The organism is Flavobacterium cheonanense (assembly GCF_039539185.1).
Taxonomy (GTDB): domain Bacteria; phylum Bacteroidota; class Bacteroidia; order Flavobacteriales; family Flavobacteriaceae; genus Flavobacterium; species Flavobacterium cheonanense.
Map to the genome: position 1 here is coordinate 115,344 of NZ_BAABCT010000006.1, position 57,671 is coordinate 173,014.

The 57,671-nt window shown below is 33.7% G+C and carries 28 protein-coding genes (2 of these 28 cut by a window edge); 5 read left to right on the forward strand and 23 right to left on the reverse strand.

The annotated features are described in order from the left end of the window. From ABD766_RS11555 to recR, 13 genes are all read right to left on the reverse strand, one after another. Nucleotides 1–7,473, reverse strand: the 5' portion of a protein-coding gene (locus ABD766_RS11555) for a T9SS sorting signal type C domain-containing protein (protein WP_344816844.1). It extends 264 nt beyond the left edge of the window; the window shows 7,473 of its 7,737 coding nt (coding positions 1–7,473); the start codon lies at nucleotides 7,471–7,473; its stop codon lies off the left edge, out of view. A gap of 207 nt (nucleotides 7,474–7,680) precedes the next feature. After that, on the reverse strand, nucleotides 7,681–8,409 hold the full coding sequence (locus ABD766_RS11560; protein ID WP_344816845.1) for a hypothetical protein: 729 nt from the start codon (nucleotides 8,407–8,409) through the stop codon (nucleotides 7,681–7,683). A 483-nt stretch (nucleotides 8,410–8,892) separates the two neighbouring features. Beyond that, nucleotides 8,893–17,340, reverse strand: a complete 8,448-nt coding sequence (locus tag ABD766_RS11565; RefSeq protein ID WP_344816846.1) for a GEVED domain-containing protein — start codon at nucleotides 17,338–17,340, stop codon at nucleotides 8,893–8,895. Nucleotides 17,341–17,531: 191 nt separating this feature from the next. Beyond that, nucleotides 17,532–22,958 carry a GEVED domain-containing protein gene (locus tag ABD766_RS11570; RefSeq protein WP_344816847.1) on the reverse strand — a complete coding sequence of 1,809 codons (5,427 nt, stop codon included), beginning with the start codon at nucleotides 22,956–22,958 and terminating at the stop codon, nucleotides 17,532–17,534. Between the two features lie 362 nt (nucleotides 22,959–23,320). Further along, nucleotides 23,321–23,692, reverse strand: coding sequence for a hypothetical protein (locus tag ABD766_RS11575; RefSeq protein ID WP_344816848.1), 372 nt, complete (start codon nucleotides 23,690–23,692; stop codon nucleotides 23,321–23,323). Between the two features lie 221 nt (nucleotides 23,693–23,913). Further along, a complete protein-coding gene (locus ABD766_RS11580) occupies nucleotides 23,914–29,751 on the reverse strand; it encodes an Ig-like domain-containing protein (protein WP_344816850.1) in 5,838 nt (1,945 codons plus the stop codon). Between the two features lie 349 nt (nucleotides 29,752–30,100). Further along, nucleotides 30,101–31,147, reverse strand: a complete 1,047-nt coding sequence (rfbB, locus tag ABD766_RS11585; RefSeq protein ID WP_344816851.1) for a dTDP-glucose 4,6-dehydratase — start codon at nucleotides 31,145–31,147, stop codon at nucleotides 30,101–30,103. Between the two features lies 1 nt (nucleotide 31,148). Then, the gene (locus tag ABD766_RS11590) at nucleotides 31,149–32,426 is read right to left on the reverse strand and encodes a nucleotide sugar dehydrogenase (RefSeq protein WP_344816852.1); all 1,278 of its coding nucleotides are present in this window, start codon (nucleotides 32,424–32,426) and stop codon (nucleotides 31,149–31,151) included. Nucleotides 32,427–32,452: 26 nt separating this feature from the next. Continuing rightward, entirely contained in the window at nucleotides 32,453–33,844 is a 1,392-nt protein-coding gene (locus tag ABD766_RS11595; RefSeq protein WP_344816853.1) for a UDP-glucose 6-dehydrogenase, read from the reverse strand. A 6-nt stretch (nucleotides 33,845–33,850) separates the two neighbouring features. Further along, on the reverse strand, nucleotides 33,851–34,831 hold the full coding sequence (locus tag ABD766_RS11600; RefSeq protein WP_344816854.1) for an SDR family oxidoreductase: 981 nt from the start codon (nucleotides 34,829–34,831) through the stop codon (nucleotides 33,851–33,853). After that, nucleotides 34,831–37,293: an exopolysaccharide transport family protein gene (locus tag ABD766_RS11605; RefSeq protein ID WP_344816855.1), complete on the reverse strand. Its 2,463-nt coding sequence runs from the start codon at nucleotides 37,291–37,293 to the stop codon at nucleotides 34,831–34,833. Before ABD766_RS11605 ends, ABD766_RS11600 begins: the two co-directional genes overlap by 1 nt. Before the next feature lie 11 nt (nucleotides 37,294–37,304). After that, entirely contained in the window at nucleotides 37,305–38,087 is a 783-nt protein-coding gene (locus ABD766_RS11610; RefSeq protein WP_344816856.1) for a polysaccharide biosynthesis/export family protein, read from the reverse strand. Nucleotides 38,088–38,159: 72 nt separating this feature from the next. Further along, on the reverse strand, nucleotides 38,160–38,780 hold the full coding sequence (gene recR, locus ABD766_RS11615; protein WP_344816857.1) for a recombination mediator RecR: 621 nt from the start codon (nucleotides 38,778–38,780) through the stop codon (nucleotides 38,160–38,162). Between the two features lie 144 nt (nucleotides 38,781–38,924). On the opposite strand from recR, the gene ABD766_RS11620 reads away from it, so the two are divergent. Both ABD766_RS11620 and ABD766_RS11625 read left to right on the forward strand, forming a co-directional pair. Then, nucleotides 38,925–40,463: a sodium:solute symporter gene (locus tag ABD766_RS11620; protein ID WP_344816858.1), complete on the forward strand. Its 1,539-nt coding sequence runs from the start codon at nucleotides 38,925–38,927 to the stop codon at nucleotides 40,461–40,463. 15 nt (nucleotides 40,464–40,478) lie between these two features. Continuing rightward, complete coding sequence (locus ABD766_RS11625) at nucleotides 40,479–40,871, forward strand: hypothetical protein (RefSeq protein ID WP_344816859.1); 393 nt, start codon at nucleotides 40,479–40,481, stop codon at nucleotides 40,869–40,871. Between the two features lie 223 nt (nucleotides 40,872–41,094). On the opposite strand, the gene ABD766_RS11630 is transcribed toward ABD766_RS11625, so the two are convergent. Continuing rightward, a complete protein-coding gene (locus tag ABD766_RS11630) occupies nucleotides 41,095–41,460 on the reverse strand; it encodes a CoA-binding protein (RefSeq protein WP_298119834.1) in 366 nt (121 codons plus the stop codon). 100 nt (nucleotides 41,461–41,560) lie between these two features. On the opposite strand from ABD766_RS11630, the gene ABD766_RS11635 reads away from it, so the two are divergent. Beyond that, nucleotides 41,561–42,184: a MarC family NAAT transporter gene (locus tag ABD766_RS11635; protein WP_396146701.1), complete on the forward strand. Its 624-nt coding sequence runs from the start codon at nucleotides 41,561–41,563 to the stop codon at nucleotides 42,182–42,184. 32 nt (nucleotides 42,185–42,216) lie between these two features. Next, nucleotides 42,217–42,843: a chromophore lyase CpcT/CpeT gene (locus ABD766_RS11640; RefSeq protein WP_298305897.1), complete on the forward strand. Its 627-nt coding sequence runs from the start codon at nucleotides 42,217–42,219 to the stop codon at nucleotides 42,841–42,843. Nucleotides 42,844–42,944: 101 nt separating this feature from the next. On the opposite strand, the gene ctlX is transcribed toward ABD766_RS11640, so the two are convergent. The 7 genes from ctlX to eno all read right to left on the reverse strand — a co-directional run bounded on the left by ctlX (nucleotide 42,945) and on the right by eno (nucleotide 54,667). After that, complete coding sequence (gene ctlX, locus ABD766_RS11645) at nucleotides 42,945–43,883, reverse strand: citrulline utilization hydrolase CtlX (RefSeq protein ID WP_344816861.1); 939 nt, start codon at nucleotides 43,881–43,883, stop codon at nucleotides 42,945–42,947. Between the two features lie 84 nt (nucleotides 43,884–43,967). Then, a complete protein-coding gene (locus tag ABD766_RS11650; protein ID WP_344816862.1) occupies nucleotides 43,968–44,882 on the reverse strand; it encodes a dimethylarginine dimethylaminohydrolase family protein in 915 nt (304 codons plus the stop codon). Between the two features lie 78 nt (nucleotides 44,883–44,960). Continuing rightward, on the reverse strand, nucleotides 44,961–46,922 hold the full coding sequence (locus ABD766_RS11655) for a 3-coathanger stack domain-containing protein (protein ID WP_344816863.1): 1,962 nt from the start codon (nucleotides 46,920–46,922) through the stop codon (nucleotides 44,961–44,963). Between the two features lie 6 nt (nucleotides 46,923–46,928). Next, nucleotides 46,929–49,535, reverse strand: a complete 2,607-nt coding sequence (locus ABD766_RS11660) for a beta strand repeat-containing protein (protein ID WP_344816864.1) — start codon at nucleotides 49,533–49,535, stop codon at nucleotides 46,929–46,931. 232 nt (nucleotides 49,536–49,767) lie between these two features. Further along, complete coding sequence (locus ABD766_RS11665; protein ID WP_344816865.1) at nucleotides 49,768–51,051, reverse strand: citrate synthase; 1,284 nt, start codon at nucleotides 51,049–51,051, stop codon at nucleotides 49,768–49,770. A gap of 177 nt (nucleotides 51,052–51,228) precedes the next feature. After that, complete coding sequence (locus tag ABD766_RS11670) at nucleotides 51,229–53,238, reverse strand: DUF7619 domain-containing protein (protein WP_344816866.1); 2,010 nt, start codon at nucleotides 53,236–53,238, stop codon at nucleotides 51,229–51,231. A gap of 136 nt (nucleotides 53,239–53,374) precedes the next feature. Beyond that, nucleotides 53,375–54,667: a phosphopyruvate hydratase gene (gene eno / locus ABD766_RS11675; RefSeq protein ID WP_344816867.1), complete on the reverse strand. Its 1,293-nt coding sequence runs from the start codon at nucleotides 54,665–54,667 to the stop codon at nucleotides 53,375–53,377. A 324-nt stretch (nucleotides 54,668–54,991) separates the two neighbouring features. Here eno and ABD766_RS11680 point away from each other — a divergent pair, with 324 nt between their 5' ends. Further along, nucleotides 54,992–56,059: a hypothetical protein gene (locus tag ABD766_RS11680; protein ID WP_344816868.1), complete on the forward strand. Its 1,068-nt coding sequence runs from the start codon at nucleotides 54,992–54,994 to the stop codon at nucleotides 56,057–56,059. Between the two features lie 83 nt (nucleotides 56,060–56,142). On the opposite strand, the gene carA is transcribed toward ABD766_RS11680, so the two are convergent. Next, the gene (gene carA, locus ABD766_RS11685; RefSeq protein ID WP_344816869.1) at nucleotides 56,143–57,261 is read right to left on the reverse strand and encodes a glutamine-hydrolyzing carbamoyl-phosphate synthase small subunit; all 1,119 of its coding nucleotides are present in this window, start codon (nucleotides 57,259–57,261) and stop codon (nucleotides 56,143–56,145) included. A 302-nt stretch (nucleotides 57,262–57,563) separates the two neighbouring features. Beyond that, on the reverse strand, nucleotides 57,564–57,671 hold the final stretch of the coding sequence (rplQ, locus tag ABD766_RS11690) for a 50S ribosomal protein L17 (protein WP_344816870.1). 399 nt of this gene lie beyond the right edge of the window; only the last 108 of its 507 coding nucleotides appear in the window; its start codon lies beyond the right edge, outside the window; its stop codon occupies nucleotides 57,564–57,566.

The following is a 57,671-nucleotide window of genomic DNA, read 5'->3' on the forward strand; positions in this document are numbered from 1 at the left end:
GTAAACCAATTCAAAACGATTAGCAAAAGTTCCAGCAGCCGATGTGAAAGTATATGGAGTACTCAAGTTATGGTAAGAACCATCTTGATTGTCTTTAATATAAATAGCTTGAGCACCGCCTGCGAACAATCCATCAACGTGATCAATTGTAAAAGTATAGTTACCTGCAGTAGTTACTTTATAGTTTAACGGAACCACATCGGTTGCTTGGAAGGTTGGACGACCTTGAATAACATATGCTGTACTTCCGATAAGCATATTCAATGCAACTGCTCCATCATTAAAATACTTACTATCATAAGCATCAGCTCCTAAAGTAGCATTTGCAAAGTAACTAACTACAGCTTGAGAAAATTCAGCACCTGTTCCAGTTAAGTTTAACCAAATAGCATCTGCTTGCGTTGTTGGCGTAGCTACAGTAGTAGTTCTGAAGAACTGATTAGCATTATTTGCTACACGTTGACCGTTGTTAAATTCTAATGACGTTGCACCATCTTTTGCTTCAACCAAGAAACCTTGACCAGTTTGGATCACACCATTTGGTGAATTAGTAAAAGCTTCTCCATTATCTCCGTATAAACTAGAAGTAGTGTTCCAAGTACAATAGGATGCACTTGCAGCATTATTAGTTTTTCTCCAGAAGTATAATGTTGGTTCAATTGCGTTAGTATTATCAGTTGCAAATTGAGCAATATTAATAGGTGATGGATAAGGATTACCCACTGCATTAAATTGTTGCGTTGCACTTACATTAGCCAAAGTAATAGTTTTGGTTCCATTGTTTGGAACTCCTGTAAAGCTACCATTCCAAACAACTGGTGCTGTTGGGTGATTGTAAGGCAAACGAATTAAGTATCCTTTTCCTGTTGTAAATGGAACATTGTTTTGATCAATTCCGTTTACACCTGCTGCGTTAGTTCCTGTAACATTAAATCCGATTGAACTATTGTTATATAAGTTTGATGTTGTATCATAAACATAATAACGATTAGCAAATGTAAAAGGTGAAAATGCATACAATCCTTGTCCTGTAACTGGTGAAGACCATAAGGTATAATCCAAACGAATTAATGGATTAGACTGACGTCTAACTATGATGTTTCCTGTATTAACCGCAGAAGCGTTAGATTGGAATAAATTAGCATTATTATTTAATATAAATGAACTTCCAGAAGCAACCGTAATAGCTCCATTTAAAGTTACATTAAATCCAGAAGTAACACTTACAACGGCATTGTTAGAAACTGAAATACTACATGCATCAAAGTTAGCTCCAATAGTATAATTTCCTGTAAAGCTTACTGCCTTTGTACTTGTTGGTGTACCATTACTCCATGAAGTTCCATTCCAAGTTGTAGATTCAATAACTACAGTAGAAGAACCAGATAAAATAGCTGGACAAGTTCCATCTGTTACAGAAACTAAATTCAAGGTTTGTGTAGCTGTAGCTCCATTAACTGTAACCGTAGCCGAACCACCTGTTAAAGTAGCAGTAGTATTAGAACCACCATTCAAATTATAAGTAACCACAGCGCCAGAAGTACCTGTTAAAGTAAAAGTAATATCACTTCCTGAACAAACTGCCGGACCATTATTTCCTGAAATACTTGCTGTTGGTAATGGGTTGACTGCTACCGAAGAAGAACCTGTTAAAGTAGCTGGACAGATGCCATCTGTTACAGAAACTAAATTTAATGTTTGGTTAGCCGTAGCTCCTGTTACAGTAACGGTAGCCGTTCCGCCTGTTAAAGTAACTGTAGTATTTGCTCCTCCATTTAAGTTATAAGTAACCACAGCTCCTGAAGTACCTATTAAGGTAAAATCAGCAACAGCTCCTGAACAAATCGGACCATTATTTGATGAAATACTTGCCGTAGCCAATGGGTTAACTGTTACGGTAGAAGAACCTGTTAAGGTAGCTGGACAGATACCATCTGTTACAGAAACTAAATTTAATGTTTGGTTAGCCGTAGCTCCTGTTACAGTAACGATAGCCGTTCCGCCTGTTAAAGTAACTGTAGTGTTTGTTCCTCCATTTAAGTTATAAGTAACCACAACTCCTGAAGTACCTGTTAAGGTAAAAGTTGCATCAACTCCCGAACAAATCGGACCATTATTTGATGAAATACTTGCCGTAGCCAATGGGTTAACTGTTAAAACACCACTATTATTTGTTGTTCCATTCCAGAAACCTCCACCACCTACATTATAACCTCCATACTGCCAATCGCAGGTACCTTGCTTATAACGGAAGGTATAATAGAAAGTTCCATTAGTTGGTGCTGTAAAAGTATATTGGTACTCGTCATTATTAGTACCACCTCCTGATGAATTAAAACTAGCTGCAAACCAATTCGTCCAAGTAGCTGGGTTAGTATTAGCAGCATCATATCCAAATTCTACTGTAATTCCTGCACCTTGAGCTCCTGCTCCTGGAGTAACTCCTGGCTCAAAAACTTGTCCATAAGCCGTAAAACTAGCTCCTTCGCAAACCGTTTGTGAACCTGGAAATTGTAAATTTGCGTAATCAATAGCGCTAGAAATCGTTAAAATACCTGTTTGAGTAACAGCCGTAGCACATCCATTACCTGTTGTAGTAACAGTATAATTAAACACACCGCCTGCTGAAGGTATTCCGCTGATAGTAAATACACCAGCATTGTAGGTACCAGACATTCCTGCTGGCAATCCTATAATACCAGCTCCTGTAGCGCCTCCACCTACAGCATAAGTGATTGATGTTGGGAGCGCTGTATTTTGACAGAACGATTGTGTATTAGTACCCAATCCACTAGTTAAACTAATAGTATGTGCAGCATTCGTGTTAACAGTTAAAACACCATTTACATTGGTAGTTCCGTTCCAGAAACCTCCTCCTGAACCACTGTAACCGCCATATTGCCAATCACAAGCACCTGATTTATATCTAAAAGTATAATAGTAAACACCATCTAAAGAAGGCGTAAAATTATAAACATATTCGTCGTTATTACCCACATCAGAACCATAACCAGAGGTAAACCAGTTCGTCCAAGTAGCCGGATTGGTATTAGCAGCATCGTATCCAAACTCAACTGTAATTCCTGAACCTGCACCTGCACCCGGTGTTACACCTGCTTGAAAAACTTGTCCATAAACCGTATAAGTTCCACCTTGACAAATAGTTCCTGAAGGTGGGAATTGAAGATTAGCATATCCTACTGGGTTCGACACTTGCATAGTGATACCTGCTGAAGTTGCCGGTGAACCAGTAACACAAGTAGCATTAGAAGTCATAACAACAGTTACCACATTTCCATTTGCTAAAGTTGAACTTGTAAAAGTTGAAGCAGTTTGACCAGAAACATCTGTTCCGTTTATTTTCCATTGGTAACTTGGAGTTGCTCCACCATTAGTTGGAGTTGCTGTAAATGTTACACTAGTTCCTGAGCAAATTGCTCCAGAAGGAACAGCCGCAAAGCTTACACTTGCTGCAACACTTGGAGTTACAGTAATTGTAACTACTGATGAAGTAGCTGCTGCACAAGTACCACTCGTAACTAAAGCTCTATAATAGGTAGTAGTTGTTAAATTTCCTATTGTTGCTCCTGCTAAAGTTGCTAAAGTTTCTCCAGAAATAGCTGTAAAAGTTGAATTATCTGTTGATGATTGCCATTGTATTGTACCTGTATTTCCTGTTAACGAAATATCAGTTGGTTGTGTGTTCTCACATATTGTTTGATTTGCCGAAACTGTTCCTGCAACTGATGCTGGATCTAAAGTTACTGTAACACTGCCTGTCATAGCCAAAGTATAGTTACATGTTCCATTGATATTGGTAGCCTCTACTGTGTAAGTACCAGCAACTAATTGATTCCCAAAAGAAATTGCAGCACCAGTACCTGCAACTGGCGAACCAGTATTAGAACCTCCAATTTTTAACTGATAACTAACACCAACTTGCGAATTAGCTAAACCAACCGCAACACCTGAAGTGGCACATCCATTACCTCCACCAGTAACGGTATATGCAATGGGTTCGATACAAGTAACATAACCTCTAACAATTACATCATCTATACGGAAATTACCAGCACCACTAGATGTTCTTGAACCATTTAACCATCCTTGTATAAGAACTGGTATTGAAGTTAAATTATTAACTCCTGTAACCGTTTGATTTACCGGCAATAAAACTCCATCTGGAGCATTTGCAGTAAAAGATGAAATTCCTGAAGCAATATCAAATGAAATTGCCGATGGACCAGCACTTGTTGCTAATGCATTAAATTCTAAACTAGTTACTTCAATTTTATATCCTGTATTAGCATTAATAGTAAAATTAAAATTCTTAGCTCCTGCTTGTGTCGTAGAAGTATAACCACCAGTTCCAGCCACAAATGGTTCATTAGGGAAATTTGTACCAGTATTTTGACCTACTGAAAGTGTCCCAGCAGAGATTGCAAAATCTGTTACACTTACATTTGCATCATTAAAAGTAGCTTGTGTTGCAGTAGGCAATGTAAAAGGTGTAAAATCAAATTGTGCAATTATTGATGGAACTAAAGTAATAACAATATTCCCACTTGTATCTGGAGTTAAAACACCAGAAGTTGTTGTTAAGGTATAAGTACCAACAGCATCAAATTGTGCTGCGTTAAAAGTAGCTACACCGGCTACGGCTGCTACAGTTACAGTTCCAACTAAATTTCCTGGTCCTGTTGCTTTAGCGATAGTTACGTTAGCAGTATATCCTGTATCTACTGAGTTATCTGGTCTTCTTGCTTCAACTGTGAATGAAGTTAAGTTAGTACTAACATTTCCTGTTGCTGGAACTCCAACAAAAGCTAAATGATCGGCACCAGCTACTACATTAAATGCAGCACTTGTTCCAGCTGTTAAAGCATCACCTGAAGTTTGTGTAGCTGTTACTGTTGCTCCTATTCCTGTTGTTGCTAAAACTACTCCAGAAACTACAATAGTATTAGTACCTGCTAAAATTGTTCCTGTAACTGTTCCAGAAATTGCACCTGCATTTCCATTCGTTGTTAATGTAAATGAAGTATCAGCAGTAACATTAGCAGATACATTCAATGCATTTTGTGATTGTACAGTAACGTTAAATCCTGAAGCAGCTTGAGGTGTTGCAGGAGCTATAGAGGTAATTACAAATTGAGTTGCTGGTAAAGGGATAAAAGCTGCGTCTTTACCAATTGCAAAATAATTTGTACCTGAACTCAAATCAGAAGGTGTAGAATTTGCTGAAGATGTAGCAACAAATGGATTGGCTCCAGATAATGTTGCTCCAACTTGTGACCAAACACTACCATTATAATATCCTATATATGGAGTAGTTGCTGCTGCAAAATTTGCTGCAAGCTCACCAGTATTATATTGTGCTTGAATAGCTAAATTACTTCCACCTGCAACAGCTTCTGTAACTTGCCATCTTCTATTTACAATTCTTGTATTATCATTCGGAGTAGCAAAAGTACCATCAACTGCAATAATTCCATAAACATCAGAAGTACCTGAATTATTTAACGTGATTGGGTTGTATGCTACATTACCAACTGCAAAAAGTGTGTTTGATGCTCCAACAGTTCTTCTAAGTTGTCCTGCACCATTAGTTACAACATAGTTTGTAGCACCTGCACCTGTTATAGTTCCAGCACTTCCAATTGTTAAGTCATTAGCACCAAGAGTTATTCTACCTGATGTTAATCCTAATGTTTGATTTACTACTACTGAATTATTTAAAGTTAAACCAGTTGTGTTATTTAAAGTTAAGAAATCGAAAGTGGTTGCTCCAGTTAATGTTTGAGCTGTTGTTCCGTTGAAAGTTACTAATCTAGAATTTGGAGTAAATGTCCCACTGTTTGACCAGTTTCCTGCTAAATTAAAATCACCTCCACTTGTTCCTGAAAGTACTAATGAAGCACCAGAAGCAATAGAAACATTTCCTGTTACTGACATTGCAGCATTTGTTTGATCCATATTAAAGGAACCACCAAGAAGGTTTAAATTTCCTGCAACTGTTGTTGTACCATAACTTCCACCGCCACTTCCTAAAAATATAGTTCCGTTACCAACTACTAAATTTCCGTTGATTACCCAGTTACCAGCAGTATTTCCAGTTCTTGAAATAAATCTGCCTGAGGTATTCATTGTAAAATCGTAAGCTGTAATAGGTCCAAAGTTTGTAACATCAGAAGCGCTATTAAAAACATAACTATTTCTGCTAAAAGGCAATGTTGAACTACCCGATGTAGTACTACTTACTGTATAATATCTAGAATATCTTGCTCCTGTTCCTATGTTACCACCAGCATTTTCTGTTGGAGTTTGCCCAAAAACAAAACCACCTGCACTTGTAACATAACTAAAAAAGTTAAAAGCCGCTGGTTTACCACCTACAGCAGACCAAGGAATAGAAAATTCTCTTGTATTACCACCAGTTTCAGCATAACTTCCAAAACCAGATGTTGGTCCTGTCCAGCCATTACTTCCGTCTGCTGTTCTATATTCTCTGTAATTATTTTTTACATATAACACTAAATCAGCTCTGTATTGTAATTCTGCGAAGCTTGTATTATCATAATTAAAACCAACATTCGTACCATTTGCATTTGTACCATCATTTACTGGAATTTGAGGATCTTTATCTAAATACAAAACAAAAGCCTCAGCAGTATTTGAACTTGCAACGGCAACATATAAATTGTTATCATCCCAAGTTAAATAAGTATTTCCTTGTTGGTTTGAACCATTAGTATGAACTCCATATTCACCGGCAGCAATTGTACCGTTGATTGTTGGAGCGCCTGTACCAGTAATTGAAACTTCATCAATTCCAAGCCTATCTCTTGAACCAGTAGTACCAGCTGAGGCCCAATAAATCCATCTAACTTGAACAACTGCTTGATTATTTGCACCAGCAGGTAATGTTTGCGTATAACTTACACCATTAACACGGCCTACAGTAGAAGTAGAATAAACAGAAGATGAAGGACTATCAACATTTGTCCACGCACCTGTATCCCCAACTCTATACTGTAAAGCTATAGAATTTGTATAAGATGCTTGATCCAATTTAGTCCAAGCTATCCAAGAAACACTAATATTTGATAATCCTGTAGTTGAAAACTCAGAAATTATTGCTCCTGCTGACTGACTACTAGACGCTAATAATGAAATACCATCAACTCCTGAAGCACCTTCAATAATGTATCCTCCTGAATTATTTGTTGTTGTAACAGGCAAATCAGCATTTCCATCGGTTGTAATTCTAGAAGTAGGTATAGCTCCAGCCGTTGTTCCAAATCTATGAACAGCCATAGAGCCTGGCAAAGTGGCTGCACCAGTAAAACTAAATGGTAATGTTGCAGTCGTTGGATTAGTTTGTCCAAAAGAGACTATGCTCAATAACAACAAACAAGAAAAAATCGAATTAATTACAAAACGATTTAAAGCAATTCGAGTAAAATTATTCATAAAAATCAATGTTTTTAAGTAGTTTTTTAGGGTTGCATTCATTTGGGAATGAACACTTTTTTTTTAGCCTGTAAAATTACATTAAATTTTTAATTTACAAAGCTTTAACCTTGTAGATTTTCTACTACTCAGCCAAACTACAGCTAATTAAGTAAATTATAAGAAAAGTAGTAGGTTTTGCAATTTTTATAGCTGTTTTAACCTCTTTTAAACCAATTTAAAATCTAATAATCCAAAACTCACCTCAACATCACGCATCCAAGCATAACTTTTTCCTTCTTTAGAGCATTTTCCAAAAAAAAGAAAAGCCGCCATAAACACTTGTTCTTGAGGTACTGCTACTTCCAAGTTAATAGTTTGGTGCAATGCATCGCAATACTTTATACCACTCCTAATTACTTGATAGTCATAAGTATTCAAATCTATTTGCAACAAAAGTAATTCTACTCCCAAACACATTCTAGATTTGAGTTTATAGTGGTGAGGTGTAACACTAACCGTCCCAGTTTCAAAATTAAAAGGAGTATTGATAATAGTCCCAGCGCTCAAGGAACGCTTTGGGTTCAATTGAAATTTTCTAAAAAGAGAAGCGCCTGCAACGGTAGCAATACCTTTCTCAAAAGTCTTAGTGCCTTTCTCCGACAAAACATCACAATTCTTCACTCCCATAACCACCGACTGAATATGGTTATAAATCATATTCTCAGGAACCCATTGCAACCACCAAGCAAAGGCACGCTTTATTCCAGAAGATAATTTAGCACATTTCCCAAACTCAGTCTGACGCTTCCTAACCGATTCATAACGTTCTTCTGTCTTAAGCCGCTTACCATTAAAACCTCCTTTGCGTTGTATAATCAAACTTCCATTGCGATGATAAGCAACCAAATCACCAATAGAACCTTCAAACTGAATTAATCCAACATTTTTTGCCATAAAATCAAAATAAAACCCCTATATTAGCGCCTGATTTCTATATCATTAAGCATTTTTCAAAACTACTGAAAAAGCAATTAAAATCCTAACATTTTATCAAAAACCATAACGCTACTATTACGTAGCCATGACGCTACCATGACGCTATCATTACGTATTATGTTTTTAATTACCTCCTATTTAATCCATAATTAAACCCTTACTTAAGACATCGAACAAACTACGAACGAAATACGAACAAAACTGCCAGCAACCAACAATTGGCAAACCAACACTATGTTATTCCGACAACGGAGTAATCGCACAAACTAATTACATAAAACAACAACACCAACTTTATCATATCGACAACTGAGAAATCACAAAAACAGTAAGACCTTATTCTATACTATCAACAATAGAGAAATAACATTAAAAATAAAACCAAAAAAACCTCCTCAGTTTCCTGAGGAGGTTTTAAACTATTTAGTTCTAATTTAGAAACTATCTTTTAATAACACGTAGAGTTTTAGTGTTAGACTCTTGAGATACAATTACATTGTAAACTCCAGATGGATATTGGTTTCCTAATTCAAAGTTTTGAATATCAGAAGCGTTTATCATTTTATCTTCAACTAATTTTCCTATCATGTCGTAAACTCTAACTTGAATGTTAGCTTCGCTATTAGTTTTCACATCCAACTTGAAGTTTTCTGCAAATGGGTTTGGATAAGCTAAAGCTTCAAATACATTTACTACTTCTAATTGAACATCTGATGCAATAGCTCTTGCTTGCAGTGGAGTCTTGATGGTACATGCTTTACTGTATGGACCAAAACTAGTCTCATTTGGTAACCTAACCGCTACTTGTACAGAATAAATGGCTCCGTTTGGAATTAATCCTGGGAAGTTGTTTAATGTAAATCTGTTGAATTGGTTGTCATAGAATGTATCATAATCAACTCCGTTGTAAACTCTAAATCGGTACATGGTTGCTCCATTAACTCCGTCTGCAATAATTAACTCAGAGTTGCTTGTAACTTGATAGTTATTACATTGAACTGTTCTTACTTGTGTAGTAGGATAAGCTGGGGTATTAATATCACATGGTGTACCATAAGGTAAGAAGGTACCATCAGTATTTCTTAATGAAACTTCTACTCTGTAAGTACTAGCAAACAAGATACCAGACAATTGAGTCATGTTAAATCTATTGATACCTTGAGTAGTTTCTTGAGAAGCTCCTGTTGGAACACCTGCAATTACTCTTGTAACTCTAAATCTATATGCAGTAACATTAGAAACAGCTCCTGCATTTATCCATTGGTTCATAGCTGTTAGTGTACTTCCACATTGTGCGCCAATTGTTGAAACTGGATTTGGTGTGTTTAAGTAACATGCTGGGCCATAAAAAGATTGCCATACACCATTCATCATTACAGCAACTTCAAACATGTATCTTGAATTGTAAGTCGTTCCTGGAACGTTAGATAAAGAAATATTATTTACTGGTCTGTCAATGATAACAGGTGCAGCAATTGGTGCATTAGTATTCATATCCACTTTAGTGATTCTGAATCTATATCCTTGAGCTAAATTAGACCATGTAGCAGTAACTGTAGAGAACCAACCAGCTAAAGTAGTTCCACAAGTTGCTGGAGCAATAGTTGAACAATTTGTATTAACTAGTAAAACTACACTTGTACCACTTGTTGGAACTAATGGACAACTTGGCGTCACGTCAACTCTTGTTACACTTGTAACAACAACTGATTGACCGGTTGTAGCCAAGAATACTTCGAATGTACCAACACCAGAAGCATTAGCAACAACGTTGACTGGTGTTTGTGAAACACCTCCTAAAGTATAGGCAATTGTTGAAGTACTGTTAGCTACTAATCCAGATACTGTTAAAGTAGCATTTGTATTTAAACAAGCTGTAGTTGTCGAAATCGAACCATATGTTACTGAATTAACAGTAACCATTACCACATTACTTGTTGCTGAAGAACAAACTCCACTAGTAACAACAGCTTGATAATACGTTGTAGAAGTTAAACTTCCTGTATTAAGTGTAGCTGATGTTGCACCTGATATGTTAGACCAAGTCGTTCCATTAGCAGATTGTTGCCATTGGATTGAACCAACATTACCAGATAAATTAATTGTAGTAGCGCTTCCTGAACATAATACTGAAGCAGCTGCACTAGCAGTACCTGCAACAGATGTTGGATTAACCGTAACAGAGCTTGTAGCTGCAGTCACAAAACATCCAGTTGCTGTATTTGTAACAGTAACATTGTAAACACCTGAAGCCGCTGGAGTCGCATTAGCAATACTTGGATTTTGTAAAGCAGAAGTAAATCCGTTTGGTCCTGTCCAAGCATATGACAGAGCGTTTGGTGTGTAAGTAATACTTTGGTTATTAACTAAACTTGCCGTATTGAATGAATATTGCTGAGCTGCAGTTGCACTATAGTTAAGTCCAACAGTAGCTGAACCACCATTATCATTAGCCGTAGCTCCTGCAAAAACAACGTCAGGATATACTAAATGTATTTGACCTGATAATAAATCCAATTGAATTTGGAATGTAATAGTCCCTGTTCCTGTAGCAGCAAAACTGTCTTCATTAGTCCATTGAACAATATATTTATTACCAACAGTTTGTGTTGTAATAGAAGCTCCTGTTCCTGGAGTTAAATCATCCCAATATGCACAAATAGCAGCAGCACCAGCATCTCCTAAGCCCGTAGTGGCTCCAGTAGCAGCTTGAGGTAGTGCGGCATTTACCCAATATACATTACCCGATGTAGCACCAAGTACCATTACACCATTGTTACCAATAGCTGCAGTAGTATAAGGTACATTATTATATGTAAATGTTGAAGGTAAAGTAACATAATGCTCAGAATCATCTGAAATAGCTCCAACAGAATCTCCTGAAGTACTAATATCTATAAAAGCAACACCACTATTAGGGTTAACCGCATAACCTGTCAATAATTGAGAAGAAGCTGTTAAATTTAAAGTAGCACCTTGACAAATAGGTGATGAAGCAGTCAATGTAGGCACGTTAGGTAAAGCATTAACAGTTACCGTATAAGTAACAGGAGTTCCTGTACATCCGTTTGCTTTTGGAGTTATTGTTATAGTAGCCGAACCAACAATACCTGTAAAAGAAGGAATTTCTGTTACATTTGTTTGATTAGCTAAACCAATACTTGAACCTCCTGTAATATCAAATACAACACCACTTGGAGTTCCTGACAAAGGAATAGCACTGATAGTTGAACCAAAACAATATGATTGATTAGCAGGTGCAATAACTGTAGGTGTTGGATTAACCAATAAACTTACTGGATTACTAGTTGCAGAATTACCACAACTTGGTGTAATCAATACAGTATAATCTCCAGATTGTGCAACTGCAGCATTAGTTATAACATAACTTGCAGAAGTAGCTCCAGAAACATCAACACCATTTAATTTCCATTGGTAAGTTAAACCTGGACCTGTAGCAACAACAGTTAAAGTAGTTGTACCTCCTTGACAAATTGGTGCAGGAGCAACTGGTTGTGTAGTAATTACTGCATCTGAAGTAACATTAACTCCAACAGAAGATGAAGCACTACAACCTGATGCACTTGACACTACCACATTATAAGTTGTAGAAACCGAAGGGTTTACTATAGGATTTTGAGCCGTAGAAGTAAATCCTGAAGGAGTTGAAGTCCAAGCGTATGTAAATGCTGGTTGATTTCCTGGAACGAAACGATACATAGTTCCACTTGAAGGCTGACCTGCATTTGAATCATTTATAACTGTAGAACTTGCTGTACCTGAAGAAACTGTAACGCTATTATAGTAGTTAGCAGCTGTACCTGTACCTCTCAAACCAATAGAAGCAGACATCGAACCAACTCCCATTGTACCATATCGCATTTCTACAACTCCTGTAGTTTCATATAGCCACAACTGGAAAGTTGAGTTAGCTGCACCACCTGTAGATCTAGGCACAGTGGCAAACCATTGAATTTTACAAACTCTATTTGGAGCTGTACCAGTTGTAACATATCTTATGTTACCACCACCTGCAGCTGAACCTAAAGCTAAATCATCCCAATAAGGAGCAATTTTATTAACGTTGGTTGTACTTGAAAATGAGTTAGTAAACTGAGAAGTTGCTGTACCTGCACCAAGACGTATAAATCCATCTGGAGATGCAGAAAATTGAGTAAAGTTAGTACCATTAAAATTGAAAGTAAATCCAATATTAGAAGCAGCATAAGGTGTATCATCATTTGCTGCACTTCCAATAACTGTAGCTCCTGTCATAGGATCTAAAGAATTTCCTGTACTAGCAGCAAAAGTATAAAGACCTGGCGCTGATGTTACGAATACTTGACTACCTGCTGCAGAAAGTTGAACAGGACCATCTGGGCATACTGATGTTACAGATGCTGAAGCAGCTGCACCAACTGCAGGTGAAACCGTAACTGTAACTGTAGTTGTACCTTGGCATCCTAAAGAGTCTGTACCAGTAACTGTATAAACTGTAGTAGTAGCTGGAGAAGCTAAAACCGTTGCTCCACTTGTTGTGTCTAATCCTGTTGCTGGTGACCACGTGTAAGAAACAGCTCCAGAAGCAGTTAAACTAACAGGTGAACCCGGTGAACAATAAGTAGCGCTACTTGGAGTAACACTAATAGTTGGTTGAACAACAGTAAGTGAAGCCACATCAGAATCAATAGCTAAACATGGTGCAGCTGCAGATACAACTGCCTTATAATAAGTAACACCCACTGGAGTTGTTCCTGTTACGTTAACACTATAACTAGTTCCAACACCAACATTAGTCCATGGACCAGTTGGATTTGCAGAAGTTTGCCATTGAATACCAGTAACACTTCCTGAAGTTCCAACTGTGAAAGTAGTTGTACCCGTAACTCTACAAACCGTTGCATTAACTGGCTGAGAAGATATTCCAGCTGCTGTAGCAACATTTAAAGTAGCTACTGTTGAAGATACTGTAATTGCACCTGTTACATCTACATAATAAGTCCAACCATTGTTAGCTGTTGTATTACCTGTAATTGTTAAAGTATTTGAAGTAGCACCACTATAATTTCCTCCATTAGAAATAGCCACTGGACCAAAACCTTGATCTTCGTACCATTGGAAACTATTAGCAATTCCTGAAGTTGTAACACTAAATACTGCTGTTCCTGAATCACATAAATTTACATTTGAAGGATTAGAAGTAATAGCTGTATTTCCTACTGTTAATAAAACACTATTTGAAGTTACTGGATCACATGGAGAACCTCCAGATACAACACATTGATATTGATAAGTATTCATTGTGTCTGGAACTGCTGTTAATACTAGATTATTACTAGTAGCTCCACTATATACACCACCATTAGATACTGGTAAAAATGTAGTACCTCCATTAGTAGATTCTTCCCATTGATATGATAAACCTGAACCTGTAGCTGCAACTGAAAAAGAAGCATTTGTTCCTGTTAAAATTACTTGTGGTGATGGTTGTGTTGTAATAACTACTGGTTCTTTAACATTAACAACATAAGTTGAAGCTGTAGAACAACCATTATCAGTTACTGTATATGAAATTGTTGCTGTTCCTTCTGCAACACCAGTTACTAAACCTGCTGTATCAACGGTAGCAACTAATGAGTTTGAACTTGACCAAACACCAAGTGCAGTAGCATTTGTTAATGCTAATGTATTAGGCATACACAAATCATTTGATGAACCTAAAATTGGGGCAACAGTTGGAAAAGCATTTACTACTAAACTAGTAGCACTACTTGCTGAACCATTAGAACTTGGAGCACTATAAACAGTTACGACTCCAGCAGTATTACCTGCAGGTAAAGTAGCTGTTATTTGTGTATCACTATTTACTGTAAAGTTACCTGCTCCAGCACTAATTCCATTGAATTGTACATCGGTTGCACCTGTAAAGTTAGAACCTGTAATTGTCATTACTGTTCCACCTGCTTGACCACAAACAGCCGTTGGTGTAAATGAGCTAACAACTACTGGAGGAGGAACTAAAGACCACGCAAGGGTAAAAGTACCTGTACCTGAACTCCAACCATCTTGAACCCAATAAACAGTTTGAGTAGATCCTGTAGTATTTTGCCATGTAGTTTGAACTAGTTCAGTATCATTACAAGCTATTAAAGTTTGAGCTGAACATGAACCGTAAAACACAGTATTAGCAGAATCATAACTAGATGCAGTATTTCCTATTGTTAATGTATATCCATTAGGAACAACAATAGAATAAAATGCATCTGGAGCAGTTGTTGTTGATGTTGAACCACATGATGGTAAAAAATCATTAGTTAAACCTGCAGTTCCACCTGTAATAGGAGACGTTAAGACAGATAAATTTGTTGCACCTGAACAAATATCATTAGCTGGCAAACCTTGAGTAGTAAAACTCCACTCAGCACAAGGGCCAACTGCAGCTCCACCACTATTTTTAGGAACTATTCTCCAATAGTTTGTTTGATTGTAACCTAACCCTGTAATACCAACTGTTGGATTACCACTAACAGGTGCAGGAAGATTCCCTAATAAAGAAAGTGAACCACTTGTAGTTCCTAAATAAACATCATAAGAAGTTGCAGCACCTTCTGTTGGAGAAGTTGCAGGAGCTAACCAAGTTAATTGAGCAGCACCACCTGTTATAGCCACATTTGTTGCCCCATTTGCAGGAGAAACAAGATTAGTACAAGCAGGAGCATTATCTAAAGTAGCAAACGCAAAAGGACCTACCCAAGCACTATATAGTGAACCTGGTGTACAAGCCGCTCTTACATAATATTCGTAATTAGTAGCTAAAGTAAGACCTGAAGCAACATAAGTTGAAGATGTTACTGCAACTCCTGGACCAGTTGGTAGGCCAGTTCCTGCCGGTTGAACAGCCACTTCCCAGTTTGTTTCAGCACAACCTAAAGTCCATGTCAAATTAGCTGTTGTTTGTGTAAGAGTATTTACTGCTAAATTAGTAGGATTTGGACATGGATCTGCTGTGGTTATGGTTATATCATAATCTTCTGTTTCACCAAAACCAGAACTTGCACAAGGATCAATAGAAGTTGGAGTAACATTCCAAACACTTCTAACTCTCATTCTATGTAACCCAAGAGGAGGATTACAAGCTAAAGTTATATTAAAAGAAGCAGGAGGAAATGGCCCTGTATTTGATTGACCTGGAGCAATTGTCGTAGCTCCAATAACCTCAGAAGCTTCAAACGTACCATTATCGTTGTAATCAACCCAAGCTCTAATTGCTTGATTACCCCATGTACCTACTGTAACATTTACACTGTAAGAAGAACCTGCTTGAAGTGAACCTGTGTAATTAGGCTGACCAGTAAAATAAGTATATGCAGGATTTGTTTGGGCAGTTCCTGAATTATTTGATAAAGTAGTACCAGTAATAGAAATATTTGAAATTAAATCTCCAGATGTCTTACCACTAGTATATACTGGAGTACAATATGATATTGTTGTTCCTGTTGTAAATGAATTAACTACACAACCAGTTGCAGAGCCTAAAGCATTCTTTGGAACAATTTGCCAATAATAGGTAGTATTAGCCAATAAAGGCGCTGTTGGAACATAAGAAACTCCAGTTTGATTTACAACAAATGGTGGAGTTGCACTAGTTCCAAAATACACATCATAGCTTGATGCTGCTGGCGATGAAGGAGCAGTCCAACTAAGCGTTGGATTCCTTGCTACCGCAGTAGCTAAATTAGCTGGAGATGGTGCAGTAGAACAATTTGGAGAAGCTCCAGATGTAAACGACCATGTTGTACAACCTGTTGGTGAACCTATAGCATTAACAGGTACCACTCTCCAAAAATATACTGTCGATGCGCTAATACCAGATGATACAGTGTAAGTATTTACATTACCAATATCTACACCATTTAAAATATTTGTTGCGCCTGCATCTGTACCAAAATAAATAAAGTAACTAGTTGCAGATCCAGTAGCAAACGGCCAAGACAAAGTTGCAGAAACAACATTTGTTGCAGCATTTGCAGGTGCAGTGGGTGAAGCAACACAATTTGGTGCTGCAGTAACAGCTGGCGGAGTAAATGTATACGTTCTACCAGCAGTAATAGCTCCACTATTTAATGGATTATAAGTTGTTGTACTTACAGTATTTGTTGAAGTTGTAACACTTTGCATTTGATTAGCACCAGATACCGCTGAAGCAATACCTACTGAATAATTTCCTGTGTTAGCAACCATTCCAGAACCATAAAGAAATTGAACTGTATTAGTTGTTTCAGACAGCCAGCATTGAAACTTAGCAGCAGCTGTACCACCAGTAGCTCTAGGAACAGTAACAAACCATTCTACTTTCAAAACTCTATTAGGAGCAGTACCTGTCAATAAGAAATGTACTTTTCCGCCAACACCAGTAGCCAAATCATCAAAATAAGGCGCAATAATTGGTAAGTTTGCCGTTGAATTAAACCAAGCTGTAGTACTTGTTGCTGTTCCATTTGAAAAAGCAGTTGTAACACCAGTGGATCCTAAACGCAATAAACCATTCGCATTCGCAGAAAATTGATTGTAGGTTACGCCATTGAAAATAAAGTTAAATCCAATATTTGTAACAGCAGAAGCCCCATCGTCAGAACTAGCGGCAACTAATTGTGTCGAACCTGTCATAGCATCTAAAGCACCAGAAGTTCCAGTTGCAAAACTGTAATTTCCTACTTGAGAAAAAGCTGTAAAATTGGTTAAAAGCAAACCAACAAACAACATCAAACTCACAAGCCACGAAGTTCGCATTTTGCCACTATAATTGGGAGCATTCCCAGCTACTTCTGGCTCTTGCGAGCTGAGTTTCGATAATTTTCGATAACTCAGAGAATTGTAGTTATTCATCATAATTTAAAAAATTGGGTTAATTAATGTGTTAAGATATAAATTATTTTAATATATAGTTAACATGTTTTTCACAAAAACGATGTAAGCACAAAAAAAATCGTTGAAATACATGCGACGAAGTAATTTTTACAAATAAAAAAAGCCCATACAATTATTGTATGGGCTTAACTAAATATTTAACTATTTAAATGTTAAAATAATATCTTTTTAGTAACAATAGTACCATTATCTGAAACTACTTTAACAAGCAAGACTTGTTGTGATGAATGAAGATTAGTTATCTTATGCTCTACTGCATTCACCTTATCGTTTGAATATATTAAACTTCCTCTAATATCAAATATTTGAACAGATTTCATTGGAGTTAATGAAGAAGTAATGTTAATCGTTTGATTTTCTTTGAAAATTACTAATGATTCATCAGTAAACAATTGGTCATCTACTTGTAAAGCACTGTCTGTAAAACGTAATGCAAAACGATCATCAAAAGTTCCTGCATTAGTTGTAAACATATAATTACTTAACTTAATATTGTGTATTACGTTTAATAATTTATCTTCTAGATATACTTTTTGAGTATCGAAAATGCCATCAAAGTTTGATAGTTTTATTTCATAACTACCAGCTATTGTACTCTTAAATCCTAATGGTATAATATCATTTTCATTAAATGGTAAACCACGACCTTGAATAGCTAATTTCTTAATTCCTAATGTAGAATAGAAATTCACTGTACTTCCAGAATCTAAGATTTCACCATCATAACCACTATCATAATCATTAGTTGCACCACCTGCATATCCAACCATTGTTTGTTTGTAAGCTCCTTGATTGTTGAAGACTTCTAACCAAACACGGCTTTTATTACCTGAATTTACAGCTGTTGCTTGGTTATTATATCTAAAGAATTGGTTATTGTTTCCAACCACTCTCATAGAGTTATTGAAAACTGCATTTCCGTTTAATAGTCCTTTTATAAAGAAACTTTGTCCAGAGGCTACTCTTCCGTTTGGAACCGCATTGTTTGCTCCTGGTGCACCAGTAGTACCAATTCCTCCCATGTAGTTATAAACTGCATAATCGCTGTTGGTATAATTATTATTGTTAACAGCAGTATTATGTGTCCATAAATAAATTGTTTTTTCAATTACTCCTGTACCTGTAGTAATACCATTGAAATCGAAGAACGTATCAATATTTAAAGCACTTGGATACGGATTACCAATCAAATTTACATCGTTAGCTCCAATAACAATTGGCGTACTAATCACACCATTATTTGGAGTACCAAAAAACTGACCATTAAATATAGAAGGTGTAATAGGGTCGAAATTATTTGGTGATCTTATTATATATCCTTTCCCTGCAATCATTAAATTAGTACCTGCTTCACTTACCCAATTATTGATAGCTGGATTAAATGAAAAATATTTATCAAATAGTGTTAGTGGAGACAATCCAACTAATGTTTGAGGAGCTACTGGTGAAGACCAATAGGTATAATCAAATTTTCTAACTGGTGTAGTATTCCTTCTGTAAGTAATGTTACCTACGTTAGTAATACCATTTACCACTTGAACTAAACTTGAATTATTTTCAAAGGTTAAAGTTCCTCCAGAAGTATCTACAATATTTTGTACAATTAATGAATGACCTCCTAAGAACGTAACATCACCACTTGATATATATACTGAACAAGCATTTAAATCTCCTGTTGAAGTATAATCTCCATCAAAAATTGCAGTTTTTGTGGCGCTTGGAAAACCATCACTCCAAGCAGAACCATCCCAAGTTGTTGAATCATAAGTTACAGTAATAACATTTGAATAAGCCGTACAACTTCCGTTTGTAACTACCGCTCTGTAATATCTTGTTGCAAACAAGTTGCCCATTTGAGCAGATGTCAATGTAGCTGAAGCACTTGCTGGTATAGCAACTGGAGTTGTGAAAGCTAAATTTGCCGAATATTGCCATCCAGTAACCGTACCTGTAGTACCTGTTAAAGTTAAATTTGTAGGTGCTCCATAACAAATCGTTTGATTACCAGAAGCAGTTCCTGCAACAATTGGTGAAACAGTTACTGGAACTTCTGTTACAGTCGTACAAACTGGCGACGGAGTACTTGCACTTGCAGTGTAGGTAACAGCTGCAGATGGCATTGCGTAAACAGAAGCCGAACCGGAACCAGCTATATATTGTGTAGTTGCACCAGGATTAGTAAATAAACCTGGAACAGCTACTCCATTTGCTACTGGAGCTACCAAAGTATTCCATGTTACTGCTGATGAAGCACTTCCCGAAACAAGTACATTATCTACAGACCATGACCAGTCATAATTTGCATTATACCAAAAACGAATATATACTGTAGGTTGACCTAAATATGCATTAAGCGGAATGATAACATTTTGGAAATTAGTATAAGTACCTTGGTCACTTGTGTAAACCGCTAGGTTTGTCCAAGTTGTTCCGTTAGTTGAAACTTGTACCGTACCACTATCGCCAGAGAAAAAATTATAAACATGCCAAAAGCTTAGTGAAGCTTGTGTATAACCTACTGTACTAAATGCTGGAGAAGTCAAAAAGGTATTTGATACCAAAACTCCGGCAACAGAACCAGTATCACTATCTGCATGATAAAATTGAGAGGAATCATTACTTTGAATTGCTCCCAATGGTTCATTGTATCCATTTGGTCTTAATGTCCACAATGCAGCAGGATTACCTCCGTTATTTGCTACTGTCCAAGCATTAGTTGCATCATTAAAATTCTCATTTAATATTGGAAATCCTGCAACGATACCACCGGTAGCAGTAAGCTGAACCGCAGGCCCTGCTTGACAAACAGTTGGTGTTGCTGGAGTAACTGTAATTGGTGTTGGCAATGGATTTGCATTGTAAACAAAACGCACTCTATTAAATCTGAATGGTGAAGCTGTTTGAGATGCTGTTAATGTATAAGTTTGTGTAGTATTTGATGTGATAATGTAAGGATCTCCAACTGTACCCGATCCTGTTACTCCTGTTGAAGGCGACCAAGAAAAAGTTTGGTAATCCGCAAAACCAGTTGTAACAACAATAGGATTAGATGGACTTCCAGCACAAACTGTATCATCAATATTATCAATCACTAATGCTGGTGGAACTGTTACTACTTCAAATCCGTAGTCTTCGGTTTCACCTCTTGTCATTGATGCGTTACAAGCACTTGGACTTGTAGCATTCCAGTCTACCACAATACGCATTCTTGTTAAACCTAATAATGCTGTATTAGGAACAGTAAAGTTTATTGTAGGAGGCGTTGATAAATATGCCGCCGAGTTATAAACTCTTTCTGTTGTATTATCAAATGTACCATCTTGATTCCAGTCTACCCACATCGCTATACCAACTCCACCAGCCATACTATTATATGTAGTATTAACATTTACTGTACCTAAACGTGCTTGTGTAATAATTTGTGACGTATAATTAGCATACCCACCTGTTGCATATCCAGTTGCATTTGAAACATCTGATATAGCACCGGTTGTAGCAAAATTAGTAAAGTAATTTTGGTTTGTTGTACTTACAGAAGCACAGTAGTTTATTTGAACTGGAGTTGTAAAAAATGGATTTCCTGCATTATTCAAAGCAACCCATTCACCAAAATCTCCGGAGCCACAACTTGAACGAACCCAAAAATAATAGGTAGTTAATCCTGCTAATCCTGTTAAAGTAACGTTTGTAGAACCTGTAGTTCCAGAAGGCACTGTAGCATTTGTTGGCGCAACACCAGTTGTATTGAAGAAATACACATAACCAGAAGATGGTGTAGGTGTTGGTGGCGTCCAACTTAAGAATGCAGATGAACCTGTTATACTTGAAACTGAAACAGCAGTTGGTCTTAAACAAATTGATGGATACACTTGTAAATCATCAACAAATAACTGTCCGTTATTTGCATCAGAAAAAGCTCTAAGACCTATATAATATACCCCATCCGCAGGTGGTGTAAATGTAATTTTATTTTGAAAAGGAGATGCTTTAATATTATTATGAGTATCTAAAATTGTAGTCATAGAACCCGACAATGGTGATGTTCCATAAGCAACTTGCATTCTATTAGTTACTGTAGAAGGAACATCTGTTCCTCCGTATAGGTAATCTACAGTATATGATTGTGAAGCTAATAAATTAATACCTCCTGTATAAAACCAAACATTTGCTGGATTTGAATTTCCTGGATTCTGACCATTATACATTAATATGTTTTGATCCATACCTGAACCTGTATAATAATCTGCACTAGAAGTAACCCATGGATTTCCTGTTCCTACATTTTGTTGAGAAGAACAAACTGGAAGCAATAAACCTGTTGTTGCATGAAAAGGTGTTGTTCCGTTTGGAACTGGACCATCAAATGGCTCATAATAAGGCACATTCACAGGCAAACAATATGTTGTAAAAGTACCAACCGTTGACCAAGCACTTACATTAGAAGGAGAAGTACTACATACCGAACGAACTGCATAATAATATTGTTGACCAGCTGTTAAACCTGTTAAACCTGCCGTAAGCACACCTGCTCCAACTGAACCAGTAGTACCAGTAGGAACTGGATTAGTACCAACATAATATTGATACCCAAAAGCTGGTGCTGGTGTTGCAGCAGACCAATTGATTGTTGCGGTAGTTGCTGTTAAACCTGAAACATTAAGACTTCCAGCTGCGAAACACGTTACAGGTGTAAATCTAAATAACCTATAAGATGTTGGTTGAATTGTTGCAGCAGTTGTTGTAGATGTACCTCTTGTAATAACACTACTAGTATTAGTATTAGGTACACCACTTAATATTGTTGTCATAGTTCCAGTTGGCCAAGGTAGACCAGCATTAGTATAACCTAAATTATTAAAATCAGTATTAGCATTTCCTCTCAGGCCTACTTGTCCTGTTAGAGAGGTTGCACTAAGATTGGTTGGATTATATAACATTTCAATTACTCCATTGTTTTCATACATCCACAATTGAAAAATCATATTAACAGTTCCATCAGGAGAGGCATTTGCTGCGTTTGACCTTCTAGCTATCCATTCTATTTGGTATATTCTGTTTGGTGCAGTGCCAACAACTCTATAACCTAATGTAGTAGTAGCGGCATTAATAAAATCCATATCTCTTCCATAAACAGAAATTGCTCCTGAATATGTATTTGTTGATGAAATTGGATTGTATTCTGTTGCAGGTGTACCACTAGCTGTTCCAAAATAAACAAAACCATTTGTAGAAACATTTACATTATTATAGCTAGTACCATTAAAATTAAAATTAAATGCACCACCAAAATTAATGTTATATATTTGATCATCTACTTGTGCTCCTGCAGCAATAGAAACTGTTTTTGCTGGTGCACCAGCTGGATAATTAGCAACAAGAGGGAAATTGGTGTAGGGAGTTCCAGCAGGCACACCTGCTCCTGCTGTCGTAGTAACCGCTAATTGATCCAACGAATATTGTGAGACCTGAGCATTTAAATTATTACTACCTGCAAATCCTAACAATACAACCAACAAAGTTTTAGTAATGTTATTTTTCAAAAAGGCATTTGTTACTTTTTCTTGTAATGATATCATCATAGCATTTATATTTAGGGTACTATACTTTTATTATAAGTTTATAAAAATACATTAAATTTTTGTAAAATCTTAATATAACTAGCTGTCTACGTGATAAATCGATGAAGTGTAAAATATAATCGATAAAAAACATAGTGTTTTTAAAAAAATACTACATATTTAGTAAGAATTATTTTGATAAAATATGCTTTTAAACAATTTCATTTAAACATTACATCATTGTTATTTTTACGCTATTTTAACATTAAAAAATGATGAAGAGAAATTTATTTTTTTAATAGATTATTAAAACAAAAAAAAAGCTTCTCAAAAATGAGAAGCTTCTATTCTAACTAACCTATTTATTCTAATTCTAACCTAACTTACGCTATTGCTGTTTCTTGACTGATAACTCTTTTCATAAAAGTTCTGTAAAGCACTTTATTTGGAGTTACACCAGAAGAAATAATTTGTTTTTTTCTAGAAACTGTAGTTGCAGTTTCAGCTGCTTTTTGAATAGTTTGTACTTGTTTAGAACCCATAAACCAATTCATAAAATCTACATCAGAATCAAAGGCAACAGCTTTTACTGTTTCTGTGCAAATAGTAGTTGTTGTCGTTTCGCAAACTGGAGTAACCTCTGTTTTTGTTTGACCAAACATACCTACGCTTGACAATAAAAATACAATAAATAAAACAACTAAAAACTTTCTGTTTTCAGAGATGAAAGAAGTTGATGTAGTATTTGTGTTCATTACCTTTGTTTAAATTTCTGAAGCAAAACTACAGCCGTACTAATGAGAATTAAAATATTCTCGATGAATAGCACCAAAACTCGTTAAATCTCAATTGCAAAGTAGTTTATCCATAAAATAGGTCTTTTGTCTATAAAAAAACAAACTAAAGTACTGTATCACAAAGAAAAAGCGCTATTAATCAAGTAATAGCGCTTTGTATTGGAGTAAAATTAACCTAATTAATTTACATATTTTTTAGTAATTGTAGTTCCTTCTATTGAAGTAATTTCAATAAGTAGTACTTGATTAGTTGAACCTACATTAAAAGAAGTTTTATTAGCATTAATAGCTTCTTTTTCAAGCAACAACCTTCCTCTAATATCAAATACTTTAATTGATTTCATAATAGTTTTACCTGCATCGACATGAAGATCTTGATTTGGTTTATAAACTATAACATCATTAGCATTAAATGAAAACGAATTGATATTTAAAGCTTGGTTGCGATAAACTAGAACAAATCTTTCATTAAAAGTTCCTGCATCAGCTCGGAAAGTGTAAGATGACTGTTTCAAATCATGAATGATATCGAGTGCTTTGTCTTTTAAATAGATATTTTGATTAAGAAATAATCCATCAAAGTCGTATAAATTAATTGTAAAACTTCCTGTAGTTGCAGCATAAAATCCTAAAGGTACCTCATCTAAATCTGAAAAGGGTAAAGAACGACCTTGTATAGACAATGTTGTAGTAGAATTTGCTAAAGAATATAAAGCAACTGGATTTCCAACATTTAAATATTCACCATCATAACCTCTATCAATTCCCATTGTTGCATTGGTAGCATAGCCAACTAAGGTTTGTTTGTAACTGCCTTGCTGGTCTACAACATCTAACCAAACTCTATGTTTCTCAGAAACGACTGTTTTTGATGTTGATGGATTCAATGGTGATTGCATTCTAAAAAACTGGTCATTGTTTCCAACAATTCTCATAGCGTTTGAGAAAGTTGCTGAACCATTAGAGAGTGCTTTAATAAAGAATCCTTGTCCAGAAGCGATTTTGCCATTAGGAACTGATGAGTTTACACCAGTATTTGGCGCAGAACTAGTTCCTGTTCCTCCTAAATAATTATAAATAGCATAATCGTTAGAGGTATACTGACCTGCCGCAATTGGCGTATTGTGAGTCCAAAAATAAATAGTAGCATCTACTACTCCAACATTCAGAGGATCTGATAAAAACAAATCTGCATTAACAGCACTTGGATATGGATTTCCTATTAAATTAAAATCACTTGCTGAGACTAACACAGGACTTGCAACGATTCCATTGTTTGGCACTCCAACGAAACTTCCATTATAAACTGTTGTTGTAACAAGATTATAGGTAATAGGTGCTCTAACCAAATATCCTTTACCTACAGTCATACTAGAACCTGCAGCAACATTAGACCAATTGGCTATGGTTGGATTAAAAACAAAAAACTTATCGGTTGGTGTTAATGGAGAAAATGTAGACAAAACTTGATTCGCAATTGGAGAAGACCAATAAGTATAATCAAATCGTCTCATAGGCATTGCCGAACGTCTGTAAGTTATGTTTCCACTATTTATTGAAGCGTCATTAACCTGAACTAAACTTGCATTATTATTAAAAATTAAAGAACCGGCAGCAACAACAACATCGTTAGTTACAACTAAGGAGTGATTTGTATTAAAAGTTACAACACCTGAATTTATTCTAACAGAACAAGCAAATAAATCTCCTGTTGAAGTATAATTTCCAGCAAATATTGCTCTTGTTGTAGCATTTGGCGGACCATTACTCCAGGTAGTTCCATTCCAAGTGGTATTATAAAAGGCAACAAATACTACATTACTATATAATTGACTACAAGTACCACTACTAATTACTGCTCTAAAATAACGAATGGTAGTAAAAGTACCCATTTGTGCTGGAGTTAATGTAGTTGTTGTGTTTGCAATAGTAGCTACACCTGAAGTAAACGCTGCGTCATTAGCATATTCCCAACGTAAAATAGTACCAAAACTGCCTGTCAAAACTAAGTTGTTAGCTGGCACTCCTGTACAAATTGACTGATCACTTGAAAGCACACCTGCTACTGTAGGTAGAGAAACGGTTAATGTATTGGTAACAAACCTTATACATCCGTTAGAACCTGTCAAAGTTGCTGTATATGTTATCGTATTGGTTGGTTTTGAATAAACAACACTTGCTGGTGTACCTGCAACATAAGGTATAGTCGCTGCTGCATCTGAATACAAATCTGTAATTGGTGTCCATGTTAGAGCCGCAGAAAGTGTTCCAGATACTCTTACATTATCTAATGCCCAACAATAACCCCAATTTGACTCATAATTAAATCGGATTTTTAAATCTGGCATACCTAAATAAGCAACCAAATCAACAACCACATTAGAAAAAGCTGATGGGCTGCCTTGCAAAACGGTATAAGACGTTAAATTAGTCCAAGTAGCTCCGTTATTTGAAGTAATTTGCACTTCAAACTTATCAAAAGCGATGGCATTGATATAGTGAAAAAAACTAAGATTGGCAGAAGTAAATCCTGCTAAATTAAAAGAAGGTGATGTTAATGTTGTTCTAGTAACTGTTCCAGCTGTACCACTTTGCGAATCGGAATTGGCTAAATAAAATTGGGAATTATCATTACTATTAAAAGTAGCATTCCAACCAAAACCATTTATGTAGTTATATCCACTTGGCCTTAAAGTCCATTGAGAAGCGTTTGTATCACCTCCAGTAGAAGTATTTGCAACAACCCAATTATTAGTTGGTGAATTAAAATTTTCATTAATTAAAATTGCAGGAGTAGCAATACTAGTACTACCAAAAAGTGGCTGAATTGTTCCTTCACATATTGATGGATTAACAGGAAGGATAGATACTATTGGAGGTGCTTGATTTACATTAATTGTTATTGAAGCCAAGTTTCCACAAAGACTTCCAGATGTTTGATTAGCTAACAATAAATAAGTAGTTGTAACTGTAGGATTAAAAGTAAAACCTGAAACGACATTTCCAGAAACTCCTGTAGCTGGAGACCAAACTAAACTATCATAAGCTCCTGCTCCACTAATAGTTACTAGCGAAGTTGTTTCGTTTTCACAAATAGTTAGAGAAGTTGTACTTAAACTTAAAGCTGGAGGTGTAGTAACTGTTGCAGTAACTGGTATTCTTGCTGATAAACATTCTGTTGTAAATTTCCAATTGTAGGCACCTAAATTAAAATTTCCATCAATACTATTACCGTCGATACTGGCCACAGATGAAGTATATGGATAGGCAGCATTTGTAGTATTCATCCTCAATCCTGAAGCTGGCAAAGTACTAAAATACAAATTATACATCCCTGGAATTAAAGTATAATTCATGTTGATTTGTTGGAGTGTATTCCCTCCAGAAACCGTAGTTGTAAAATTAAAACTTGCAAGTGTAATATTAGATGAATTTCTTATCACCAATTGACCTGATTGTCCAGATGCAATTGGAAAAATATCTACCGATTGTAAAGAGGTATTTGAATTAACTGTAAAATTTACAAAGCCTTGATAATTTTGAAGTCCTTTCACTCCCAATTGAGTGTTTGGATTGGATGGTCCTAACTTTGCTATTGCACCAAAAGCTCTAGCTTCTGCATAATAAGTTGTCGTTGCACTTATAGCTGGAGTAGTAAATGTGTTACCCGAGCCAACTTGAGCACCTCCAGATAAAGCGTCAAACCAACGAATTGCAGAACCAGTACTAGGATTAGCTACTAAACTTGCAGTTCCATATCCACATCTCGTAACAGGAATAGTTGATACTACTGTAGGTGGTGAACACTCTGTATTGAAAGTTTCCTCCATCGACCAAATACTTTTATCGGAACTTGAACAATTACCTCTTAACCAAACCCAATAACTTGTACTTGGATTTAATCCTGTAAGATTTAAAGTTGAAATACCTGCACCAACTGATCCAGTAGCAGTGGTAGCTATAGTTGGTGGCGTTGCTGTAGTTGAAAGAAAATATTCATACCCCAATGCTGGTGGAGTTGTAGAAGGAACCCAATTAAGAGTAACAGTTGTAGCTGTAACAGCAGAAGATACAACCTCGGTAGGTTCAATACAAGATGGTGATAAAGTTACACTAATATCATCAATGGCAATATAAGTCTGATTGGCTATACTATATCCTCTGTATCCTATATAAAATACACCTGAACTAATTGGTGTAAAATCAATTTGAGTGGTTTCATAGAAACTATTATCAATTCCAGTTAGAGTAGTTAAAGTATTTGTCATACCTGCTACAGACTGGCTAGTACCATAATAAACAGCCAAATTCTCTGAATTAGAACTTGTATTTCCTGTATTATAACTAAATTTTAATCGGTAAGAAACACCAGCTGTTAAATTCAAACCTGGCAGAAAAAACCAATCGTTCATATCACTTGTTATGTTTTTATCAATTTGAAATGAACGAGGCGCTGATGCAAAATTAACCGTTTGTGTTCTCCATTGATTAGTGTCCGCATTGATGTTTAAAACAGAAAAACATGTTGGAGCCGATCCAACTGGAGTAGAATCAAAATTTTGAACATAAGGAATAGTATAAAAACCGCATGTTGTAGAAACCGTTATTGTATTGCTATTAACAATACATCCAGGTCCCAAAGCTCTTACTCTGTAATAGTAGGTTGTAAATGGCAACAAACCTGATATATTAAGTGAGGTTGTTGCTGAACTCAAAAGTAAATTATTATAACCCGGTAGAAATGTCGCAAAAGTATTGCTAGTTGACACATCAATAGCATATCCTGTGGCACCAGCTACAGCTGACCAATTTGCGGTAAAATCATTTCCTCCTACTGCTGTTGCAGCCAAAGCTGTTGTAGACTGAAAACAAGTTGTTGCTGAACCAAAAAGTGGATTTGTCAAATTATAAAATGGTCCGCCAGCACATTTTTCATTATAAGAAATAACCCAATAATAATAAGTTGTACCTGAAGTTAATCCTGTTTGATTGAACGTTAATAAATTAGAATTAGCGACAACTCTATAAACTGGAGCTGTTCCATAATTAAATCCTACAGAATAAGAATTTCTATTAATAAATGTTGCTGCAGTTGGCGGTATATTTACTGTACTTCTTACAATTAAATATTTAGAAGGTGCTGGTGTTGCAGCAGTAAAAGTATTACCTACAAAAGAGTTGCTTGTAATACTTGTTCCACCAATAACCAAATCTGTTGGTTGACTTGGCGGAGTCACACAGGGTGGACCAGGCACATACAAATACTGAAATCCAAAAGGAGGATAAGCCGATGAATTGGTAATAAGTGTATGTGAATTTACCGTCCCATTTATGGTTGCGCCAGTTACATCCCAAAGCTGACTACTTCCTTGAAAACGATTAAAAACATTTCCTTGAGAGATATCATTATTTTGCCCTCTCAAACCTACTTGAACATTTACCGTTAATGCAGAAAGAGATGTATCGCAATTACCATATGATAAAAGTATTTCATTAGAAGTTTCTGATAAGCGAATTTGAAAATCAAAATCACCAACAGCTGTCTTTCTATTTGCATTAGTCCATTGTACTACAAAAGTTCTATTGGGCGCAGTTCCCTCAGTTGCATAAACTATATTTGCTGGAGTAGTTGCACTTGAAATTAAATCGGTACCTAAGGCACAAACAACACCTCCACTAGTCGCTCCATTATAGGGTGTATTATCTGATAAAGGGACATAATTAGTAGCTGATGGAGCGACTATTCCAAAAGTTATAAAACCATTTGGACTAATAAAACATTGTGTAAAATTGACACTATCAAAAGTAAAAGTAAACCCCAACGGCACTTGAACTGCCGCTTGATTATCCCATGGCGCTGCGAAAGCATTTGTTGTAGCTCCAGATAATGGAGTGTATCCAGTAACCGATTGTGTTAGAGTGTAAGCATTTACCTGAGCTTGAGTTTTGTTTATTCCTAACAGGACCATCAAAACGGCAAGGAGCGTAATAAATGTAGTTTTTTTTCTATGCAACATCAGTGTTTATGTGACTTTTTATATTATTTGCTCAATTTTTTTTAAAGCTAACTATTTGACTATAAATATAATTAGATATTTTAATCTACTAAAATAACACATTTTCTTTCACTGAAAATACAACTATGAAAGTATTCGATAATAAGTAATTATAATCGACGAAATGCATACAACATTAATACTATTTTAAAAAAATAAATTTGCAAAACCTATAACTGCATCTAAAATTGTTTGCATCTATGAAGCATCAGCATTGTTTCTGATACTATTTGAAGATAATCTTCTTATTATTTAAAGGTAATATACAAATTCAAAAGAAGAGTTTTAAAACAATAATAGTGAAGAAGTTCTATTCGTATTGTTTGTCATAATACTTTTGATATTCACCAGAAGTAACATTTTTCAACCAAGTTTCATTAGTCAAATACCAATCGATAGTTCGCTCTAATCCTTGTTCGAATGTTACAGATGGTTTCCATCCCAATTCCTTATTGATTTTGGTAGCGTCAATTGCATAGCGCAAATCGTGTCCTGGTCTATCTTTTACATAAGTAATCAATTGTTCAGAAGTTCCTTCAGGACGACCTAATTTAGAATCCATTTGAACGCATAATAATTTTACTAAATCGATATTTTGCCATTCGTTAAAACCACCAATATTATAAGTCTCGTGATTTTTTCCTTTGTGAAATACTAAATCAATAGCAACTGCATGGTCTTCTACAAACAACCAATCGCGAGTATATTTTCCGTCTCCATAAACCGGAAGTGGTTTATTATTGATAATATTATTTATAAAAAGTGGAATCAATTTTTCTGGAAAATGATAAGGCCCATAATTATTGGAACAATTTGTAATTACATAAGGTAATCCATAAGTTTCTCCATAAGCTCTTACAAAGTGATCAGAACTTGCTTTAGATGCAGAATAAGGAGAATTTGGATCGTAGCTTGTTGTTTCAGTAAATAATCCTTCAGCGCCAAGCGAACCATAAACCTCATCAGTAGAAATATGGTAGAATCGTTTACCTTCAAAGTTGTCTTTCCAAATGGTTTTAGCTGCATTTAAAAGGTTCATTGTTCCGATGACATTGGTTTTTACAAAACTCAAAGGATCTGTAATAGAACGATCAACATGTGACTCAGCTGCCAAGTGCAACACACCATCAAATTGATGCTCTGCAAACAAAGCATTGATGAAATCAGCATCTACTATATCGCCTTTTACAAAAGTGTAATTGGGTGCATTTTCTATATCGGCTATGTTTTCAAGATTACCAGCATAAGTTAATGCATCTAGATTATATATGTGATAATTAGGATATTTATTAACAAATCGTCTTACGACATGAGAACCTATAAATCCTGCTCCGCCTGTGATTACTATTTTTTTCATATTATAATTTACCATCTATTGAACATTTCAAAACTCCTTTTACATCATAAACAACAGAGTTCGGGTTTTTAAATTGTTCTAAATCTATATTTAAAAATTCGTTATGAGCAACAGCTAAAACTATGGCATCATATTTATCAGTAGGTATTGTTTCCGTTGTTACTAATCCATATTCATGTTTTACCTCACTTGGATTAGCCCATGGATCGTAAATGGATACTTCTATTCCATAATCTTGTAATGATTTTATGACATCTACTATTTTAGTGTTTCTTACGTCAGGGCAATTTTCTTTAAAAGTAATTCCCAACATCAATAACTTAGAGTGATTTACAGGAATTCGCTTTTTTATCATCAACTTAACGATTCGAGAAGCAACATATTCTCCCATACTATCATTAAGACGTCTTCCTGCCAAAATTATTTCGGGATGATAACCTGCTTCTTGCGCTTTTTGAGCTAAATAATAAGGATCAACACCGATACAATGTCCACCAACTAAACCAGGCTTGAAATTCAAGAAATTCCATTTTGTACCAGCTGCTTCAAGAACGGCTTGGGTATCAATATCAAGAATATTAAAAATTTTAGCCAACTCATTTACAAAAGCAATATTGATGTCTCTTTGAGAATTCTCAATTACCTTGGCCGCTTCAGCAACTTTTATTGAAGGAGCTAAATGCGTTCCGGCAGTAATAACCGATTTGTATATTTCATTTACTTTTATACCTATTTCTGGAGTTGAACCAGCGGTAATTTTCAATATCTTATCAACGGTATGTTCTTTATCTCCTGGATTAATTCGTTCTGGAGAATAGCCTGCAAAGAAATCAACATTAAATTTCAATCCGCTAACATGTTCTAAAACAGGAACACATTCTTCTTCTGTAAGTCCAGGATAAACGGTAGATTCATAAATTACAATATCTCCTTGTTTAAGAACTTTACCTACTGTTTCGCTTGATTTATATAAAGGAGTTAAATCTGGTCGATTGTTTTTATCAACTGGCGTTGGTACGGTAATTATATAGTAATTACAATCTTTAATATCTTCTAAATTTGTTGTACAAAACAAACCTACTTTGCTTAAAGGTTTTTCTATAAGTACGGATTGTAATAATTCTTTTTCAACCTCAAGAGTAAAATCGTTACCTTTATTAAGTTCTGATACTCTATTTTGATTTATGTCAAATCCTACTACAGGATATTTGGTCGCAAACAATCTTGCTAGCGGCAATCCAACATATCCTAAACCAATCACACCTATTTTTATATCCATCAAAAAGTCGTTTATACAATTAAAAATTATGAACCAATTTCTTGGTAAATAAAACCTATTTCTTTAATTTTATTTGCATCTAATAAATTTCTACCATCAAAAACAAAAGCTGGCTTTTGCATACTATCGTAGATTTTTTGCCAATCATAAGTTTTGAATTCATCCCATTCTGTCAATACTGCGATAGCATGAGAATTGGCACAAGCTTCATATACATCTTTGAAAGACGTTACATGCTTTCTATTTTGCTCGTCAGTTCGTGTCTCAAGATAATTCAAATCGGAAATTACTTGTTTATAATCAACTTTAGGATCATAAACAGCAATTTTTGCTTGCTCATTAATCAAATCATCTGCAACATAAATAGCTGCTGATTCACGAGTATCATTTGTGTCTTTCTTAAATGCCCATCCTAAAAATGCAATTTTTTTATCGGCAATGGTATTGTATAAAGTACTTACTATATTTTTAGAAAATCTTCTTTTTTGGTGATCGTTCATGATAATAACTTGTTCCCAATAATCGGCAACTTCATTCAATCCGAAAGATTTAGAAATATAAACCAAATTCAAAATATCTTTTTGAAAACAAGAACCTCCAAATCCAACAGAAGCTTTTAAGAATTTTGGTCCAATTCTACTATCCATTCCAATAGCTCTGGCTACTTCATTTACGTTAGCACCAGTTTTCTCACAAAGTTCAGACATCGCATTTATAGATGAAACTCGTTGTGCTAAAAAAGCATTAGCTGTTAATTTAGACAACTCTGAAGACCAAACATTTGTAGTTAAAATTCTTTCTTTTGGAACCCAATTAGCGTAAACTTCAACTAAAGATTGAATAGCTCTTTGACCTTCTTCTGTTGTGTCACCACCAATAAGCACACGGTCTGGACTTAATAAATCTTCCACTGCTGTTCCCTCTGCCAAAAATTCTGGATTGGATAATATTTGAAATTGCACTCCATTACCTGTATTATCTAAAATACTTTTAATAGCCTCAGCAGTTCTTACTGGTAAAGTTGATTTTTCAACAACAATTTTATCAGTTTTTGAAACTCTAGCAATTTGTCTTGCACAAAGTTCAATATACTTTAAATCGGCTGCCATACCTTTACCAGAACCATAAGTTTTGGTAGGTGTATTTACTGAGATAAATATAATTTGAGCTTCTTCAATTGCTTTATCAACTTGTGTTGAGAAGAAAAGGTTTTTACCTCTAGAATGTGCAACTATTTCACCAAGACCTGGTTCATAGACAGGAATATTGTCTACATTTTCGTCATTCCATCTTGCAATTCTTTCTTCATTCAAATCAACAACAGTGACTTTAATATGTGGACATTTTTGTGCTATAACTGCCATTGTTGGTCCACCAACATAACCTGCTCCGATGCAGCAAATATTTGTTATTTTCATTCTATTTTATTTTAAATTTTCCCAATACCATTCCACTGCTTCTTTAAGTCCCTGTGAAAAGGAATATTTTGGATTATAATTTAGTAATCGTTTAGCTTTTTCTATACTAGCCAAAGAGTGAGGTATATCTCCTACTCTATTAGCACCATAAACAATTGATACTTCTGAAATTGAAGCATCGTGTTTAGATAAATTTTCTTTCAATAAATTAACCATCTCATTAAGAGTTACTCTATCACCAAATGCTGTATTATAAACAGTATTAAGTGCCTCTTTATTTTGTGTTGTCATTGCCAATTCATTCATTTGAATCACATTATCAATGTAGGTGAAATCTCTAGAATAGGTTCCATCACCATTAATCACTGGACTTTCGTGACGCATAAATTGCATAACAAATTTCGGTATAACAGCAGCATAAGCTCCATTTGGGTCTTGACGTCTTCCAAAGACATTAAAATACCTCAATCCTATTGTTTCTAACCCATAGGTTTTACTAAACACGTCAGCATACAATTCATTTACATATTTAGTAATTGCATAAGGTGAAAGCGGTTTTCCAATAACCTCTTCAACTTTTGGTAAAACTTCTGAATCTCCGTATGTAGAAGAACTTGCAGCATAAACAAATCTCTTAACTCCATTATCACGAGAAGCTACTAGCATATTCAAAAAACCAGAAATATTAACATCACTACTATTGATAGGATCTTGAATAGACCTAGGAACCGAACCTAAAGCTGCATGATGAAGAACAAAATCTTTATTTTTAGTAGCTTCTAAACAGGTTTCTAAATCTCGAATATCTCCTTCAATTAAATCAAATTTTTCATCACATAACAAATGCTCGATATTATATCGATGTCCGGTTGCAAAATTATCTAAACAAGTTACAAAGCAACCTTTATTGATAAAATAATCGCATAAATTAGACCCTATAAATCCAGCACCGCCAGTGATCAATATTTTTTGAATAGAATTATCCATTATCTATTTTTCTTTTGAAAAATACGTTTAAACCATTTAACAAATAGATTTCTAGATTCTTCATCTTCATGGTAACCATTTGAATAAGCTCCGTACCCATATCCATAACCGTATCCATATCCAGCACCATATTTAGCTTTATTTTCATAACCATTTAATACGATGCTCACATTATTTAATTCACCTCTTGATACTCTATTATTTAATAGATTAATCATTTCTTTTTTAGTAAAATTTTGTCGCATGACATATAAAGTTACGTCGGCATATGTTGCTAACTCAACAGCATCTGTAACTAAACCTACAGGTGGTGTATCTAAAATAATGTAGTCGTATTTATCTTTAAGTTCATTTATAAGACGTTTCATGGTATCACCCATAATTAGCTCTGATGGATTTGGTGGAACTGGTCCAGATGAAATAAAATCTAGATAAGGTATTTTGGTTTTTTTAGTTACTTCATCAAGTGTGTTTTGTTCAATTAAATAATTTACTACTCCAATATCATTTTTTACATTAAAGTCATCAAAAATCTTTGGTTTTCTTAAATCAAGACCTACTATAACTGTTTTCTTTTCACTCATTGCAAAAACTGTTGCAATGTTTATAGAGCAAAATGTTTTTCCTTCACCACTGACCGACGAGGTTAACATTAATGTCTTGGAACCTGAAACTTTTTGTTTTTTGTACAAAAACTGTAATGAAGAACGAATAGCTCTGAATGACTCTGAAAGTGCCGATTTTGGTTTGTCAAAAACGGCCAAATTAGAATCAGTGTGTTTTACTCCAATAACTCCAATTAATGGAATATTTGTGTTACTAGAAATATCATCTGTATTTTGAACAGCGCTGTTAATAAAAAATATTAAAAAAACTATTATTAAAGGAATTAAAAAACCTAAAAAAATTGCTATAACATAGTTAACACTTGTTCTTGGTCCAATTAAACCGCCACCAATATCTTTTGGTGGATCAATAAATTGTATATCTGATAGATTTGCCGCTTTAACAATTTGTGCTTCACTTCGCTTTTGAAGATAGGTTTGATAAATTTCATTACTCAAATCATATTTTCTCATGATTTTAAGATACTCTTGTTTGTCTTCTGGAAGTGTAGTTAACTTATTTTCTGCGACAGATATCTTACTTCTAACTTGAGAAGATTCGTATTGAATTGCAGACTTAGCAGCCATTATATTTTCAAGTAAAACCTTTTTGACAGAAGAAATTTCACTATCTATTTTATCATACATCACTTGACTTTTCACATAATCACTCATTTCTGCTCTTCGCACAGATAAGTCAATTAAAGCGGAAACATTTGTAATAATATTAGGATCATCAATTCCAGCAACCGATGGAGCCGGTAACTTTGCATAATCTGTTGAATTTTTTAGATAATTACTTAATGTGTTGTAGTAATTTATTTTTCTATTTATGGCATCACTTGTTCTATCTAAATCCAAAATTTGGCTATGAAATGTGTCACCGCCACTTTCTATTTGCGTAACATTTTTATTTCTACTAAAATCCTTAAGTTCAGCGGTATTCTGTCGCAAATCACCTTCCATCTTTTGTAGAGTAGTATCAATAAACTTGATAGTATTTTCTGCAAATAAATTTTTACTATCTAGCTGTCTTTTGATTAAAACTTTTACAGTCTCATTTAAGTAATCTACAATTCTGTATTTATTTGTTCCATCTAATGAAAGTTTAATGATTGATGGTGCTTTTTCTTCTATACCAATTTTTACATTTCTATATCGTGAAACAATTTGATCTAGACTATTAAAAATTATGATGTATTCCTGACCTACATAATTATTTTCTGCTTTAACTAAATTTAAAGATAAATTAAGAAAAGGTAAATTTATATTTTGTCCTACTTTAAAGCGTTGAACAAAATCACCACTTCGATATTGGATTGTACCAGCTATGCTTAAAGAATAATTTATAACACTAACTGCATTTGATAAAGACTTGATAGAAACTTCATATTCATATGGTGAAATGAACTTTATATTTATGGGTGTTTTATATATTTGATTTTTATTTTTATCAATCTTTACTACAAAAGGAGTTTTTCCATAAACGTCCTCAGTGAAATATTTCTGCTCCTGTAAATAATCTATATAAAACTGTAATTTATCAACAACAAACTCATTATGAGATCGGGATTTAAGTGTGGTTGCAATATTTTGAACTTCATCTGAAGTTCCTCCCCAATTAAATATTAAACTTGTATTTGATGTAAATAGTGGGTTATCTTGCTCTTTAATTGCAATAGTAGTGTCTAAAGAGTAGATTTTTTGCTTTCTAATGTTAACTTGATGTGCTATTGTTAAACACACAATTAATCCAAATAAAAACCATTTCCAATAACTGGCGGTCTTAATTAAAAAGCCTTTAAAATCAAAGCTGTTTTGGTTCTCAAAAAAAGAAAAATCTTTAACGTCTAACATTGACTTATATATTAATTTCTAAGTATCAAAAAAGTTGTTGTAGCAAGTGTTAATAGAGTAAAAATTGTCCCCAATGATTCAACTCCAGTTTTTCCTGTTCCCCAAGTTTTTTGTTTTAATGGTTTTACGTACACGTAATCATTAGGTTGTAAATAATACCCTGGTAATTGAACCGCTCTACTATCGGTTAAATCTAAACTAAATGTCTCTGCTCCTTGCGGAAACTGCCTAATTACCTTAACATCTTTTCTATCGCCAGTAATTGAAATATCTCCAGAGTTAGCAATTGCCTCAAGAATATTTACTCTTTCTTGATACAAAATTTTTGTACCAGGATTAGCAACTTCACCGTTGATTGTATACCTAAATCCGGCTAACTTAACACTTACAAAGATTCCAGCTTCTTTTTTAAAGTGATCTTGTAATAGTTTTTTTTCTATTATTTCTCTAACTTCTTCGATAGTAAAACCTAATATGTTCACCTCACCAAGAACTGGAACTCTAATATTACCATGATCGTTTATGGTATAACCATTAAAATAAAGGGTTTCTGTTGTTTGATTTAACTGTGAAGTAGAAGTGTTAAAAATCTCTACTAATTTTGGATCTAAAGCCTTAATATTAATACTTATTACATCATTAACCTGTAAACGATATGGTTTCGCATTAACAACATTGATAGTTGGAATAGGTGAATTATCTTTTTTCTGTAAGTAAATTAAATCTTTTGTGGGAACGCAAGATGTGAACATAATTCCCAAGAAAAAAAGTATAAAGAGTATTCTGTAGTTCATTATTAAGTAAAATTTAGCAAACAAAGATAGTTTTTCAATTGTAAAAACAAAAAAGTTAGAATAGAATATTGACTAATTATTTTTCAAAGAATTCTCAAACGGAACTCTTTGTAAAATACTTCTTCCTAAAGTGACCTCATCGGCATACTCTAATTCGTCGCCAACCGCTATTCCTCTTGCGATTGTAGATGTTTTGACGTTACACTCCTTTATTTGTTTAAAAATATAAAAATTAGTTGTATCACCTTCCATTGTGGAGCTTAAAGCAAAAATAATTTCTTCTATCGAACCCATTTTTACTTTTTCAACTAAAGAATTGATATTCAATTGACTTGGGCCGACACCATCAATTGGAGAAATTTTTCCGCCAAGGACATGATAAATTCCTTTGAATTGGTTCGTATTTTCTATCGCCATAACATCTCTAACGTCTTCAACAACACAAATTATTTTATGATTTCTTGAAGCATTCGAGCAAATTTCACACAAATCTATATCGGAAATATTGTGGCAATTTTTACAAAATTTAATCTCATCTCGCATCGTAGTTAATGCTTGCGATAAAAAATGCGTTTGTTCACTTGGTTGTTTCAATAAATGCAATACCAATCGTAAGGCAGTTCGCTTACCAATTCCTGGTAATTGTGCCATTTCGTTGACTGCTTTTTCTAGAAGTTTTGATGAAAATTCCATTTGGCAAAAGTAACAAAATAGATTTTTAGATTATTAGATTTTTGGATTATTAGATTTGGATTTATTCTTATTCTTTCTTTTTTCTATTTTCTATTATCTTTCTTCTCAAATATTTCTATTTTAGCACAACCAAAAAAACCATTTATGTCTTCAGGAACTATTTTAGCGATTATCATTATCTATTTCGGAATTCTTATTCTTATTTCGAATCTTGTTAGTAAAAAAGACAGTAGTAACGATGCTTTTTTTAAGGCAAATAAAAATTCAAAATGGTATTTGGTAGCCTTCGGAATGATTGGAACGGCGCTTTCTGGCGTAACTTTTATTTCCGTTCCTGGTGAAGTCGGAAATCCTGATTTACAGTTCAAATATTTTCAATTTGTTTTGGGAAATGCGATTGGTTTTGTCATAATTGCAACAGTCTTGCTTCCACTCTATTATCGCATGAATTTGACTTCAATTTATAGTTACATCGAGCAAAGATTGGGCGTTGTGAGTTATAAAACTGCAGCTACAATTTTCTTGATAAGTCGAACCATTGGCTCTGCTTTTCGTTTGTATTTGGTTGTAATTGTGTTACAACGTTTTGTTTTTGATGCTTACAATATTCCTTTTGCAGTTACAGTTTTAATTTCTTTAGCACTAATTTTTGCTTACACCTATCGTGGCGGATTGAAAACTATTATTATCACAGATACTTTGCAAACTTTTTTCTTAGTTTCATCTGTTTTTTTGACGATTATTTTTATCTGCAATAGTTTGGATTATAGTTTTACAGAAGCTTTTGAAGCTGTAAAAAATAGTAATTATTCTAAAGTTTTCTTTTATGAAGATTACTTGAAAGGTAACTTTGTTTTGAAACAAATTTTGGGTGGAATCTTTGTAACTATTGCCATGGTTGGATTAGATCAAGATTTAATGCAAAAGAATTTGAGTTGCAAAAACATTAGTGAAGCTCAAAAAAATATGTTCACATTCACTGGAATTTTTGTAGTAATTAATATTTTCTTTTTAAGTGTTGGTGCATTACTTTATCTATACGCTGAGAAAAACGGAATTGCTGTTCCGATGGTTGATGGTGTGAAACGCACTGATTTATTGTTTCCTGAAATTGCTTTTAATCATTTGAATATTGTTCCTGCAGTTGTGTTTTTGTTAGGATTGACAGCGGCAACTTTTGCTACAACCGATTCGGCTTTAACTGCTTTAACAACTTCTTTTTGTGTTGACTTTCTTGGAATGGATAAAGAAGGTAAAAATTCCAATAATGAAATTCCAAATTCCAATGAAGAAATTGAAATTAGAAATAAAAAGTTAGTTAGAACTAGACATTTGGTTCATGTTGGATTTTCGATTTTGATGTTTTTAGTGATTATAGTTTTTAATTCACTGAATGACAAATCGGTGGTGACTATGATTTTTAAAGTGGCAAGTTATACTTATGGACCACTTTTAGGATTGTATGCTTTTGGATTGTTCATGAAATCGAAAACGGTTCATGACAAATTGGTTCCTTTTATTTGTGTGATTTCGCCTTTGGTTTGTTTTTTAATTGCTAAAAATTCAGCTGCTCTTTTTGGAGATTATGTAATCGATAACGAATTGATTATCGTTAACGGATTGATTACTTTTATTGGATTACTGATTATTAGCAAACCTGCTACTAGTCAGACGAAGTTTTAGGTTATAAACCATTTTATGAAACAAAATTATTCATCAGAGAAATATCAATTTTTATCAGAAATAAATTCTATTTCTTTTGAAAGAAAACTTGTAAATGAAACAGCATTTGATGGAATTGTAAAAATCTATAGTTTAAAAACTAATTTTGAAAACATTAACCAAAAATTAGATGGACATTTTTTTGGCGACTTTTTTTATTCAACTGAAAAAGGGGTTTTTCTTAGAAAGTTTGACAACAAAGATTCATGGCCTACATCAACATTAATTTATCTTGACCTTATAAACTTAACTTTAACAGAAATAAATAGAAATAATTCTTCTTGGAATATTTGGGAAGGAAAAAAGTTAGAAAACGGAAAATATTCGATAGAAATCTCTCCAAAAGAAAATATAGAATTTCAAACATAATTAAATTAATTTGAAATGCATTTTTAAACTTAGATTTCTAAAGATACTCAATCAAAAATTAAAATGGAAACCAACCTAGCCCTGATAGAATGGAAATCCTTTTATTTTGTTGCCTGAGGTTCTCGAAGGCAACAAAATAAAAGATTGCAATGGCGGCAGGAATTACCATTACTGATAAAGTCCGAACCATTCGCTCCTGACTTCGACAAAGCTCAGTCTGACATTAATACTGATTAGTTGTCAATAAAACCAAGGTACAAGCTTCTTCTACTTTGATGGAATTGGCTTTAAGTAATTGATAAAACTCTGGATTTTCGGTTCCTGGGTTAAAAACTACTCTTTTAGGTTTAGTTTCGATAATGTAGTTGTAATACTCGCGTTGGCGCACCGGATTTAGGTACAAAGTTACGGTATCAATATTTTTTAAAGGAATGTTTTTGGTTCTGATTGAAATTCCTGCAACCTCGCCTTGATTTTGTCCGATAGCTATAACCGAATGACCTTTATCAACTAACATTGTTATGGCTTTGAAAGCGTATCTTTCGGGTTTGGTGGAAGCACCAAGAACTAAAGTTTTCTTGTTTTTCATTCTGCAAAATTACGGATAATTGTTTTTATTTTAACTTTATGCGTTACTTCTTTATTTATCTTTGTCAAAAATTTAAACTTTTCAAAAAATGGATGTTTTCTTGAATACTTTTTTTGTTTTGCTTGGTGCGCTGTTTTCGGTATTAAATCCGATTGGTGCGATTCCTTTTTTTGTGGGTTTAACACAAGATTATAACAAAGCTGAACGTTCGCGAGTTTCCTTATTGGCCGCGATAAATGTGTGTATCATTTTGTTGATTTCCTTTTTTGTTGGTGAATATGTTTTAAGTTTTTTCGGAATTACGATTTCGGCACTTAGAATTGCTGGAGGAATTTTGATTGCGAGTTCTGGATTTGGTTTACTTAACGCCAATCCGAAAAAGCGAAAAGGAATTAGTAAAGAAGTGGAAGAAGATTTACAAAGCAGAACCTCTATTGCTTTAACGCCGCTTGCAATGCCAATGTTGGCTGGACCTGGTTCAATTTCCTTATTAATAGCATTTAATCAAGATCATAAAACTACACCTGAAATTTTGTCTTCTACACTTGCTATTTTCGTGGTTTCTCTTCTAATATTTTTGGTATTGAGAAGTGCTCATTACTTAGCTAAATATCTTGGAGCATCAGGAATTGTGGCGATTTCTAGAATTGTTGGTTTCTTAACTGTCGCAATTGGTATTCAGTATATTATTAGTGCGGTTTTAAGTATTATTAGAGGCATTTAATATAACAATTACAAATCACAAAAAGTAAAACAATGAAAAAAATAATTATTCTACTTCTTACTCTTACAACTTTATTTTTTAGTTGTAATTCTACTAAAACTATTTCAAACACAGGAGATTCTTCTGAACTAAAAGAATTACTTACTATAATGCAAGGTCAATATTCTTCGGAAGCACATTCAAAAAGAGATACAACCTATTTTAATATTTCGTTGCGAATGGTTCCTATTTGGAAAAATAAAGGTCATTATTTATATGTAGAACAAGCAATGTTTACTAAACAAGAAAAACCATATAGAGTTAGAATTTATAAAGTTAGCCAACGTGGAAATGAGTTTGTAAGCGAAATTTATACTCTAAAAAATGAAAAAGAATGGATTGGCAAATGGAAAACTCCTGAAGCCTTTGAAAAATTATCCGAAACAGATATCGAGTTAAAACAAGGTTGCGAAGTAATATTAAAGCGTATAGGTAAAAATAAATTTTCTGGTGCTACTGGAAACAAAACCTGTCCAAGTGAATTGCGAGGTGCAAGTTATGCTTCGTCAATTGTAACAGTTACTAAAAATGAAATCCTATCTTGGGATCAAGGCTTTGATAAAAATGATAAACAAGTTTGGGGTGCAGAAAAAGGCGGATACCAATTTGTTAAATATTAATGACAGAAAATAGAAAATCCCAAACTCCAAATGTAATCATATTGGAATTTGGAATTTTTTATTCGTAAATATTGGCTTCGAGAGCCTCAGCCAACAAAAAACTATTTTCTTGGAAGAAATACTTCTGCCATCATGCATCTTGCGCTTCCGCCACCGCATGCTTCGATGGTATCTAGGCTTGAATGAAGAATTGTAATGTGTTCTTCTAATTGTGCGATTTGCTTTTTTGTTAAAGCATTGTAGGCTGAAGAACTCATGATTAAGTATCTTCTTTCGTCTGCGCCTTGCAATTCTAACATGTTTCCTGCGAAATTGTTCATTTGGTCTTCGGTAATTAGAATAATTTCTTTTTCGTCAGAACGAAGACTATCTAAAACCATTTTGCGTTCTTTTTTATCATCGATACAATCAGCACAAATTACGGCAAATGTATCTCCAATGCACATCATTACGTTGGTATGATAAATCAATTTTCTTTCGCCATTAACAGTTTGAAATGCTTCAAATATGATTGGATTCAAATCGAAATCTTCGCAAAATTCTATAAATAATTCTTCGTCTGCTCTTGGAGAAAGTGCGCAGTATGCTTTTCCGTTTTCTCTGTCAAGAACAATACTTCCTGTTCCTTCTAGGTAAAATCCGTCATCTTCAGCAGAAGTATAATCCATAATTCCGTCATTGATTTCATAACCTTTGGCTTCAAGAATATCTAAAATATCTTCACGTCTTTCAGTACGACGGTTTTCGGCAAACATTGGATACAAAACCACATCACCATTTTCGTGAAAAGAAATCCAATTGTTTGGAAAAATACTGTCTGGCGTATCTGGATCTAAAGTATCGTCAACAACCGTAACATCGATTCCGACCATTCTTAATTTGTTTACGAAAGTATCAAACTCTTGTTGCGCTTTTTCATTAACATTCGCTGGAGTTAATCCGTCAAGGACTTTTTGATAATAATTGTTTACCGCCGTTTGTTCGTTCATTCTAAACGCTACCGGACGAATCATCAGAATTGAGTTTGTAGTTTGATTCATTTTTTTGTTTGTTAGTGGTTTATTGTTAATCGTTGATTGTTTTAGCTCTAACCGAGAACTATAAACTAAAAACCGTAAACATATTTAATCTCTTATTAAAGGCAATGTCGAACATCTTAATAATCCTTCTTGTTTTGCTATTTCAGCGTATGGAATTTCTTCTACTGTAAAACCTTGTTCTCTTAGCCAATTGTTCAATCTTGTGAAGTTTTTCTCCGAAACTACTACATCTGGTGCAATTGAAAACACATTGGAATTCATATGATACATTTCATCGCGCGTGATGTGAAAAAGGTTTTCTTTCCCGAATAATTTTACCAAGTAAACGTAATCTGCTTCTTCACGGAAACCACTTTTATAGATGATTCCTTTGTTAGTTCCCACTGGCTGAAAGCAGCAATCAAGGTGTAATGCATTATCGCGTGCTTCTAATTTAGATTTCACCAAATCAAATTCTTTTACAATTTTGTGAGGAAATAAATCTTTAATGTATTGAACTCCTTGCATATTAGTTCGAGCTGTAATGTAATCTTTATAATCAGAACCTTTATAAGTTCCTATAAAAATATAATCATTCCAAAGCATTACATCGCCACCTTCAATGTGAACATTCTCTGGCGGACGAACGACTTTAGCAGGATTAATTTGGTCAATTACATATTGAATTGCATCCAATTCACGATTTCTATCAGGTAAAATATTGGCTTTTATAAAAACATCATCGATTACAAAACCAATATCACGAGTAAAAATTTGATTGTAATTTTCAATCATTTCTGGACGAAAAACTTTCACATCATATTTTTGAAATACTTTATTGAAGGCTTCCATTTCTTTAACCATATCTTCTTCCACTGGATATGTACCTGCGAGAATGTGTTCTAATGATTTTGGATCATAGGCTTCTTCTGCTGTTGGAGTTGGTCCGTTATTTACTGCAGAACCTAATACAACGGCTCTTAATCTTGAAGTTTCGTTTTTTACATTTAATTGTAACATATAATTTGCTTTTGGCATTTGTACAAATATAAAAAAGCTCCGTTGATTAACGAAGCTTTTGTTTATAAGTATTTACTTTTAATTTTTAATTAACTTTTCTGTATGTACTTGTCCATCATCTGAAATTACATTAACAATATAGATGCCTGTTGGATATTTACTGACGTCAACTTGTGTTCTGTTTATTGTATCTACTTGTTTTTCATAAACTATTTTTCCATCTATTGTTGCAATACTTAGTTTATTGAAATTACCGTCATTCATAACAACTTCTATGAAATTACTTGACGGATTTGGAATAATAGAAAATCCGTTTACCAATTTTACTAAATTAATATTTTCTTCCGGGATTTCTTGATAAACAGATTGTTCCTCACCTGGTCTGTATACAAAAGTGCTAGAACATCCTTCAGGATAAGCTGCAAATTGAGAGCCTAATACTGCTTCGAAACCAGGATTTAATTCCACATAATTTTCAGCATGATAAACAACACCATTTCCTTGAATATTATCACCGACAGAAATAATATTGGATGCTTTAATCCAATCAGATCGTTCACGTTTCTTTATTGCTGGAATAGCTAAGTTGTTACTATCATCCGTTGGTGATGTTAAAGTTAGCGTTGGAATACAACAATCAATAAAAGTTACATCTGGTCCAACATTAGCAGAATTATCTGATATTTCATATAAAAATGTTCCAGCTGTACAATTAACATTAAAGTCGGCATTTACCTGAAATTCGAAATTTCCGGATGGATTAGTTCCAAAAACACTTGGTAAGAAACTAAAACAAAAAGTATTTGCTGTAAGTTGCGAAGGTGTGTTTAAAGTAGCAATTACTACTCCACCTTGGGTTATTTGCATTGAAATGGTATTTAAAACTGCATTTGCTGGAGCTGCATAAGTACCACAAACTTCTATTGGAATTGTACTTGTTGGACTTGGACAATTAATATTAGTTGGATTAGTATTTATTGCACCTAATTGAGGTGAAGCACATGTAAATCCGCAAATGTTGTCTATATAAACTGTTCCGAAGTGAGCCGATGGTTGACAATCACTTACAGAAAACTCAATAGTTCCTGGTTGATTTAAAATATCACCAACATTTAATCTTGCGCAAATCCAACCTGTATAGAGTACTCTTCTATCAGAATTTACATTTATCGTTGAAAACAAACAATTATTTGGATTTGCAATTATACAAAACTCATCAACTACGTTTCCATATTGATCTAAAACTCTTGCTCTAAAATAAGGCTGAATATCTTGTGCGTGTCCGGGTTTATTATCCATAACCAACGAAAAATTGAAGTCAATTGTTGATTGATTTATAACTGGAAAATATCTAGAAACAGTAGTTAAATCTGACGAACCCATTCCGCCAGTATTATTAAGTTTTATTGCCTTTGTTCCTCCATTTGTGTTTAAAGTTGGAACATTTACACCAAAACTAGCCAGAACAGGATCAAATTGCTGATAACCTGAAGCAGCACTATTAATAACTGTTGCTCTTGAATTAAAATTGTTTGTCGTTGGAGCTAACACATTAGTTGTAGTTAAAACTGTTGGTGTAGCACATGATTGGAAAAAAGAAGTTCCAGACCCTGGTTGTGGATGCAAATCTGCCCAGAAAGTGTATCCTGCAGTTCCATCTTCAAAATCACCATTAACACAATTTTGAGCCACAGACGCAGGAAGTTCAATTGCTTTGTAATCAGCTACTGCTTCACGATTTCTTGAGAAAAATAATTTTCTTAACTCATATCGTTTTGCGTCTATTAGAGCTTTTTCCAATTGTATATCTGTAAAATCTTCTTCCTCTCTAAGATGTTTAATCACCTCATCTGTAACCTCAACGGCTAACTTATACTTATTGAAATTATCCGAAATAAATCGTTCAACTTCTTTCTCTGTTTTTTCTGTTCTTGATACTCTTTTATTTTCTGCCTCAAGATATTCGTTTACTTGAGCAACCAATGAATTGGAATTAAAAAACAACAGAGCAATTAAAACTATTTTAAATATTTTAATCATAACTCATTATTTTTTTTGAATTAATTCTTTCATTTGATTTTTTAATTCCTCAATCTCTTTATTCTGATTTTCTATAGCTTTACTTTGGTTTTCTAAAGTTTTATTTTGCTCGATTATATATAATGTTAATTCTTCAATTTTCTCCATTTGTTTTGCTTGCATAGCAGATAAATCTAAGCCATTTTTAGCCAAATCCTCTGCAGAATCAACACCAGGTAAGTGATTATTTTTATTTATAAATTCTTCTACTTGTTTTAATGGCATCAATTTATAATCGTCCGCAAATACATAATCTGCCCAATTATTAGTACTTCTAAGAGCTACTTTTACTTTTTCTGTTAGAATTCCTCCTTCTACAAATAATTTATAGTTTCCAGTATTATTTGGATAAATCCAACTAGAACCGATATACATTTTACCGTGATTTGGACTTGTTGCTGTATTGAACCAAATATTTCTATCGTTCATATTTACAACTCTGTTGTTGTTAGTCGTAGTTGATTGATTGATTACACCATTATTTCCGTAAAGACTTGTATCTATTGAGCTTACTTGATATGGTGTAGCCGGCATACCATTACCAGTTATAGTAACATTACTTCCTGGTATTATTGTAGTTGTTGGTAAGTTAATTGTATTTCCATTAGAAATTGTCAATGCATTTCCAACTAATGAAAGTAATTGTGCGTCTGTATCAGTATCAGTAAATGTTGGTAAAGTAATTGTATTTCCGTTTGAAATTGACAATGTATTACCATTAATTGTAAGTGATTGCGCATCTGTATAAGTTGGAAGAACTACTGTATTACCATTAGAAATTGATAAGTTATTTCCAACCAAAGAAAGTGATTGAGCGTCTGTATCTGTATCAGTAAAAGTTGGTAAAGTAATTGTATTTCCGTTTGAAATTGACAATGTATTTCCAGCAATTGTAAGTGATTGTGCATCGGTGTAAGTTGGAAGTACTACTGTATTACCATTAGAAATTGATAAATTATTTCCAACCAAAGAAAGTGATTGAGCATCAGTATCTGTAAAAGTTGGTAATGTAAATGAACCTCCACCATTAGATAATGTTACAGTATTTCCAGATTGAGTTAAAGTTTGCAATTCATTTGTTGTGCTTGCATCAACTTCATTGAATGTAGGTATAGGAATTGTTACAGGATTACTTGCAATTCCGTTTACAGAGGTAATTAACTGATTATTTGCATTAAAAACATTTGAAATTGAATTTACTATAGTTGCATTAGACGAAATACCATTAACATCACTAGTCATCGTATTTGCTTGAGATGTTAATTCATTTGTAGCAACTAGATTAGGCATATATTGTAGTACAACATCACCATTACTATCAACACTTAAAAATTTATTTGTTGAACCAATAGTTGATGGGTTAAAAGCACTTGTTAAATTTGTAAAACGAAGTCCAGAAGTATTAGGAGCTTCACTTTTTACTTCTAAAGTATTTTTAGGAATTGTTGTGTTGATACCAATTTGTCCTAATTTAGTAGTAAGATTATCAGAACTACTCAATCTATTCATATTGTAACCAAAAATTACATTACCAATATTAAGAATATTATCACTTAATGGATTTACTTGAAAACCAGGATTAATATTTGAATTATTTCCCAATAGTATATTCCCATTTCCTGTTTTTCCACCTGCATTTTCACCAATAGCAATATTCTTAGAACCTGTATTAACTCCTGAACTATTTCCTAAAAATAGATTATTAGAACCTTGAGTAGTTGAATAACCTGATCGAGCTCCTATAAAAATATTACTTGAGCCTGATCTCAAAAAATGACCAGTGTAAAATCCTAAATATAGATTTTTTTCTCCTGTTTGTAATAAAGAGCCTGCAGCTACTCCTAAAAACATGTTGTTATCACCAGTAGAAGAACTACCTGCAGAGCTTCCAATACCAATATTATTATCACCTGAAACATTACCATTTAATGACCATCTGCCAAGAGCGATATTACTGTTTCCGCTTTCATTTAATTCGAGTGAAGCATTACTCAAACCAATATTATCACTTCCTAATATATTATTTTTTAAAGCTCTATATCCTAAAGCCGTATTTGAATTGCCTATTGTATTAAATTTACCAGATTCAGCACCAATAAATGTATTTCCGAACCCTGTAGTGTTATAAGTTCCTGTTCCCGTTCCAACAAAAGTATTTACAGAACCAGAAATATTTGACATTCCTGAATTTTCTCCTATAGAAATATTATAAAAATTTAAAGAATGATTGGAATCACTTCCAGCTCTTTTCCCTATGTTGATATTAGCATTCCCTCCATTTCCTGCATAAAAACCATAGGACGTATTTAATGTGCCTATTTTTCCACTAAAAATATTATTTCTCCTAAACACCAAATCTTGATTATCGGTAGTCCCAATAAAATTGACATTAGATGAAGTTCCAGAATTTCCATTTACATTCCAAAATGGTCTTATAGCTAGTAAATTAGAATTAGCACTCAAATTCCTATTAAGAACATCTGTTTTTGAAATAGAATCTGATTGTGCTTGTAAAGTATTAATAAGTCCAAAAAAAGCTGTTAATACAAATAAATAGTAGTTTTTTTTCTTCATAGCGTAGGTTTTAGTTTATTAATAATCTGTTTTGGGGAAACAATTATGATTTCTTATTGTTATTTCAAAAATAAGTATTAATTATTCAAAAATATCGCTTATATACCAATATATTCGATTAAATACGTCTTTTTAAATAAACATAATATAAATATCTTACAAATTATACAAACAAAAAAGCATAAAAAAAACTCCTTAAATAATTAAGGAGTTTTTTTTTATAGATAGAAACTTATCTTTTATCCATTGCTACAAAATCTCTTAGTGGATGACCAGTGTAAACTTGTCTTGGTCTTCCTATAGGTTCTTTGTTAACTCTCATTTCTTTCCATTGTGCGATCCATCCAGGTAAACGACCTATTGCGAAAAGTACAGTAAACATATCCGTTGGAATTCCTAATGCACGGTAAATGATACCAGAATAGAAATCTACGTTTGGATATAATTTTCTTGATACGAAATACTCATCAACTAAAGCAGACTCCTCAAGTTTTTTTGCAATTTGTAGAATTGGATCATTAACTCCTAGTGTAGATAAAACTTCATCAGCAGCTTTTTTAATGATTTTTGCTCTAGGGTCAAAGTTTTTGTATACTCTATGACCAAATCCCATTAAGCGGAATGGATCATCTTTATCTTTTGCTTTTGCTAAATATTTATCGGCATCACCACCATCTTTTTGGATTTCTTCAAGCATTTCCAAAACTGCTTGGTTTGCACCACCATGTAATGGACCCCAAAGCGCAGAAACTCCTGCAGAAATCGATGCAAATAAACCTGCGTGAGAAGAACCAACAATTCTTACCGTTGATGTAGAACAGTTTTGCTCATGATCTGCATGAAGAATAAATAATTTATCTAAAGCATCAATTACAACTTGATTTTGTGTGTAAGGACCTGTTGGCAATTCAAACATTAAATGCATGAAATTTTCAACATAACCTTTAGTATTATCATAGTAATTTAAAGGATAACCCATCATTTTTCTGTAAGTCCAAGTAGCAATAACTAAAAATTTGGCCATTGTTTTACATACAGCTTCATACATTTCTTTTTCATTCTCTACATTAACCACTTTAGGATTAAAAGCTGTTAAAGCAGAAGTTAATGAAGATAAAACTCCCATTGGATGAGCTGTTTTTGGGAAACCATCAATGATATTCTTCATTTCTTCATTTACCAAAGTATACTTACGAATATCATTTTCAAATTGAGTTAGTTGCTCTTTTGTTGGTAACTCTCCGAAAATCACTAAATAAGAAACCTCAAGAAAATCAGCTTTTTCAGCTAAATCTTCAATTGCATAACCTCTGTAGCGTAAAATTCCTTCTTCTCCATCAAGGAAAGTAATATCACTTTTACAAGAACCTGAATTTTTATAACCTGGGTCTAAAGTGATAGCGCCAGTCAAGGCACGTAGTTTTTCAATATCGATAGCTGGTTCGTTTTCGCTTCCAACAATTACTGGAAACTCATACTTTTGGCCATCATATTCTAATATTGCTGTTTTTGACATAATATTTGTGGAAATTAATCTTGATAATTTATAATTTAACAAAATTATGGAATTCTAAATGAATTAAAAAACAAATACGTTAACGTTTTCGTTAATTTTATTATAAAAATTGCAAGGTTGGTATAGTTGAATACAAAAGTGCGCCTAAGCACACTTTAATTAACTAAATAACTTAACCTATTCTTTAACTATTCTTTCTACTTTAATTCCTTTATCAGATGTAATTTTAAGAAAATAAATGCCTTTTGATTTATCTGAAATATCAATTGATGTTGAATTTTCCTCAGTTAATTTTGTTTGCAACAACCTTCCTTGCACATCGTATAATTGTATAGATTTGATGCTGTTGTCAGATTTAACATTAACTATTGATTGTGTTGGATTTGGAAAAATCACAACTGAATTGTCTTTTTCAAAGGCACTATTATTTAACGATTGAAATACTGTATTCGCGATTCCTGTATCTATTGGAGCATTGTAATCAAAGAAAATATCTCCTCTGTTGGATACATTATCCCCAGATTGTAAGGTTCCATTACTTCTTATTTTTAATAATATATTTCCATGTCCACCAGTATCTAGTGCAATATTTTGGAAAATAAATTCAACAATATTTCCAGTGATTTTTACATAGGAAGGATGTGATGTGTTTAGTAATTGTAAGGAATTCAAATTAAACTTTGTGGTATCAATAGTGGCTTTTACTACAACATTTTCTGCTGCTGCAGTTCCTGTGTTTTCAAAATTTATTACATAATGTAAATACTCACCTATTAAAGATGGTGAAACAGAAGGTCCTTCAATACAAGTAATATCATTTGGATCATAAGAATCAACTACGATTTGATTATATAAAAAAGTATTGTCAGTAGTAGTTTCATCGCCAGCTATTGGCAAAATAGAAGTTGTAAATTGTAAAACATCGCCAATATTTACTGGATAATTTACATCAGTTGGTGTATTAATATTTAAAGTAACATAAATGCTTCTACTTTCAAACGGAAGTAAATTAGCATAACTCCAAGACAACGAACCAGAACCAATTGTTGCAGGAGCTGTTGTAGCAGAAACAAAATCCATTAAATTTTGATTGAAGAAAAGATTAACGCCATACAATTGTGATAAGGTTTGGTTTCCTTTGTTCTTATAAACTATTTGATATATAGCATCATAACCTGGTCTTGCAGGTCCTATTGGTGCAATTACAATTTCTAAATCGGGATGTATTCCATTAGCTGAAATACAGAAATTTTGTGTAGTCGTATTATTGTTATTATTCGCAAATGGAATCGTAGCTGTAGTTGGTGAAATAGTAAACCAGGTTGGGTTTTCAACATTTGGAGTTAAAACAAAACTTCCTGCTTGTGTATAGAAATTATAATTTCCTGAGTTATTAGTAAAAGTTGCTCCTTGATTTGTACCGTCGTTTATATCAATTCTTATGTTTGGATGTGGTAAATCGGAAGCATCGCAGCCGTTGTTGTCTTCGTCGAAAGTAATTGAACCAGTTATTGTATTGTAATTTCCTCCGGGTGTGAAAGAACAATAGGTAGAAACCAATACTGATGGCGAATTCATAACATTCGAAATAGCTACGTTTTGTTCACCTTCATCAACACATATATATGACAAATTAGGATTAGCACCCCAAGCAGTATTTACCTGAATACCTACATATCCGTTTTTCAAATTAATGTATGACAAATTGTTATTTCTACACCATAATTCAAAAAAAAGAGGATTCAATGAAAAATCTAAGGTCTGAATATTGTTATAACTACAATTAAGGTACGTCAAACTCAACAATCCAGTAAAATCTAGTGCGCTTATTTGATTAAAATCACATCGCAAACCTTCTAACTGAGTAAGTGTATTCAAAGGCAAAACACTAATATTATTTTGTATTAAACTGAGAAATGTCAAATTGGTAAATTTTTCTAAACCAGTAATATTCGAAATATTGGAGTAATTTAAGAACAAAACACTTACCAACAATGCTTCGCTCTCTTGAATCTCACCATCATCGTTCAGATCAATTTTAATATTTTGCCCAGCTGAATTTTGAGCAATAAAAGTAGTTGCTGATGCTTGAAGTAGCTTCGTTTTAAAATTCACATCAGGAATATTCACAATCTGAGCATAACCAATTCCCGTAATAAATAACAAAAAAAGCACTAATTTCTTCATAACATCATAATTAACAATTAAATATAATAATTTTATTACAAATAATATTTCTAAATTAACATTTGAAATTTATCAACTGCTGTATAACAAAAAAACCCGACCAAATCAGCCGGGTTTAATTTATTAAAATTAATTTTTACTTCTGTTTGAATGCTTTCAATCCAGGGAAGTAGGCTGTATTTCCCAATTCTTCTTCAATACGTAATAATTGATTGTATTTCGCCATTCTATCAGAACGTGAAGCCGAACCAGTTTTTATTTGTCCACAGTTTAAAGCTACAGCTAAATCAGCAATTGTATTATCTTCTGTTTCTCCAGAACGATGTGACATTACTGAAGTATAACCAGCATTGTGAGCCATGTTTACTGCTGCAATTGTTTCTGTAAGTGTACCAATTTGGTTAACTTTTACAAGAATTGAATTGGCAATTCCTTTTTCAATTCCGGTTGACAAACGCTCAACATTAGTAACAAATAAATCATCACCAACTAATTGAGTTTTATCACCAATTAATTCTGTTAAGTATTTCCATCCTTCCCAATCGTCTTCATACATTCCATCTTCAATTGAGATAATTGGGTAATTTGCTGCTAATGAAGCTAAATATTCTGCTTGCTCTTTAGAAGTTCTGATTTTACCAGTTGCACCTTCAAATTTAGTATAGTCGTATTTTCCGTCAACATAAAATTCAGAAGCAGCACAATCTAAAGCAATCATGATTTCGTCGCCAAATTTATAACCAGCGTTTTCAACTGCTTTTTTAATTGTATCTAGAGCATCTTCTGTTCCACCAGCAAGATTTGGTGCAAAACCACCTTCGTCACCAACAGCAGTTGATAAATGTCTATCGTGTAACACTTTTTTCAAATTGTGGAAAATTTCAGTTCCCATTTGCATTGCATGAGTAAATGAAGTTGCTTTTACAGGCATAATCATAAACTCTTGGAAAGCAATTGGTGCATCAGAGTGCGAACCACCATTGATAATATTCATCATTGGAACTGGTAAAGTATTAGCAGAAACTCCACCAACATATCTGTATAAAGGTAATCCTAATTCATTTGCAGCCGCTTTTGCAGCCGCAAGAGAAACTCCTAAGATTGCATTAGCTCCAAGATTTCCTTTGTTAGAAGTTCCGTCTAAATCAATCATAAGTTGATCGATATGATTTTGTTCAAAAACAGAAACGCCCATTAATTCAGGAGCAATTTTGGTATTTACATTTTCAACAGCTTTAAGAACACCTTTTCCCATGTAAGCTTTTCCTCCATCACGAAGTTCAACTGCTTCATGTTCTCCTGTAGATGCACCACTTGGAACAGCAGCACGACCTAAAACTCCGTTTTCTGTAACAACGTCAACCTCAATTGTTGGGTTTCCTCTTGAATCTAATATTTGTCTTGCGTGTACTTTGATTATAATACTCATTACTGTGTTTATTTTATAGTTAGATAATTACATATTCTCAAAATATTGAACACAAATTTAAGCATTAGTCAAAACTTAATCATTAATTTTTAAAAAAACTTATAAACTCAATCGTTTTAGTAGGGTAAAAAAAATGTAAACTGTTATTATAGTTGAGTGAAATACATTAAATAAAAAAACATAAATATTTGTAGTATTTTTATTATATTTTATAAATATTTAATCATTTTATCGTGTTTTTTTGCATTTTATAGACAAATACATTTGTGTGTTACAAATAATTATCTATTTTTATTGTGTCAAATTCATTATAATTAAAATCGTATGAAAAAATATTCTTTTTTAAGTACTACCAACTTAAAATCAGTTTATTACGGATTGTTGTTTTTGGGATTTCTGTTGTCTTATCAAACAGGAACTTCTCAGAACTACAGAAATGCTAAAGCCTACATAACTGACTTTGGTAGAAACGAATTATTTGTCAAAGAATCTTTAATGGAATATTCAACCTCAATTATTGATGCTAGTCCTGACGATAGAGTTCAAACAACTTTGGAAAGAATTTACAAAAAGCTTGAAGATGTCAATGAAAATTTAACTAAAAATGACCGAGGAGTTTATGGAGACACCGATTTAAGAGATGCTTTTATAAAATTAAACAATAAAACGATAACATTACTAAAAAACAAATCATTGAAACTTAATGATTATCAAGTTCAAAGTAATTTAGATTACTCTGAAATTTTTAAAAACTATGCTTACAAAGAATCTGAAATAGCTAAATATTATTCTGAAATATTAAACTATGAAAGCACTAAAAGAGATTTTGGATTAAAATATCAAATTAACATTAGAAACTTTAATAAAAGAAATGTTTTTGAATATAATGCCTATCAGAATTTAATTTTTTATAAACTAAATGTTTTAGACGATAAATTAATTCAATTATTTAAATATAGAAAAGTTGAAGATGTTTTAGAATGTGTAAACTTTATGACTAGTGTTGCTCAAGAATCGTTAACAAAAACCGATTTGTTTAAAGATGATTTTACAGATACTTCATTAAACGATGCTAATATTGAATTTATAAATTTTATTATAAAACAAAATGAGAAGCTAGTTCCATTGTATCAAGATTATATTTTGGTGCATGAAGATTTCCAAAAAATAAAAAAGAAATTTTTAGAAACAAACGAAATCATTAAAGTTGAAGACTACAACAATGAAGTGAGAAGATATAATAAAGTAAAGAATACATTTTTTGATGCTTTACATGAAAATCAAATTGTTAAAAGTGAATTATTGAAAAGATGGTATATAACCAATAGTTTGTTCCTTAAAAACAATATTGAGTTTGAAAATCTTTATGAAAAATTCACAAACTTAGATTAAAACAAAAAGGATTTCTTAATTAGTAATTATTTCCTAAAGTATTAAAATAAAAAAATGAGGGTTTTTGGAAACCCTCATTTTTTCTATACTTCTTGAAATTTATCTTGTTTAATATTTGCTATAAAATCATCAAATAAATAGGATGAATCGTGAGGACCAGGACTTGCTTCAGGATGGTATTGGACTGAGAAGCAATTTTTTGATTTCATTTTCATACCTGCAACTGTATTGTCATTGATATGATAATGAGTAATTTCTAAATCTTGATGATTTTCCAGTTCTTCTCTGTTTACAGCAAAACCATGATTTTGTGAAGTAATCTCTCCTTTTCCAGTAAGAACATTCATAACCGGATGATTGATTCCTCTGTGTCCGTTAAACATTTTGTAAGTTGAAATTCCGTTTGCTAAACCTATGATTTGGTGACCTAGACAAATTCCGAATATTGGTTTATCTGACGCTATCATTTGTTTAGCTGTTTCTTGAACTTGCTCTAGAGGTTCTGGATCGCCAGGACCATTTGACAAGAAATATCCATCAGGATTAAATGCTTTTAAGTCATCAAAAGATGTATTGTATGGAAAAACTTTTATATAACAATCTCTTTTTGCAAGGTTTCTAAGGATGTTTCTTTTAATACCTAAATCTAACGCTGAAATTTTGAAAGTTGCGTTTTCATTTCCAAAAAAGTAAGGCTCTTTGGTAGAAACTTTTGAAGCAAGTTCCAACCCTTTCATATCAGGAACATTTGCTAATTGTTTTTTTAATTCTTCTATTGAAGTTCCATCTGTTGAAATCACAGAATTTTGTGCTCCATTATCGCGAATGTAACTAACAAGCGCTCTTGTGTCTACATCTGAAATACAGATTAGATTTTGTTTTTCAAAGTAATCGTATAAATTACTTTCAGAATCGGGACGAGAATGATTAAAACTGAAGTTTTTACAAACAAGACCAGATATCATTATTTTTTCTGATTCTACTTCATAGGCATTGACACCATAGTTTCCAATATGTGGATTGGTAGCCACCATTATTTGGCCAAAATAAGATGGATCGGTAAATATTTCTTGGTAACCTGTCATTCCTGTATTGAAACAAACTTCTCCGAAAGTTGTTCCAGAAATTCCGATTGATTTACCATAAAAAATGGTTCCATCGGCTAATAGTAAAATGGCTTGTGGACGAGTTGTGTATTTCATTTTGATGTAGTTAGTAAAAAGTAGTTAGTTGTTGTTTTGCAAATTTAAGTTAATCTTTTATAATTCTAAAGTGGATTTATTAAAGTTTATAAACATTCTAATAGTTGGCTATTTAGCCCTGATTGTAACAAGTATCCTTTATTGTTTTTCTTTAAAACAATAAAGATACTGTGGAAAGCGGGAAAAAGGATTGCAGATAATTCCCGAGGCATTCGCTACAGAAACTGAAACAAGTTCAGTTTAAACATAAAAAAAAGGATAAACTCGAAAGCTTATCCTTTATATTTATGAAATTGAATTCATTATTCTGCTGATTCAGTAGTTTCTTCAGAAGAAGTTTCTGGAGCTTCAGGAGCTTTTGTTTCAGCTGCTGGAGTTTCAGATTTTTTAGCTTTTCCACCACGACGGCT

Excerpts from the sequence above, each read along its gene's own strand:
- ABD766_RS11560 (WP_344816845.1), bottom strand. The coding sequence starts at position 8,409 with ATGGCAAAAAATGTTGGATTAATTCAGTTTGAAGGTTCTATTGGTGAT.
- ABD766_RS11565 (WP_344816846.1), bottom strand. The coding sequence starts at position 17,340 with ATGATGAATAACTACAATTCTCTGAGTTATCGAAAATTATCGAAACTC.
- ABD766_RS11570 (WP_344816847.1), bottom strand. The coding sequence starts at position 22,958 with ATGATGATATCATTACAAGAAAAAGTAACAAATGCCTTTTTGAAAAAT.
- ABD766_RS11575 (WP_344816848.1), bottom strand. The coding sequence starts at position 23,692 with ATGAACACAAATACTACATCAACTTCTTTCATCTCTGAAAACAGAAAG.
- ABD766_RS11580 (WP_344816850.1), bottom strand. The coding sequence starts at position 29,751 with ATGTTGCATAGAAAAAAAACTACATTTATTACGCTCCTTGCCGTTTTG.
- rfbB (WP_344816851.1), bottom strand. The coding sequence starts at position 31,147 with ATGAAAAAAATAGTAATCACAGGCGGAGCAGGATTTATAGGTTCTCAT.
- ABD766_RS11590 (WP_344816852.1), bottom strand. The coding sequence starts at position 32,426 with ATGGATATAAAAATAGGTGTGATTGGTTTAGGATATGTTGGATTGCCG.
- ABD766_RS11595 (WP_344816853.1), bottom strand. The coding sequence starts at position 33,844 with ATGAAAATAACAAATATTTGCTGCATCGGAGCAGGTTATGTTGGTGGA.
- ABD766_RS11600 (WP_344816854.1), bottom strand. The coding sequence starts at position 34,831 with ATGGATAATTCTATTCAAAAAATATTGATCACTGGCGGTGCTGGATTT.
- ABD766_RS11605 (WP_344816855.1), bottom strand. The coding sequence starts at position 37,293 with ATGTTAGACGTTAAAGATTTTTCTTTTTTTGAGAACCAAAACAGCTTT.
- ABD766_RS11610 (WP_344816856.1), bottom strand. The coding sequence starts at position 38,087 with ATGAACTACAGAATACTCTTTATACTTTTTTTCTTGGGAATTATGTTC.
- recR (WP_344816857.1), bottom strand. The coding sequence starts at position 38,780 with ATGGAATTTTCATCAAAACTTCTAGAAAAAGCAGTCAACGAAATGGCA.
- ABD766_RS11620 (WP_344816858.1), top strand. The coding sequence starts at position 38,925 with ATGTCTTCAGGAACTATTTTAGCGATTATCATTATCTATTTCGGAATT.
- ABD766_RS11625 (WP_344816859.1), top strand. The coding sequence starts at position 40,479 with ATGAAACAAAATTATTCATCAGAGAAATATCAATTTTTATCAGAAATA.
- ABD766_RS11630 (WP_298119834.1), bottom strand. The coding sequence starts at position 41,460 with ATGAAAAACAAGAAAACTTTAGTTCTTGGTGCTTCCACCAAACCCGAA.
- ABD766_RS11640 (WP_298305897.1), top strand. The coding sequence starts at position 42,217 with ATGAAAAAAATAATTATTCTACTTCTTACTCTTACAACTTTATTTTTT.
- ctlX (WP_344816861.1), bottom strand. The coding sequence starts at position 43,883 with ATGAATCAAACTACAAACTCAATTCTGATGATTCGTCCGGTAGCGTTT.
- ABD766_RS11650 (WP_344816862.1), bottom strand. The coding sequence starts at position 44,882 with ATGTTACAATTAAATGTAAAAAACGAAACTTCAAGATTAAGAGCCGTT.
- ABD766_RS11655 (WP_344816863.1), bottom strand. The coding sequence starts at position 46,922 with ATGATTAAAATATTTAAAATAGTTTTAATTGCTCTGTTGTTTTTTAAT.
- ABD766_RS11660 (WP_344816864.1), bottom strand. The coding sequence starts at position 49,535 with ATGAAGAAAAAAAACTACTATTTATTTGTATTAACAGCTTTTTTTGGA.
- ABD766_RS11665 (WP_344816865.1), bottom strand. The coding sequence starts at position 51,051 with ATGTCAAAAACAGCAATATTAGAATATGATGGCCAAAAGTATGAGTTT.
- ABD766_RS11670 (WP_344816866.1), bottom strand. The coding sequence starts at position 53,238 with ATGAAGAAATTAGTGCTTTTTTTGTTATTTATTACGGGAATTGGTTAT.
- eno (WP_344816867.1), bottom strand. The coding sequence starts at position 54,667 with ATGAGTATTATAATCAAAGTACACGCAAGACAAATATTAGATTCAAGA.
- ABD766_RS11680 (WP_344816868.1), top strand. The coding sequence starts at position 54,992 with ATGAAAAAATATTCTTTTTTAAGTACTACCAACTTAAAATCAGTTTAT.
- carA (WP_344816869.1), bottom strand. The coding sequence starts at position 57,261 with ATGAAATACACAACTCGTCCACAAGCCATTTTACTATTAGCCGATGGA.